The following is a 57671-nucleotide window of genomic DNA, read 5'->3' as shown; positions in this document are numbered from 1 at the left end:
AGAAATGCCCCCCAACGTTGAATACTCTCTCACAGCTTTAGGAAAAACCCTCATTGACCCCTTACTAGGGATCGCTAATTGGTCAAGAAAATACTTCGAGGAGGTGGAAGCTGCACGCGATCGCTACGAACAGCAGCAAGTATAATTCCTGTTTTGATGATTTGATTAAATTCACAGTCTGAGCAAAAGCAAATTAGTCATCTTCCCCAGGTTTTAATTAAAAATTTCCTCTATCACCAATTTGTTATGACCACAACTTTGGAATATATCAAGTTTCCTTCTTCCTCCAGTACACCTAAGGGTTTAATCGTGACTTTACATGGTTGGGGTGCAAATGCCCAGGATGTAGCAGGTTTATTGCCCTATTTAAACTTAGGAGACTATGAATTTGTCTTGCCTAATGCACCCTATCCCTATCCCTATGCTCCTAACGGCAAGGCTTGGTATGATTTACAAGCAGAAAATATGTATCAAGGATTGCCAGAAAGTCGTCAATTATTGATAGATTGGTTGCTATCTTTAGAAAGTCAAACTGGTGTACCTTTATCACGCACAATTTTAAGTGGATTTTCTCAAGGTGGTGCCATGACTCTGGATGTGGGTTTAAATCTACCTTTAGCAGGTTTAGTAATGATGAGTGGTTATCTACATCCGGGGACGGGAACGACGACACAAACTACTTTTCCACCCACATTAATCATGCACGGGAGACAGGATACAGTCGTACCCTTGCAAGCAGCAATTAAAGCCAGAGATATGGCTAAAAATCTGGGAGTGCCGATTGAATACCACGAGTTTGATATGGGTCATGAAATTGATGTAGAAATGTTAGATGTGTTACGCAATTTTATTCTTGAGATTGATGGTGCAGATCGTGGGTGAGACTCTGTAATGTATCTTTTCCAAAATAGGCTATAAATCAGAAAAATGTTTACAAAATAGAAGCCCGTTAATGAGTAAGATAGATTGGGTGGAAGATTTTAGCACGACTCCACCCCAAGCTGAATGCGAGTGCTGTAAAAGGGAGGGGCAAGCATTATGAAAACTCTCAGCATTTCCAAAAACGAAATTGCTGCCATGACAGCAGAAGATGTTCAAGAGTTAGCAACACGCCTAGAGTTGGATAACTACAGCAATGCGTTTGAGGGTTTAAATGATTGGCATCTACTACGGGCAATTGCTTTTCAGCGTCCAGAGTTAGTTGAACCCTATATCTATCTCTTAGATTTAGAACCTTACGACGAAGCCTAAAATTGCAAAATTGGAATTTGAGTTGGGGTCTGGGGTCAGTGGTATCAGAATTACTATCTTAAAATCTGCTTGATTTGCAAGTGTAAATGCAGTCAACCGTAAATCCAAAATCCTCTAGTCGGGTTCTCATTGGTGTAGGCGGCGGTATTGCCGCCTATAAAGTCTGTGAAGTAGTATCTCGACTATTTAAATCTGGTGTGGAAGTACGAGTGATTTTGACTCGTTCTGCCCAGGAATTTATCACGCCTTTAACATTAGCAACCTTATCCCGTCATCCTGCCTATACGGATGATAGTTTTTGGCAACCAATACATTCTCGCCCTTTGCACATTGAATTGGGTGAATGGGCTGATTTAATAGTTATTGCGCCCTTAACTGCCAACACTTTAGGCAAGTTAGCCTATGGGATGGCAGATAATTTATTGACAAATACAGTGCTGGCTTCTACTTGTCCCGTGTTGTTGGCACCCGCAATGAATACAGACATGTGGGAACAGGTAGCTGTGCAACGCAACTGGCAGCTATTGTTAACAGATAGGCGTTATCATGGAATGAGTACCGCATCGGGGCTGTTGGCGTGCGATCGCATCGGTGCTGGTAGAATGGCAGAACCCCCAACCATTGTTAATCATATCCAATCATTACTCCACACTCACGGTAACCGAGACTTAGCAGGAAAAACCGTCTTAATTAGTGCCGGAGGAACAAGGGAATTTTTTGACCCTGTAAGATTTATTGGTAATCCTTCCACAGGTAAAATGGGGTTAGCCTTAGCTCAAGCAGCAATGCACCGAGGTGCAAAAGTTATATTGGTACATGGCCCTGCGAGTTGGGAAGTACCGTTGGGAGTAGAACCGATTCCTGTAGTCAGTGCAGACCAAATGCAGCAAGCAATGTTAGATGCCTTGCCAAAAGCTGATGTAATTGTTATGTCTGCCGCAGTGGCCGACGTTAAACCTAGAGATTATAGTAGCGAAAAACTACCCAAGCGATCGCTCCCCGAAAACCTACCTTTAGCACCGGTCACAGATATAGTTGCTGAATTAGGCAAACGCAAACAACCCCATCAATTACTGATTGGTTTTGCCGCACAAACTGGCGATATTATTACTCCAGCCAAAGAAAAATTACAACGCAAAAAACTAGATATTATCGTTGCTAACCCCATTGACCAACCTGATAGCGGTTTTGGTAGTGATCAGAATCAAGCTGTATTTTTAGACAAGCAAGGACAGCAAATAGAAATTCCACCATGTTCTAAATTAGCAATGGCACATTATTTATTTGATTTGACTGTGCCGATTTTGGAAGGAATCAAAATTATATAAAATAAAGTAATCTTAGCTTTATTTGTAAATCTAGCTATTTTTTCAGTTTCACATATTTTATTGTGCTATATCCAGATTTTTGTATATATTTTGAGAATTACTATTAGAGAAGCAAATGGAAGGCAAAAGATTTATTCACAAAATAAAATTACAAAACTTCCTTTCTTATGGGAGTGAGGGAGTAGAAATAGAACTACAGCCGCTAAATGTATTAATTGGTGCTAATACATCAGGCAAATCTAACTTAATAGAAGCTTTTAGTATTTTAAAAGCAACACCAACGGATTTACCTGCTCCTTTTCGTCAAGGAGGAGGAGTTAGTGAATTTTTATGGAAAGGTAGTCAGGAAACATCAATTGCTAATATAGAAGTTATTTTAGATTATCCTACTAGATCCCAAAACTTAAACTACAATCTTAGCTGGACTGCAATCGCTCAACGCTTGGAAGTAGTAGATGAAGCTGTTGAGAATGAACAAGCCTATGAAGGAGAAGAAGATGTATATTTTTATTATCGTTATCAAAAGGGCCGTCCAGTCTTAAATATCAATACAATCAAAGATGATGGAGGAAGATATGAACGAAAGCTGCGTAGAGAAGATTTAATTTTAGATCAGTCAGTTTTATCCCAAAGAAAAGATCCTGATTTGTATCCGGAGCTTTCTTATCTTAGTACAGAGTTTTCCAAAATAGGTTTATATCGTCACTGGCAAATGGGCAGATATTCAGAACCTAGAAACGCCCAAAAACCAGATTTACCACAACATCCTTTACTAGAAGATGGCAGTAATTTAGGTCTTTTTTTAAATGACTTAAAGTACAGAATAGGTAATCAAAAAATAATTGAAAAACTGAGAAAGTTCTATGAGCAAGCAGAAGAATTAGATGTAAGAATATATGGTGGTACAGTACAGATATTTATTCGTGAAGAAGGTCTAATTCAACCAATTCCTGCAACTCGTTTATCTGATGGAACTCTAAGATATCTATTTTTAATGGGTTTACTCCTTGACCCCACACCTCCACCATTGATTTGTATTGAAGAACCAGAAATCGGATTACATCCAGATATTTTACCAACGATTGCTGAAATGTTAATTGAAGCTTCCCAGAGAACACAATTAGTTGTGACAACTCACTCTGATGCTTTGGTTTCTGCTTTGAGTGAATATCCTGAATCTGTGATTGTGTGTGAAAGAGATAAAAAAGGATCTCATCTCCACAGACTTGAAACTGAAAAATTAAAAGACTGGTTAGAAAACTATACGTTGGGTGATCTTTGGTTAATGGGTGAAATTGGTGGTGGGAGATGGTGAAAGAAATTAGAATTTATATAGAAGGTGGTGGTGATAGTAAAGATACTAAAAAATGGCTCAGAGCTGGATTTAGTAATTTGTTTAAATCATTATCTGATTTAGCAAGAACCCACAAAATTAGATGGAATATTATTATTTGTGGTACTCGTAATCATGCCTTACGGGATTTTAAAAATGCATTAAAGTCCATCCAGAGGCATTTAATGTATTACTAGTAGATGCAGAAGCGCCTGTAAAACTAAGTTCTCCTTGGGAACATTTGAAATTGAGGGATAATTGGGATAAACCAGCAGGAGTTAATGATGATAATTGTCATTTAATGGTACAAGCGATGGAAGCTTGGTTTATGGCTGATATTGAAACTCTCAGCGAATTTTATGGACAGGGATTTAGAAGGAATAAAATTCCCCTAAATAACAATGTAGAGAATATTGTCAAAGATGATTTGGAACCTAGCCTAAAATTGGCAAGTCGTAGCACTAGCAAGGGTGAATATCACAAAATTAACCATGCCTATAAACTGCTAGGATTGATAGATGTAGATAAAGTTCGTCAAGCTTCACCGTATTGCGATCGCTTCTTTACCACTTTAACAGCAAAAATCTGTATAGCTAGCAGTCAAGCTGATGAGGAATGATAAAATTCTAGGGACTAAATCACCTATCATTTTAATGAAGCTGAATTATCCACAATCCCACCATTATCAATAGCATTATAAGCATTATTATTAGTTAATCCTAACCAAGGGTCAGAACTGGGGGTTAAAAACAACTCAGCATATACTTTTTCATTGAGTTGATTGACATCTGCTGTGTCATTTCCTTGTAAAAACCATTGGTGGATTTGTCTGTGGAAGACATATTCATTTCTCACAGTATCCAAAGCCATTACGTTTTCAAAATTACGAATGACATCGGCTAGACTATTTTCATCTGTAACATTGGGCAATTTCTTGGCTTTAATTAAAGCAATACTATTGCTATCTAGTTTGGCATCATTTTGATATTGTCTTGCTAATCTATTCCAAGTTCTTTGGTCAATAATATCGAAGGGACTAGGATTATTTTCTAATGTATCAGGTTCAATGGCATTGATGAGAGGTCTTTCCACCACTGCTTTAGAAACAGCCAAAGAACCAGCTAATCTAGCGTTAGTAGAGATGGAATTACCAGGAAGTTCAACTAATGTGGGTGGAGATTGAATACCTAATTTTGCTAAATCTTCTCTCCATTGATTAGCAATTTGATCAAGACGACGCAGATGATATTGTTGTAATGTAGTTTCGTATTCTTGACCTTGGCGTTTACCTAAGTCTTTAACTATAACTGATGCTTGATTGAGTTGTTTGAGAAAAGCCTTAGGCCCATACAGTCCCGGAATTGCATCAACGGGACGACCAGAACTATCTAAAATGTAGTGAATACTGTTTCCTGTAATTGTTCTTTCTAATTTGCGTCCATCACCAAAATCAATGGTGACTCTTGGAACTGGACGCACTGTTTGCCAATGTAAAATAAAATTGTCTCTTAAATATTGGGAAATTTCTTGATTAGGATAAAGTGCGACGCGGAAAAACCGACTATTCGCACAACTGAGGTTTGTATCTAATCTACCTAGCAATCGTAAAGATAAAATTGGTTTACCGCTAGTTTTTGCCGCAGCTTTAGCTTGTTCTAAGTCGGTGTACCAGTACAATTGAGACGCATAACAGTCTTTTTGTTGACATAGTTGGTCTAAAGCAGTTTTGATTGGTGCAGCAGGTGGAGATGTTAAGTTATTAACATAGGATTTGAGAAAGGTTTGTAACCCTGATTGTCCTTGTGACCTTAATCTAGCTACTTCTGGTAAGAGTTTTGATGTTTTTGTATCAGTATCTTGTGTGTAACCTGCTTGTGCAAACACTAGACTTAATAGTATAAATGCAAACGAAGTATTTAAAGTGGTGAATTTCATAGTTTTTTATCTCTCACTACTCTTTTATAACTATGTGATGGGGGTTTTGACAGCAAGTTCCTGGTAGTAGGGGGTGGAAACAGAGGTGGAAGGTTAAAAATATTTTGAGCGATCGCTTTCCCTATCCCTGACCACGCTATCATCGGATACTGTGCCTGTAGTTATTTTTAGTTCTTTCAGTATAAATTCAGCATTCTATTTTAATTTTTAATTTTTATATTTAATGGCTTATGACAACTCCTACACCGGAACCCAATCAACAAAATACACCTCTTAGCGATACGCGACAGATAGCAGACCGTAGCAAGCTAAGTAAGATGTATCAGCATTATGTGGAAATGAAAGATAAATATCCCCATGCACTGCTGTTATATCGAGTCGGAGATTTTTTTGAAACCTTTTTCCAAGATGCGGTGACTGTTTCCAGAGAATTAGAATTAGTTCTCACCAGCAAACATGGTGGTGAAGTTGGTCGAGTGGCAATGACTGGTGTTCCTCACCATGCTTGGGAACGTTATACAACACTGTTGGTAGAAAAAGGTTATGCAGTGGTAATCTGCGACCAGGTAGAAGATGCTGCGGAAGCTGTAGGTTTAGTTCGCAGGGAAGTTACCCGCATCCTCACCCCTGGAACTTTGCTGGAAGAAGGCATGCTCAAAGCCAGTCGCAATAATTACTTAGCGGCTGTGGTAATTGCGGCTAATCATTGGGGTTTAGCCTATGCGGATATATCAACTGGGGAATTCCTCACCACACAGGGTAGTGATTTAGAACACCTAACCCAAGAATTAATGCGGTTACAACCGTCCGAGGTACTAGTTCCCACCAATGCCCCTGATTTAGGTAGTTTACTTCGTCCTGGGGAAACATCGCCCCATCTTCCCCAATGTTTACCACCTGCTTTTTGTTATAGCTTGCGATCGCAACTACCCTTTTCTCAAGGAGAAGCCAGAACTAAATTATTGCAGAAATTTAAAGTGCGATCGCTCGAAGGTTTAGGTTGTGAACACCTCACCCTGGCAGTTCGCGCTGCTGGTGGTCTATTGGAATATATAGAAGATACCCAAAAAGAAAACCCGATTCCCCTCCAGACCCTACGCACCTATACTATTACCGATTATTTAATTGTTGACCACCAAACCCGACGTAATTTAGAAATTACCCAAACAGTCAGAGATGGTACGTTTCATGGTTCATTGTTATGGGCTTTAGATAGAACCAGCACCGCTATGGGTGGACGAGCATTAAGAAGATGGTTGTTACAACCGCTACTGGATGTTAAAGGCATCAAGGCCAGACAAGATACAATTCAAGAACTAGTTGAGAATACACCATTACGTCAAGATTTACGGCAATTATTACGGCAAATTTACGATTTAGAAAGGTTAACAGGTCGGGCAGGTTCAGGAACAGCCAATGCACGGGATTTAGTCGCCCTAGCTGATTCTGTCTCTCGTTTACCAGAATTATCACGGTTAGTTAGTGACGCTTACTCACCCTTCCTTAAGGCTTTGCAAAAAGTTCCATCTGTGTTAGAAGAACTAGCACAAAAAATACATCACCATATCGTAGAATCACCACCAATTCACCTCAAGGAAGGGGGGTTAATTCGTGCTGGTATAAATCCTCAATTAGATGAAAGAAAAGCTACCGTAGAATCAGACCAGCAATGGATTGCTAATTTAGAAGTAGATGAAAGAGCGAAAACGGGAATTCCTACGTTGAAGGTAGGGTTTAATAAAACCTTCGGTTACTACATTAGTATTTCCCGCGCTAAATCTGACCAAGTACCCGGTAATTATATTCGCAAGCAAACTTTAACAAACGAAGAACGTTATATCACTCCAGAATTAAAAGAAAGGGAAGCGCGTATACTTACCGCACGAGACGACTTAAATCAGTTGGAATATGAAATTTTTGTAGCTTTGCGTGAAGAAGTGGGACAGCAAGCAGAGATGATTCGTAACTTGTCTCGTGCGGTTGCTGCGGCTGATGTATTATGTGGTTTAGCAGAATTGGCAGTTAAACAAGGTTACTGTCGTCCAGAAATTCTTGCTGGGAGAGAAATAGAAATTATTAATGGTCGTCATCCTGTGGTGGAACAGTCTTTACCTGCGGGGTTTTTCGTCCCCAATTCCACTTGGTTAGGGAAAGAAGAACAAACTCATGACCAGTCAGCAGATTTAGTCATTTTAACAGGCCCCAATGCCAGTGGTAAAAGCTGTTATTTACGTCAGGTGGGGTTAATTCAGTTAATGGCGCAAATTGGTAGCTTTGTTCCTGCCCACTCTGCTAAATTGGGATTGTGCGATCGCATCTTTACCCGTGTCGGTGCAGTTGATGATTTAGCCACAGGACAGTCTACCTTCATGGTAGAAATGAACGAAACCGCCAATATTCTCAACCATGCAACTGCTCAATCATTAGTTTTATTAGACGAAATTGGCAGAGGTACTGCCACCTTTGATGGTCTTTCTATTGCTTGGGCCGTAGCTGAATATTTAGCAGTGGAGATTAAAGCGCGAACGATTTTCGCCACCCATTACCATGAATTAAACGAACTGGCGGGAATGCTATCTAATGTAGCTAATTATCAAGTCACAGTCAAAGAACTGCCAGACCAAATCATCTTTTTGCACCAAGTTCAACCAGGTGGTGCGGATAAGTCCTATGGAATTGAAGCTGGAAGATTAGCAGGTTTACCCACTGTAGTTATTCAAAGAGCAAAACAAGTCATGGGACAAATTGAAAAACACAGTAAAATCGCTATTGGTTTGAAGAATTTAGAATAGCAGGTTACAGGTTACAGGTTACAGGTTACAGTGCCAAAAGCCTTTGAGTGTCTAAGCGTTAATCAGGATTTTCCAGTATCTTCACTGAAAAATCCCAGATGAGGCACAAAGAAACTGTGATTCTCTCTGTACCTCTTTATGAAACATCAATGCAACTTAAGCTAACCACCTAGCCGCATCTTTGGCATGGTATGTTAAGATTAAATCTGCACCAGCACGTTTAAAGCTAGTTAAGGTTTCCATCACAACGCGCTGTTCATCAATCCAACCGTTCAAAGCTGCCGCTTTAATCATTGAATATTCGCCAGACACATTATAAGCAGCAACAGGCAAATTGCTAGCTTCCTTCACCCGCCAGATAATATCCATATATGCCAATGCTGGTTTTACCATCAGCATATCCGCACCTTCAGCGATATCTAATTCTATTTCCTTAATGGCTTCACGGGAATTACCTGGGTCCATTTGGTAGGTGCGTCTGTCACCAAATTGGGGTGTAGATTCGGCTGCATCTCTGAAGGGGCCATAGTAAGCAGAGGCATATTTAGCAGCATAGGACATAATGGGTGTGTCTTGAAACCCTGCTTCATCTAAACCACTACGAATCGCTTGGACAAAACCATCCATCATGCCTGAAGGTGCAATAATATCTGCACCCGCTTTAGCTTGAGATACAGCTGTTTTCTTGAGTAATTCTAGAGTCGGGTCATTTAATACCCTTCCTGTTAAATCACCAACTTGTAAATAACCGCAATGACCATGAGTTGTATATTCACACAAGCAGGTGTCAGCTACTACAATTAAATCGGGAACTGCTTGTTTCACTGCGGTGGCTGCTGTTTGCACAATACCGCAATCGTGCCAAGCCCCTGTAGCATCTACATCTTTATCCGCAGGAATTCCAAATAGAATAATAGCGGGAATTCCTAAGTCGTAAACCTCTTTGGCTTCTTCAACAATTTTGTCTACCGATAACTGATAGACACCAGGCATAGATTTGACTTCCTTCGCAATACCCTCACCAGGAACAGCAAATAATGGGTAAATCAAATCGCTAGTGGTTAAAACGGTTTCTCGTACCATCCGACGTAATTGGGGATGAGTACGCAAACGGCGGGGGCGATGTGTAGGAAACATATACTTGTATGCAGGATAAAAATGCAATGGACAAATAACAAAGCGGCACAAAAGCAGGTTTTTAGGCTGCTTTCGTCAGAGACACTACAAGCAGTGCTTAACTGTCCTTTGCCCTACTGTTGATGAAGCTGTGGGGCAATTTTGTGTTGTACTGCTTGGTCTGAAGTTTAAGCACAAAAGACTCAAAAAAACCGTCTCAATAATTGCCATTCATTGATTTAGGAAAATCGGGTAATTAGCCATGGCTATTCAATACTAATTACCATAATTTGTCCTAAATGATGCGGAAAATCAAGGGATAACGAAAGGGTTGATCAGGATTACTAAAAACCCGAATAATCGCCCAAATTGTCAATCCCCAATGGAGTAAATATCCAATAATTGCGAGGGGAAATAGTAAAAACAATGTAATCCACACTAGAAATCCAATTATTCCACCATACAACCAGACATTGAAGTGGAAATTAATAGATTCTTTGGCATTGTCTTTAACTACCGGATCATCGGATATGAAGAGGATGGCAATGGGTAAACCAACCGAGACAAAAGTGGTGCTGAAAAAAATTGCTCCGTGACACAGCGCAGATAATATCTTTCGCTTGTCCGCGTCGTACATTTTTTCCTCCTTGGCAGGTAGGCCCTTGATTATATTACGACCCTATCATGAGCATCATTGTCTTAAGATGAAAAGACTCCCTGTAGTGGAGAAAAATTACGTTAATTTAAGTTAAGTTACACAAAAATGTCTAGTGAACTGCAAACAGAACTGACGGAAGCGGTGGAACTACGCCGCAATTTTGCGATTATTTCTCACCCTGATGCTGGTAAAACTACTTTAACAGAAAAGCTACTTTTATACGGAGGTGCAATCCATGAAGCTGGGGCGGTGAAAGCAAGAAGGGCCCAGCGTAAAGCTACTTCCGACTGGATGGCTATGGAACAGCAACGGGGTATTTCTATCACCTCAACGGTGTTGCAATTTAATTACCAGAATTGTCAAATCAATTTATTGGATACACCGGGACACCAAGATTTTAGCGAAGATACTTATCGGACTTTAGCGGCTGCTGATAATGCGGTAATGCTGATTGATGCGGCTAAGGGTTTGGAACCACAAACGCGGAAGTTGTTTGAGGTTTGTAAACTGCGGGGCATACCTATCTTTACGTTTGTCAATAAACTTGACCGTCCAGGTAGAGAACCTCTGGAACTGTTAGACGAAATTGAGCAAGAATTGGGATTACAAACCTATGCAGTCAATTGGCCCATTGGTATGGGCGATCGCTTTCAAGGGGTGTTTGACCGCCAAAAGGAACAAATTCACCTGTTTGAACGCAGCGCCCATGGTAGCCGTGAAGCAAGGGATACGATCATTGATTTAGGTGATGCCAGAATTGAGCAGTTGTTGGAGCAAGAACTTTATCACCAACTTAAAAATGATTTGGAGCTTTTGGAAGGAGTAGGGCCAGAACTGGATTTAGATTTGGTTCATCAAGGAAAAATGACCCCGGTCTTTTTTGGTAGCGCCATGACCAACTTCGGGGTAGAACTGTTCTTGAATTACTTCCTAGATTACGCCTTGAAGCCTGGTGTACATAACAGCAGCATTGGTGAAGTCCCCCCCACTTATCCCGAATTTTCCGGCTTTGTATTCAAACTCCAAGCGAATATGGACCCTAAACATCGCGATCGCGTGGCATTTATCCGGGTCTGTACAGGGAAGTTTGAAAAAGATATGACAGTAAACCATGCACGCACTGGCAAAGTTGTTCGTCTCTCCCGACCCCAAAAACTGTTTGCCCAAGAACGAGAATCGATTGATGTGGCTTATCCTGGCGATGTCATCGGTTTAAATAACCCAGGTGTGTTTGCGATTGGTGACACCATCTATACAGGTACAAAGTTGGAATATGAAGGTATTCCTTATTTCTCACCAGAACTGTTTGCCCAACTCAGAAACCCCAATCCATCCAAATTTAAGCAATTCCAAAAAGGTGTATCGGAATTACGGGAAGAGGGGGCTGTACAAATTATGTACTCTATCGATGAGTCCAAACGCGATCCAATCTTGGCAGCAGTGGGTCAATTGCAATTGGAAGTGGTGCAGTTTCGCCTACAAAATGAGTATGGTGTGGAAACCTTACTCGAATTACTGCCCTACAGCGTGGCCCGTTGGGTTGAAGGTGGTTGGGAGGCTTTAAATCAAGTGGGACGTTTATTCAACACTACAACAGTCAAAGACAGTATGGGTCGTCCAGTGCTATTATTCCGCAATGAATGGAATTGTCAACAGCTACAGGGAGACCATCCCGAATTAAAATTAAGCGCGATCGCCCCTGTATTTTCCAGTCAAAAACCAGTGGAAACTTAACTCACACTTGCTGCTGCATGGAATTAAGCCCCCTTTGGGGGAAATTAATTTAAATTTGGAGCAAAGCTACTGTCAGGGTATCTCAATTTCACACTTTTGCACCACCGTGTATCACCTAGCAGAGATTGGAGTACCAAAATTTCTATGCCTTCACATGCCGAATCGTCTTTGGAGGCTGGTTTAGTTGCCCTCAAACAAGGAAATTACTACGCCGCAATCACTAAACTAGAACCAATTGCCAAAAACCAAAAGCAAGAAAATGCTTGTTTACAAGCAAAAGTTGGCTTAGTTATGGCTTATGCCCGCACAGGCGAAGTCGCTAAAGCCGTCGCCCTGTGCCAAAATTTGATGGAAAGCAGTAATGCCCAAGTTCAAGAGTGGTCAAAACGCGCTCTCAAACATTTAAAAAACCGTCATCAACGACTAAAAACAGCCAATAATAATTTCGACACAGGCGTTGAATTTCAAAACCCCCATCTAGATCATCCTCAGGCTAACTATCTAGTTACAGACATTACCAGGGACGAAAATCAACCCTTGAGCATTTTTTGGCGATCAGCTAGAAGGGCTAAAGTTTGGCAACCTTTACGTAAGCCTAATTTAATGCCTGACCGGCTAATTGCCTTAGGCACCTTCCTACTGGTGTTTTGGCTGTTAAAGGAAATGCTGAAATTTACCATGGGTGCGTTTGGGCAGATACTAACTAAGCTGCCATTTCCATTGCCCGTACAGATTTTCTTTACCGACCCTAGCATTTTTGTTCTCGTCTGTCTGCTGGGCTTAATTGTCCTATCACCTTGGATTCTTGACCGCCTACTAGCAGAATTTTACAATCAGCGAGAATTATCAGCAGAGACATTAAATGGCTATAGTCGGGAAGCCACAAGGGTTATACAGAGGATTTGTCAACAGCGACGCTGGCCTATGCCTCAACTGAGAATTGTGCCTTTGTCAGCACCATTGATTTTCACCTATGGTAATTTAGCCCGCACTGCCAGAATTACAGTCAGTCAAGGACTTTTGGAACAACTAGAGGATGATGAAATCGCTGCGGTCTACGCATTATCCTTAGGACAGATGACCAGATGGGACTTTATGGTTATGTCCTTGGTCATGGTGCTAACAGTGCCACTGTACTTGATGTATCAGGAAGTTGCAGCTTGGGCAAATCAACTCAAAAAGCCTTGGTATTGGCCTATTAGCACCTTGTCAAATGTGTTATATGGACTGTGGTGGTTACTCACTAGCACCGCCCTGTTCAACTCCCGAATGCGACTTTACCATAGCGATCGCTTGGCCGCAGAAACGACGGGAAATCCCAATGGACTGATTCGGGCTTTATTGAAAATAGCCATTGGCATTGCAGGTGATGTAGTCCAACAAGAAAGCACCTGTTGGGAGTTAGAAAGTCTCAACCTCCTCGCCCCAGTGGGATATCAACAAAGTCTTTCCTTGGGCAGTCTGGCAGGTTATATGCCCTTTGAATCGTTCTTAATGTGGGAAAATGCCAATCCCTATCGCCAATGGTTTACGATCAATAATAGCCACCCTTTAATGGGCGATCGCCTCGAACGCCTTTGTCAAATTGCTCGTCACTGGCACCTGGATACAGAGTTACATTTAATTAACCAGAAGCCTTTCCAAGTCAAGCCTCAGTCTTTCTTACTGCAAATTGCCCCTTGGTTAGGAATGCCCTTAGGTATTTTGTTTGCAGGAGGAATTTGGTTGACTTGGCAGCTAGCCTATGCCATTCATCTACTTAACCTCAAGTGGATCTATGACAACGGGTCTTTTGTCACAGGTTGTTTGTTAATCGGCTTTAGTATTGGTACGTTTATCCGAATTAACAGCTTTTTCCCCAACATTCCCAATGGGAATTTGCCAATGGCAGCCCAACTACCCCAACTTCTAGCTGACCCAGCAATCCTACCCATTGACAGCATTAGTGTCCGTCTTAGCGGTAGACTACTAGGTCGTTCTGGTAGCGACAACTCCCTAGCCCAAGACCTGATTCTGCAATCCCAGCAGGGTTTGGTGAAACTACACCACATTTCTTGGTTAGGACAAGCTATTCAACCCCAAGAATGGATTGGTCGGCAGGTTATCGTCACAGGTTGGTTGCGACGAGGTGCAACACCTTGGATTGATATTCAAACCTTGGAAAATCAAAGCGGCAAAACCATTAACAGCCCCCATCCCATCGGGTCTACGGTATTGGCAGTTGCGGCTCAAGCTTTAGGAGCATATATTTTACTCACAGGTTAAGCATAGCAAGTCTGGGTGATTAGTGATGATTACCCCCTGTGCACCAACATTGTGAAAACCTCTTGCCTCGTCAGTCGTCAGTTTTTCTACAATTGCCACTGGCAACTGACACACCGCTATGTAAACAAAAGTTGCGAGCATCTTCAAGAAGTGTTACATTTATTTACGAAATCAATGGCAACAGACTTAACTCAGCCCCCCAGCTTGGTTATTGCTCTGGCTGCTGGTACTGATCCATCCCCTTTGATCCTCCCAACACAGCAGCAAATCAACCAGCCAGTGGCTGGTTTTTGTTTCCTCTCACCAGCTTTGTTCAAAAAAAGATACTTTATGCTACGATGCAATAATACTATCGGCAGAAAAGTGTCTGCTGAACTAGCTACGTAGAACATAGCGTGATAATGTTAAGAAATGGTATGTTATTCTGCGGGCCAAAGATAAGAAGAATTCATTGTACTCTGGTGGACAGTGGGCTTTAAATTTACGATTCTTAAAATTAAGGTGTTATTAAGGAAGCGTAGCAACGCTTTTTTATTACAAAAGCTTGATCCCAACGAAAAACTGTATTGTATAGGTTGAGAGTTTGGATTAAAAAGATTGGTTTATGGCGATATTAGTCAATAGCATCTATTTATAAAGCCAAAGCCAAGTAATTGTTTTCTGGCCTTGCCATTTTCATGTCAACTCTGGAGGTATAGTTCATGTCTGTTCGCCTATATATAGGTAATTTGCCAAAAGAAGAAATAGATCGTCAAGAGTTGCAAGCAGTGTTTGCAGCTGAAGGTGATGCTGTTACTACAAAGCTGATCAAAGACCGCAAAACAGGTAAGTGTCGTGGTTTCGGTTTTTTAACAGTTAACAACGATGAACAAGCAGACCAAATTATTGAAAAATACAATGGTCAATTGTTCAAAGACACACCTATTAAGCTAGAGAAAGCTTTACCCCGTACCAAGGGGGATGAGGGTGAAGAACAAGCACCCAAAGCAGCTAGCCAAACTAGTGCACCTATTCCTAGTGGCAATAAAGAAAATAGCCGTCGGGACAAAGGCTCTAAGAAATCTCGCCGTGGTAACTCAGTGCGCGAAACTAGCAGCAATAATGATTCTGATGCAATTCGTCCAGACCCTCGCTGGGCATCCGAATTAGAAAAGCTCAAACAAATGCTAGCAGCACAAGCCACCAATTAATCGAGACCTCTGCCAGATTAAAAATTAAAAATCAAGGTAATTTTGATTTTTAATTTTTAACATGGTTAGGAAATTACCCCTCACGAGAGAGGTAGACAATGGATGAAAAAATACAATTTAGTCATCCAGCAGTTCCAGGTTTCAGTGAGCGATCGCTTAACCTGTACCCAAAATTTGATAATTAGTGAGCAGCACAAAAAATACCCCCTTCATCACAGAAAGAGGGTATTAATTTAGTTTTAGAGAAATTAGCTAACTGCTTCATTTCTCCTACATCACATCTCAATTCCCCAACTTGATAGTCTTGGCAATCACCGCCAAACTTTCCTCAAACAACGCCTCACGTCCCCAACGTTGTACTTGTTGACTCAACAACACCTCTGGTTTTTGTTCTGAAAGAGAAGTAATTTGTTGGAACAAACCAGCAGACTGTGCGCCGCCGTGAGTCTCCATTCGCATACAACCACCAGTTTCTGAACAAATGACTGTACCACAATTTGCTTGAGTGTTAGTAGAAGTCAAGCGCAAAGCTATTAAGTCACCGACAATTTCACCAATATCAGCCACAGGTACACCAGCTAATTCCGCTTCTACCTGTCTTTGGTCTTTAGACAAAAACGCAATTTTGGTGATATCGTAATCACCACTTTCTTTTTTATAACCAAGAGGTTGCCATTCCAAACGACTAGCTAACCATCCCAAATAAAGCAAAGCTTGGGCAGAGTTGCCTTTTTCGTAATCAATGGTAATGCGGTCTATATCTTTGAGTGCAGCACGACGGGCAGGAGGGTCATAAGCCTCCGCAGTCAATTCTTGCCATGCAGACAAACGTCGCCAGTTTAAGTCAGCCAGAGGCACGCCAGTCTCAATTAAATTTTCCAGAGTCAGTAAATCTTCTTCTGGAGCGTTAAAGTTACAAGAATCAACAATAACGTTATTACAGACTGCTGCTAATCGCTTAAATAAAGGATTGTGGGAATCTGGTGTTGCCTTCCACCACAAAAATTTAGGCAAACCACCAATCAACAAAGCGGGAATCATACCCCCAATCCGTTCTAAAGCCGCTGCCGTGCCAGTTAGGGTAATGTATTCGCAGCAAATCAAAGTGTTAGAAGATTGCTTTTGAATAGGACAATAGGCTGAAACCTGTGCCTTGACCCCTTCATCCTCTCCAGCAATGGGACAGAGGGCAATAATCCGACAAGGGTTGCGAAGGGCAATTTCGTCAGCAATGGTTGGGCTAGTGGGGCTGAAAGTATAGCCCATAGCTGCACCATGATTATCGCCCATGGCACCGCTACGCTGCTTTTTAAAGTATTCTTCCCGCAACACCGTTAGCGTTTCTGGAGTACCAATTCCAGTTTCAGGCAAGTTATGTTTTTTCTGGAGTGCAAGCAAAGCTGTTTGGGTTTGGGGCCCCAAGATTCCATCAATGGGGCCATTGTAAAAACCTGTGGCAGCTAACAAATATTGGGTTTCTTCCGGTTCATAAACTACCAAAGTAAAGGTGGTAGCGCGAGTAGCAGCAGGTAAGCCGCCATCATCGCCTTGAATGCCATAACTTTGCCAAATTTGATTGAGTTCCGCTTCAATTTCTGTGAGCGAAACATCCTTGGGGGCTTGCAGTGAAAAAATAGTAGAAGCTTGGGGAGCCATAGTCAATTTTGGATTTTGGGTTTTGGGTGGGAGATAATTGGATATAGCAATGGACAGAGCAGTTAGGACATTAACTAAGGATAAAACTTAGACAGCAAAAGGCTTTTAGCGCTGTCACCTGTCACCTGCTATAGATTTAGGATTGATGATTGAATCATGGGTAATAATTTTTTCAATCACCAATCAAAAATCTCAACTCTAAAAATTGGCAATTCTAGAGTCTGCGCCAGCGACGGCCATCTTGGTTAATTAATAATTCTGCTTCTGCTGGTTCCCAAGTTCCGGCTTCGTACTGGGGAATCGTAGCAGGGTCTGCGGGTAAGTCCCAAACGGAGAGGGCAGGTGTTACTACTCGCCAAGCTGCTTCCACTTCATCGGAACGGGTAAATAATGTCTGGTCACCCATCATACAATCTAGGAACAGGCGGTCATAGGCATCGGATGTAGCTTCGATACCAAAGGAACCATAGGTAAAATCCATATCAACGGAACGGGTGCGGAAGTCACCACCGGGCATTTTCACATCAAACCGGAGGGAAATACCTTCATTAGGTTGAATCCGCAGGGTCAAAATATTAGCGTTAGCTTGCAGGGCAGCAGAGGGGAACATTCTGGAAGGGACTTCCCGGAAGTGAATAGAAATCTCACTCACCTTTTTCGGCATCCGCTTACCAGTTCGTAAATAGAAGGGGACACCTTGCCAACGCCAGTTATCAACGATAAACTTCATCGCCACATAGGTGGGGGTGGTGGAGTTGGGGTTGACTCCTGGTTCTTCTCGATAGCCAGGAACTGGTTCACCTTTCATCCAGCCGGCGCTATATTGCCCACGAATGGCAGAACGGGCCAGATTATTCACATCTGCCAAGCGAGTGGCTTGTAAGACCTTAACTTTTTCGGTGCGGATACTGTCTGCATCCATAGAGTTAGGTGCTTCCATCGCTGTTAGACAGTAAAGCTGCATCAGGTGGTTTTGCAGCATATCCCGCAATGCCCCGGCACTTTCATAATATCCAGCCCGGTCTTCTACCCCTACAGTTTCCGCCACGGTAATTTGTACGTGGTCAACAAATTGCCGATTCCACAGGGGTTCAAAAATAGCGTTAGCAAAGCGGAAGACCAACAGGTTTTGTACGGTTTCTTTACCTAAATAATGGTCAATCCGGTAGACTTGGTTTTCTTTACAAACTTTCTGTACTACTTGGTTGAGGCTTTGGGCAGAGGCTAGGTCACGACCAAAGGGTTTTTCAATGACTAGACGGTGTTTGTAGGGGTCTTCTAGCATTCCCGCTGCACCTAGCTGTTTAATAGCTTCGGGGAAGAAGTTGGGGGCAACGGAAAGATAGAACATCCGATTTCCCCTTGTTCCCCGTTGGGGGTCAAGTTCTGCTAGGAAGTTTTTCAGTTTTTGATAACTTTCGGGGTTGTCGATGTCACCGGAACAATAGAACAAGCCTTTAGAAAAGTCTTGCCATAATTCCCCTAACTCAACATTAGCGTGGGCTTCTTGCATCCCTTTTTGCATTTGCTCGCGGAAGTAGTCATGACTCCAGTCCCGACGGGCCACACCAACGATGGTGGTTTCTGGGGGAATGCGTCTTTCCCGACGTAATTTGAACAGTGCGGGAACAAGTTTGCGCCAGGTTAAATCCCCGGAAGCGCCAAAGATAACAATAATTTGGGGTTCGGCCATCCCTTGTTGTTGGAGACCAACGCGCAAGGGATTTTCTAGCAAACTGACCATAGGATGTTGGATTGTAGATCAGGATTAAAGGATTAAAGGTGAACAGGATGAATTGGCCTGTTTTTGTCGATTAAGTGGGATTTTTCATCCTGTTGCGGTTTAGGAAAGGGGTGTAAGGTTGAGGATAAGATTAAGTTCCTATTCCCCATTCCCCAGCCCCTATACTGGTGACAATAACTTGACTTTCCCTTCTAAAGAGTTCATTAGGGACTGGAAGGGCTGGAGGAATTTGTCAATACCTTCTGTGAGTAGTTCATCCATGACGCTATTGATGTCAATGTTGATGTCTGGGTCTTGCAAGCTATCAATTAGGGTATAAGCCTCTTCTGTGCCTGTTTCGAGACGATTGGCTACATCACAGTGATCTGCACAAGCCCGAATAGTGTTGGGAGGGAGAGTGTTAACTGTGTCTAGACCAATCAGTTCATTGACATACATAACATCACTGTAGGTGGGGTCTTTGGTGCTGGTGCTAGCCCACAGGAGACGCTGTTTGTTTGCCCCTTTTGCAGCTAGGGCTTGCCACCTATCACTTTCAATTATATTTTTATATTCTTGATAGGCGATTTTGGCATTAGCGATCGCTACTTTTCCTCTGATAGCCCCAAGTTTAGCTTTCAAGGAAATATCATCAACACCCCGCTGCAACTTGGCATCTACTTTAGCGTCTATGTTGTTATCAATCCGGCTCAAGAAAAAGCTGGCTACAGAAGCAATTTTGCTAATATCTTTCCCTTCAGATACCCGTTTTTCTAAGCCGCCAATATATGCCCAAGCCGCATTAACATAACTGGAGACAGCAAATAACAAAGTCACATTCACATTGATTCCCTGGGCAATCACTGCCTCCACCGCTGGCAAACCTGCCTCAGTTCCAGGAATCTTAATCATCACATTTTCCCGCCCAATTTCTTGAAAATATCGGCGGGCTTCGTTGATGGTAGCTTGAGTATCATGGGCAATAGTGGGAGGGACTTCAATACTCACATAACCATCTAGCCTGTTGCTTGCTTCATACACAGAACGCAAAATATCACAGGCACTGCGGATATCTGCAAAAGCTAAGGATTCATAAATTTTGTATGTTGGTAAACCAGCACGAATTCCCGCTTCAATATCAGCATCATAAATAGCATTACCAGCAATTGCTTTTTCAAAGATGGAAGGATTGGAAGTAATCCCAGAGATGCCCTGATTAATTACTAGGTCTTGCAGTTCTCCGGATTGAATAATGTCACGGCTTAAATTATCCATCCAGATACTTTGACCGTAGTTTTTAATCTCTAATAAATGATTGGTTGTCATAGTTGTTTTGATTACACTCTTGTTAACAATGTTTGTCAGTGAAGTTTGCGAGACTTACTCACAGGATGGTGTCTTTTGCATTTTGACCTCGCTCATCATCAATGCCATCAACCCACTGAGATAATTCTGAAACTTCCTGCCAAAACAAAGTTAATCCTGCATTCCCATGTCACATTGGCAATCTTGTTCTCAATGACTCGGAAAAAATATGAGAGTTGGGTAGGAAGTTCCCGTATCCCTGCCCAGCCTTATAGTCCTAGTTGATACAGCAACACCAAATCTTTTTCCTGCAAAATATAATTGTCATTTTGCTCTCATTAACTCTTGGTGGCGGCTAGATTTAACAAATAATTAACTACCTTGTTTTATAAAAGACTCAACTTTCGCCACATCATCTTTACTGCCAATAATTAGTGGTGTTCGTTGGTGAAGTTTTGTAGCGACAAAATCTAATATCTCAGTTTTCCCAGTAGTAGCACGACCACCAGCTTGTTCAATTAAAAATGCTAAAGGTGCAGATTCATATAAAAGCCGTAATTTACCTTCTGGTTTTGCTACTGTACCAGGATAAAGAAACACACCACCTTGTAATAAAATCCGGTGAATATCACTCACCATAGCCCCACTGTACCGGGCCGCATAACCTTCCGTGCGATGTACATAGCGGATATATTCTCTAAATGGCTCTTCCCATTGCCAGAAATTACCCTCGTTCACACTGTAAATTGCACCATGTGCAGGCATTTGAATATTTTCTTCACTGAGAATAAATTCCCCTAAGCTAGGGTCAAGAGTAAAGGAATGTACACCTTGACCAAGGGTGTAAACCAACATAGTGCTGGGACCATAGAGAATATATCCAGCAGCTAATTGTTTCCTGCCATGGGAAAGTAAATCTGTAGCCTCCCCATCTAGATCATTCCCCTCTTGTTGGCGAATAGAGAAAATTGAACCTAAACTGAGGTTTGTATCTGTGTTCGAGGAACCATCAATGGGGTCGTACAAGAGAGTATAGCGACCAATCGGACAGTTTTCTGGGATGTAGTAGGGTTTCTCCATTTCCTCAGAAGCTAGGCGGCATACTAAACCGCTTTGCTTAAACACAGAAATAAACACTTCATTGGCATAAACGTCCATTTTTTTGACAGTTTCTCCTTGGACGTTAACTTCTCCGGTAATGCCCAACACACCTTCCATTAAACCAGCACGACTCAATCGGCGAGCGATTAATTTCCCCGCTAGACCAATGCGGTTCATGAGAGCACTTAAATCTTGTGCATCTGCTGAAAAACTGTGCAATTGCTGGAGAACGTGACGAGATAAGGTTGTACAGTCACGGTCTAGACTTTGGTCTGAAGCATGATTAGTAGGTATATCTAAAGAGTCTGGCACTTGAGCCATTTTTGTTACTCCCTAGCGATTTGCTAGTAGTTAGGTTTTCTCGGTAGTAACTTGAGGTCACTGTCTCTATCTTAGAAAGGTAATTTGATAACTTAAATGTGATTTTATATAAACTAAAGAAATGAAGATTTGCGCTGACTCATCTACAAAAAGATTGACATGGTCTGGTCAATAAATAATGGTGACTTTATCTAGCCATAAATTGGCAAAATCTTGTAATTTTACGCTTTTGTTTTGATTTTTAGCCTTAAACTCTATCAGACATGATTTGACCTATTCTGATAAAAATAACAAAAGCCGACTAGTGGTCATCTTTACAAAGCTTTAACTACTAGTCGGACTGAGTTATATATTGTTGTCTTGATGACGATTGTTTCTAGTTAATATTAGTTAATATGTGGTTTATAACTAGAAAACAATATGCTATAATAAGTTTCCCAGTTGGATTAAACTTCTTGTGTTTTGCCCCAACTACCTCGTCGGTTATCCTCTCGTGGTTTTGCTTTGTTAACTCTCAGTTGACGGCCCATCCATTCTGCACCATCTAATTCTTGAATGGCAGCATCTTCTTGAGCATCTTCCATCATTTCAACAAAAGCAAAGCCGCGCATTCTGCCGGTTTCGCGGTCTGTAGGTAAGACAACTCTTTTTACCTCGCCATAATCAGCAAACACGGCTTTTAAGTCTGCTTCAGTTGCGCGGTAGGAGAGATTTCCAACGTAAATAGTCATGTCGGTCACGTAAGTTTCAACAAAGAGCGATTAGTTAGTCTGGGAAACAGAATTAAGTAACTAGCAAGCATTGCATAGATACTACTGATCCATTAGCTATCAGACTTGCAGCCTATCAACAATAATAGTTGATTGTTCTACAACTACAGATGCTACGAGACTGAACACACGCATATGCTCATATGATAACTTATGGCCAAAATTTTCAAAGTATGGGATATTACAATATCTAATTAGTTAGTCTGAAGCAATATATGGTTCCTGTTTAAATCCTGATGATTGAAGTAACAGAGGGGTTTTCCTGGAAAGGTAAAGAGAGTTTATCTTGGGACTAGAGAAGGTAATTGTAACTAAGCTGGATGATATCGTAACAGCAGGCAATAGGTATAACTTCCAAAGCAACCAAAGGTAGGGTAATTGGATCTGGGGGCTATATTGTGGGTGTTGCTTGTGTGATCTCAATTGACATTGAAGGAAGACCGAATCAATTCGGCAGAGATGTTCTATCAATAAGTTTCTGTAATCATTAGTAAATTACTTTCGTATTGATAAAAAGTATAAATATTGCCAATGTAACTGCGCTAGGTCATGGATATTAGACTTCTTGCAGATGGAGTTAATGTTGTCTATTACACTGAAATCTTAAATCAATACATTAATTTTGTCCTTGACTGTTGTGAACAGTAGAAAATATTTCCCAAACAGCTAATTTTTTATTTAAGGTCAAAAACAAACACCTACGAATAAAAATCATTGGCAATAGCTTTGATGTACCAGGAATTGCCAGTTGAGTGCCATGGGTTACAGTCCAGAGCAAATAGATTATTTATGGCAATTTAGTAATGTGGATAAAGATAGTACCCTGACCAAGCATGAGTTCATAAATAGTTATTCTCACTTTTTAGTGTATTCATCTAGAAGTTAGGAAGAATACTCTCAGATGTGAGGTTTAGGAAATTCTCAATAAAACAATAGACTTCTTGCAAAAATTGACACTTTTACAAGAAGTCTATTATTTAAAATTTATTTATGCACAGAGGTAGGGGGCTTAGAACATGCCCATACCACCCATACCACCCATACCACCCATGCCGCCCATGCCACCCATGCCACCCATGCCGCCGGCATCAGGTGCAGGAGGAGCTTTTTTCTCTGGTTTTTCCACAATAATGGCTTCGGTGGTCAATACCATGCCAGCAATAGAAGCGGAGTTTTGTAAAGCTGAACGTACAACTTTGGCAGGGTCAATAATCCCAGCCGCAATTAAATCTTCAAATTCGCCTGTAGCGGCGTTATAACCGATGTTAAAGTCAGTTTCTCTAACTTGGGAAACGATGACAGAACCCTCAACACCAGCGTTATCTGCAATTTGACGCAGGGGAGCTTCTAAAGCGCGTTTGACAATATCAGCCCCAATTTTTTCTTCTTCGGTGAGGCCGTTTTTAATAGCATCTACTTTTGTAGATAGGTGAATCAGGGTAGTACCACCACCAGGAACGATACCTTCTTCTACCGCAGCTTTGGTGGCGTTGAGTGCGTCTTCAATGCGGAGTTTGCGGTCTTTGAGTTCGGTTTCTGTAGCCGCACCAACTTTAATTACGGCGACACCACCAGCAAGTTTGGCGATCCGTTCTTGTAGTTTTTCTTTATCGTATTCAGAATCAGTTTCCGCCAACTGCTTGCGAATTTGTTCAATGCGTTTTTGCACTTCTGGCTTGGCAGAACTACCAGCAACGATGGTGGTGCTTTCTTTATCAATGGTGATTTTCCGAGCGGTTCCCAACATTTCCAAAGTAGCTGTATCCAAGCTTAAACCGATTTCTTCAGAAATTAACTGACCATCGGTAAGAATAGCGATATCCTGTAACAGGGCTTTGCGGCGTTCGCCAAATCCAGGGGCTTTAATGGCCACAACAGCTAGAACACCCCGTGCCTTGTTGACTACTAAGGTGGCTAGTGCATCGCCTTCTACATCTTCAGCGATAATCAGTAAAGGCTGACCAGAACGAGCTACCTTTTCCAATACAGGTACTAAGTCTTGGATGGCGCTGATTTTTTTGTCGGTGACGAGGATACGAGTGTTTTCATATTCAACGGTCATGCGATCGTTGTTGGTAATGAAGTAGGGAGAAATGTAACCTCTGTCAATTTGCATCCCTTCTACTACTTCTAGTTCAGTGGTCAGGGATTTGGATTCTTCAACGGTAATTACTCCGTCTTTGGTGACTTTCTCCATGGCTTCAGCTAGCATATTGCCAACTTCTGGATCGTTACCTGCGGAGACTGTAGCGACTTGAGCGATCGCACTTCCTTCTACTGGCTTGGCGATTTTAGCAATTTCTGCTACTAGTCCTTCTACAGTTTTATCAATTCCCCGCTTCAAGTTAATGGGGTTCGTACCAGCAGCAACGTTTTTTAAGCCTTCCTTAATTAAAGCTTGTGCTAAAACTGTGGCGGTAGTTGTGCCATCACCAGCAACATCTTTAGTTTTTGATGCAACTTCTTGAATTAGTCTTGCACCCGTGTTTTCGAGCGGATCTTCTAATTCAATTTCTTTGGCAACAGTGATACCATCGTTGACAATTTGTGGTGTGCCAAATTTTTTCTCTAACAGGACATTGCGACCTTTGGGCCCCAAGGTGATTTTCACCGCATCTGCCAAGGCGTTAATCCCTTTCTCTAGGGCCCGCCGTGATTCTTCATCAAATGAAACAATTTTAGCCATGTTTGATTTCTCTATCGCTTCCATTAGACAATTTAGCACTCACCGGCAAAGAGTGCTAATGGTTCTCCCGATTCCAACTACAAATTACAGTCAATTACCTGACTTACAATGCAACTTGGTTTGTCGGTGATGTTTATGAAAAAAATTGATTAATATTAATTACATTTGATGCTCATGTTAGATTCTGGCAGTGATAGTCGAGTTGGGAGATGAACTTAGAAAACTCCCTGAAATCCTTTGGTATTGCTGACCCTAGCGGCACCGGCTGGTTAGCGGTAGTATTTACATTTATTTTGGCCTGGCTGGTAACTTGGTTTTTGATCCCCACAGTCCGTAAATTTGCTCTGCGGGTGGGTTGGGCTGACCAACCTAATGCCCGAAGACTCAATCGGGAACCCTTACCTAATGCTGGCGGTTTAGCTATCTATGCAGGAGTAATTGCCGCTTTAGTCCTAGCTAGTCTACTTAGACCAATTGAATTACAAGGCGTATTGGTTCAAGTTCTCACCATTCTTCTGGGAGGTTCCATCTTAGTCTTAGTTGGGTTTATTGATGACCAATTTGGTTTACCACCATCAGTCAGACTTTGGGCCCAGGTGACAACTGCTCTTTTACTTGTAGCTAACGGCATCAGTATTAAGGTTGCCTTTGGTACACCCATTGATTCCCTGTTATCAATGGCCTTAACTGTGCTGTGGGTAGTAGGTATTACCAATGCCATCAATTTAATGGATGGGATGGATGGATTAGCAGGTGGAATCAGTTTTATTACAGCTATGAGTTTGTTGGGTGTTTCCGCCCAATTTGATAATCGTGCCGCAGCTACCTTGGTTTTGGCTGCCTTAGCTGGTGCCGCACTAGGTTTTTTACGTCACAATTTCCACCCTTCTCGCATTATTATGGGTGATGCCGGAGCTTACTTTTTTGGCTATGTCTTAGCAGCAACTAGCATTTTAGGGAAATTGCAACAAAACACTGTTTACGCCCTTGTGCCCACAGTTTTATTTTTGCTGTTGCCTGTACTGGACACCACACAAGTGTTTATCCGCCGACTTTTAGCAGGTAAAAATCCCCTCAGTACCCCTGGCAAAGACCACCTACATCACCGCCTACTTGCTTGGGGTTTATCTCAACGCCACGCAGCTTTTACCCTGTGGTCAATTACCCTGGCTTGCAATTTATTGGCAATGCTAGTACAGGAAATGACTATGGCAGTGATGGTGGCCTCTGCTGTGAGTATTGTTTTTCTTTTAGGTTTTACTGTCTGGCAAAGAATCCGCCAACCATCCTAAACAATGAGTTATGAGTTATGAATTTTTTAATTCACAACTCCAACTTTATTTGTACCTTTTCACTTGATTAATTCACTCAGGATGTTCTCTTCCTAAGCCATGACCATACCACCATCGACATTAAATACTTGCCCTGTGATATAAGCAGCAGCAGGATCAGCAGCCAGGAAGCGTACCATACCAGCAATTTCGTCTGGTTGACCAAAGCGACCTAAGGGGATGAATTTAAGAATATCATCGGCTTTAATGTCTTTGGTCATATCGGTAGCAATAAACCCAGGGGCAACGGCATTCACGGTAATACTACGGGAGGCTAGTTCTTTAGCTACAGTTTTGGTAAAACCGATGACACCAGCTTTAGCAGCACTATAGTTAGCTTGACCAGGATTACCCATTTGTCCCGCAACGGAAGTAATATTGATAATCCGTCCAGAACGTTGCTTGAGCATAATTTTACTGACGGCTCGTGTGCACAAAAATACACCTGTAAGATTTAGGTTGATGACGGCTTGCCAATCTTCTGGTTTCATTCGCAACAATAATGTGTCACGAGTAATACCAGCATTATTAACTAAAATATCAATCCGTTTGAATTTATCCAGAGTAGTATTGACGAGAGATTCTACTTGGTCTTCTTTGGATACATCTGCTTGGAGAGCGATCGCTTCTCCTCCAGCATCAATAATTTCGGCTACTACTTTATCAGCTTCTTGACTAGAACTCGCATAGTTAACCATAACTTTAGCACCTTGAGATGATAATTGCAGAGCGATCGCTCTGCCAATTCCTCTAGATGCACCTGTAACTATAGCAACCTGGCCTTGTAAGAGACTCATCTTCTGTTCCTCAATCTTGGAGATACCGCGCTCATTATTTTATGGTCATGGGGGGAGTATTTAAGCATTTATCCTCAGATTCCCACAAGATTAATAATCTACACTTTGTTAATCTTGACACCTTTTGTATACTTATATAAAATTTATCTCAAGTATACAAGCATTAATAATTAAAACAATATGAATAAGCAAGTGTATAAGGTATTTGAAGAAATCGAGTTTAAAGCTAAATTACTTGCACAATACTGGAATAACTTTCACACGGAAATATCTCAGCATTTACCAGAGAGTTATCAACCGGAAATACAAGAACTGTCAGATAAATTAGAAACCGCATTAACTCAGCTAGTTCACGAATTACAAAATCCTACCCTTACCCTTGCGACAACGGGAACTACCAGTAGCGGTAAAAGCACCCTGGTAAATTTATTATGTGGTGCAGAAATTGTTCCTGTTGCCGTCAGTGAAATGAGTGCAGGAGCAGTAACAATTGAATATAGTAGAGAAAAATCTCTGATAATCCATGAAACACCAGGTGCTTTGTGGGAGTGTGGAGAATGGAAAGGAATTAGTGAAGAAAAAATTTATCAATTGCTTTATCAAGCGATGATAAGTTACATCGAAAACAGAGAAAAACAACCTAATTTAGCCTGTCCACAATCTACAATTTTTTATCCTTTCCGATTATTAAAAGAATCTCAATTACAATTACCACGAGGAACAAAAGTTAGAATCCTTGATTTACCTGGGTTAGCTTATGTTGGTGATCAAGGTAATGCTAATGTTATTAAACAATGTCGAGAGGCTTTATGTATAGTTACTTATAACAGTGCAGAAACCGATTCTCAAAAAGTCAAAAGTTTATTGCAAGAGGTTGTACAGCAAGTAAAAGATTTAGGTGGTTCTCCTGCGCGGATGCTGTTTGTGCTGAATAGGATTGATGTTTTTCGAGCAGATAGAAACTGGCCAGAAACAGAAATCCGCTTTTTTGAAAATACTATTCGTAGTATTAAAAATGAATTAACTGAACAATTGAGAGAATACACAGAAGAAATTGAAAAGCTAGAAGTAGTAAAACTGAGTACATGGCCTGCTTTGTTAGCATTGCAAATTCAACATCATGATGATATTTACAGTGCAGATGCTTGTAAAAAAGCGGATAACTATTTTAATGGATTAATTGAAGAGATATTAGAAGACTTACCACGTAACACACAAAAATGGAATAGACACGATAGAAACAGAGTTGCGGCAGCATTATGGCAAAAATCATATGCTGAAGAATTTCAGCTAAATTTAAGAGAACATATCAATCAACACTTTCCACAGTTGGTAATTCCCCAAATTATAGAGCGATTTAATATAGCTGCTGGAAATGCCATAACAGAGTGGGCAATACAAACAACAAATGCTGTTATTAATAGTTCTGAGGAACGGTATCAAGAAGAATGTGAAAATATATCACAGATTAGATCAGGAATTAAACATTTCCTAGAAATTAGTAATTTAGAGTTGAGAGAACCATTTGAAAAATTAGATGCAAAAGTTAAAAAAGTTCTGCAAGAGGAATTAAACGAAGATACAATAAGCTATATCAAGACTGCGCTAGCAGAATTAAAAAAGGCAGAACCTTATAATGAATTAGGAGAAAAATTATCTCCTCTTTTTGTGTGGCGTGATTCATTAAGAAAAGGAATTAATGATGTATTAAATGCAGTAGCAGAATCTTTAGAAAAGGGAAAAGTAGATTTAGAAAATATAAATTTTAAAAAGGCAAATATTTTAAATGTAAATTTACTATCCAGAAACTTAAATCGTTTAGTAAACTTAGGTTACACTGCTTCTGTTGCTAAAGACGGTAAAATCATGGAAGCAAGAACAGATGCAGAAAAAGACAAACTTAAACAAATTAATGAAGAACTAAATGAATTAGCGATTCATCTTAATATTGTAATAGAGGATGTATTAAAGCAAATTTCTAACCAAGAAATAAATAGGATTTATGAAGCTATTTCTGAGTTATTTTGTTACTATTTATCACATATTAAAGAAGGTGTAAATGATATTGCACCCAATATATCTATTAAATTTCCTGATTCTAAACAACTCAACCAAGTTGATAATCAACTAACTTTTAATTTTCGATTTACAGCAGGATTCGCAGTTACGCAAGGAACCTGGGAAGAAGCAATAAAAGTTGAAAGAAAAGAAAGAATTTGGTACACATTATGGCTATGGGAAAGAACTATTTATGATACACAATATCAAACCCGTTCGAGTGATAATGCTCAAATACCTAGTGTAGAAGATTTATTAGCAGGTTGGATTAGGCAAGCACAAGATGAACAAATTAAAATAGTTAATCAAATTGTTTGTTGGCTGCTAGAACAAATAGATTTGTTAAAAAAAAATGTAGACAATATTCAGAATGAAGTTATTGATCGCTATCAAGAAAGGCTGGATAGAGCTAACCAAGAAATTACTTTAGATTATGAAAAGCAAAAAAATATCTGGATACCTATGGAAGAAAAAGCTAAACACCTATCAAACGAATTTTCTAGTTTGGGAAATTATTGGAAATTAAATAATTAGTGTGATCAAAAAAACAGTTAATAAAAAAATAATATGGACATTGACAAAATAGGATTTTCTCCAGGTCAAGAAATTGAAAAGTTATATGAAAAAGTATTTGAGGAGATTTATCCTCACATAAAGCATCAGAAAAAAGGAATTTTATCAACAGTAATAAATTTAATAGTTTCACAAGATGCAAAAGAAATATGCTCATTATTAAATATTGATAACAAAGCATCATTAGAAGATGATTTATCTATATCATCTGATATTGTTGGTCTTTTTATCATTAATCCAAATGATAAGAAGGGTCTATTTGAGAAGTTAAAAGAAGACGTAAAAGAAACAGGTAAAAATCTTCGTAAATATTTTGGACATAAACTGGAAGATCATGATATGAAATTATTTCAAATTGTTGTCATAGGATGTTTGATTGTAGGAGTACCTGCTTGTATTATATTTATTATATTTAGAAGAAGGTCGAATGAACAACAACAAGGACAACAAGAACGCCCGCCAATAAAATCTGTTGTTTCTCCACCACCAGTAAGTAATCCTCAACCTGTATCTTTATGTCTTGTTGTACCAGCTTCGGTATTATCAGAAAATGTGAACGAAAATTCACCCATTAATCTCTCTGAGATAGAAACACTAATAGATAATTCCTCATATTTTCTATGTAAAAAACCAGAAGAAGCAGACAAGATCCAAAATATACTACAATTAACCGCAGAAAATATTAACAGTGTCAGTGAACAAAGAGAAGTTTTCATCAGAATTAATATTGCTGATGGTGAACAGATGCTGGATAAAAAAATCCCATATAGTTTAAAGAGAAATCTTCCTACTCATGGGCAAGGTGTCGTGAAAAAAATCGCTTGTATTGAATATCTATCTGTAGTTGGTTTAGAGAATTTTAATCGAATTATTTAAGGACTATCTAAAAAATGGACTGGAAAACAGCATCTGCTTACTATGAAACTCGTCTTACCGACATTTTAAACATTCAAAGATACGCTGTTAATTTAGCCAACTTACCCCAAGCTGAAGTTCCTACGAAATTAAAAGAAATACTATTACAAGAAGCCGACCCTACCCGTCGTCAGCTAGAAAGACTCAAAAAAAGGGAGTTTCGTATTGCTGTTGTTGGGTTAGAAAAAGCTGGAAAAAGCACTTTTATTAATGCTTGGTTAGAATGTGATTTACTTCCAGCAAAGGGAGGAAGATGTACATTTACAACAACACAAATTTATTCAGTTGAAAATGAGTCTGAACAAACACTAGAAGTACAAGCAAAAACAGAAGAAGAGTTTATCAAATTACTCAAAGAACTGGAAATAGCCAACGCACAGGAAGACCTGAAAACTATCCGCGCAAACGAAGTCACTTTACAGCAAGTGAGAAGAGAAGGTAATCTGACTTTTCCATTTACTAGATTAGAAGATATTCGAGAACCCCTGAAGAAATATGTAGCCGATGAAAGATACGCTCATGCTGTTTTGGAAGCTAGACTTTATACTAACAAACTAGCTCAAGCTGAGGGTATAGTTTTTTATGACGTGCCTGGGTTAGATTCAGGTTTAGCAAAGCATGTTGATGAAGCACAGGATATGCTTTCAGACTGTGATGCTGTGATTTTGGTACAGCGTTTTACCAGTTTGAGAGAAAAAGAACTAGAAATAATCAAATTCACAGAACAGGGTGATAGAAACGTTACCGTTGCTGATAAGCTTTTTGTATTTTTAAGCCGTATTGATACTATGGCTAGTGTAGAAGCACTAAAAACCCATATTCAAGAAGCATCACAAGATTGGTTAAAACGTGCAAATTTACCCAGTCAACGTATTGTTTATGGTTCTGCTGGTGCATATCTGATTTTAAATAATTTAGCTGGAGAACAAACTAAATTAGAAATTGGTGATGCTAGTTTTATTCAATCTCATTTGCAGAGACTAACGGGCATTTCTGAGGCAGAAATACTTAAGAGTAAAGCAACTGGTATTCCTGAAATAAAAGATAAAATATTTAATTATATTAATAATGAGCGTGTAGCTATTTTAAAGAAACGCTGTGAAGCATCTATTAATAAAATCTTCAGCACCTCAGAAGAAATTTATCATTCAGTCAGTAAAAATTACCCTGAAAATCCTGAAGAAGCCAAGTTATTTGCAGAAAATAACCGACGGGTTTTATTTGCAGAATGGTGGAGTCAAAAGTGGTTAGCTATTAAAGCCGATTTACAACAATACTATGATGACTATGTAGTTAATAAGTCATTAGCTAATTTTACTAGTTATTCACTACCACAAATAGACAAATTTCGAGAACGATATTTACAAATTGTTGACCAGGAAATTGAGAAGTTGAAAGAGGAAACTTTTCAAAAGAAAGATACAATTTTTTTGGCTAACTCCAATCCAGAATTTGACCGCATGAAAGCTAATTTTGCTTGGCGTGAAGATTTATATATTGATATAAGTAATCTATTGTCTACAATTGCCCATCAACTAGCTTTAGAATTAAAAAATGAAGCATTAAACTTAGTTGCTTATATGACTAAGCTACTATGGGGAAGCAATCAAGTCAAAGCCAGGTTAATTGATAATTCAGAAGATTATTTTTTATCTAAATTAGAAAATAGCTTAAGTGTTTTATTTTTAAGATTTGCGCGACCAGTAGCAGAAGTATTAATTCGTGGGCCAGTTAACAGTGATACTCGCAATAAAATTATCAAAAACCTGGGAGTAGATATTGAAATTGTTGATAATTACTATACAGGTAATGAACCAGCTTATAGTGTTCTTAAAAGATATGTAAAATATGGCACTGATTTACTTTATAACTCAGAAATCCGCCAAAAAATATTAGGAATAACTGGAGTCGCAGGAGTCGCTACACAAATAGCTATAGATGTTGCTAGTGAATTGATACCACCACAACAAGTTGTGATTTTTGAGATAGAAAATGATATTAAAGCCTTTGAAGAATATTTGCGCTATGCAATCTTTGATGCTGCGGGATTTGAGTCTTATTGTATTCAAGAACTCAAGGGTTTAGTGGATAGTTTTAGAGATAAAGAAGGCACTTGGACAGGAGTTGCTATCAATGAATGGTTACAAGGAAATCCTATGCTGTTAGCAGAAATTCCCAGTCAATTAAAACCGCAAGAACTTAATTTAGAAGTGAGCGAAAGATTACGTCAATTATCTATTGCTCTAAAAAGGAATAATTCACAAGAATAAAAAATTAAGTTCTGATGTAGATGCTTGAACAGGTTCTTAATTGGTACGCAGAAGGTTTCATGATTCTATGTAAGTTCACATAAAATTGGCATTGATTAAAAAACATCTCTTACTAATTGCTAATTAGCTGGAAAGTCTGATAATGTGAAATGAAAATATAAATTTAAATTTGTTATGGTCTGTATCACAGAAATACAAATTTTAGTCAATTTAGTAATAAGACTTAATATTTTGGACAAAGGGTATCACTAATTAACTAAATATTTACCTAAAGAAACAATTACCAAAAAAAACTATGAGGTTATACCAATTCTTTTTTGTAGGAACTAACATAAAAACAAATAATTAAACATAGGTGTGTGTCATATGACAACGAAAAAACAGTTCAATAGCTTTGAGGAAATGCTCTCTGGTTCTGATGTACCAGTATTAGTTGACTTTTATGCCGACTGGTGTGGCCCATGTCATATGATGTCAACAATCTTAGAACAGGTGAACCTGCAATTAAAGGATCGTTTGCGGATTGTGAAGATTGATACAGAAAAATATACAGAACTGGCAACTCAGTATCAAATTAACGCTTTACCAACGCTGATGTTATTCAAGGGAGGTCAACCAGTTGATAAGATTGAAGGTGTAGTGCAAGCACCACAGTTAGTACAACATTTGCAAAGTATTCTCTAAATACCCATTGGATAATTAATGGTGTGTGATTAATTTTTCTGCAATAAATATTTAAAAAGGTGTGTTACGCAATTGAAAATTAGCCGTAATACACCTTTTTTCTACTCTTAAAATGAGGTGAGAATATATAACAGGATGAACAAGATAATCCAAATAATATCGACAAAGTGCCAGTAGATTTCTGCCATTTCTATGCCTGTATGTTTAGTGGCAGAATAATGACCAGGCCAGAGGGAACGAAAAATTACGCCTAAGATGAGTAAGATGCCGACAAAGACGTGTAAGCCGTGAAATCCAGTCATTAAATAGAAGCAGTTGGAGAAAATATTAGTGGTCAAACCATAACCTAAGGACATGTATTCATAAACTTGACCAGCTAAGAATACTGCACCCATGATGGCGGTAATAAAATACCAAAACCGCATCCAACCAACTTTATTTTGTTTAATTGCCTGATCACCTAAGTGAATGACAAAACTACTAGAGACGAGAATAATTGTGTTAACTGTGGGCAATAATAGTTCTACTTCTGTTCCTGCTGGTGGCCAGACCTGATTACTGCCACGTAGCAATAAATAAGTGGCAAAAAATCCCCCAAACATGAGGGATTCAGATATGAGAAATGTCAACAGTCCCCACACTCGTAAATCTGGGTGTTCCCCATGTTCGGGGTGATGATTTTCTTCAACTGCGGTGATAGCGATGGTCATGTTATTTCCCTTGTGGATACGGAAGAATTTTTGGTCAGAGTAGACGCAAAAGTACATATGGCACTTTTGCGCTGTTGTGTGGTTAGCTGGAACTTACAGTTTCTGAATGATGATTGCGACCGTAGTCATAAGGGCCATGGGTGACTACTGGTAATACTTCCCAGTTTTCAATGAGGGGTGGGGAAGTGGTTGTCCATTCCAAGGTTAAACCTTGCCAAGGATTATCTCCGGCGTTTTCTCCGTGCATCCAACTGTGAATGATGTTGATGGCAAAGGGGATGACGGAAATTCCTAAGAGAAATGCACCAATTGTACAAATCTGATTGAGGCCAGTGAATTGGGGGTCGTACATGGCTACTCGTCTTGGCATTCCTTGTAACCCTAATTCGTGCATGGGTAGGAATGTTAAGTTGGTGCCGATGAAGGTGAGGACAAAGTGAATGCGTCCCCAAGATTCGTTAATCATTTTGCCGGTAATTTTGGGGAACCAGTGATAAATACCTGCGTAGATACCAAAGACGGAACCACCAAACAGAACATAGTGGAAATGGGCTACGACGTAATAGGTGTCATGGACATGAACGTCAAAGGGTGCGGTGCCCATGGTTACGCCGCTTAAACCACCCATGACAAACATAGCTAATAGACCAATGGCAAATAACATGGCACTGGTGAAGCGGATTTTACCTCCCCAGAGGGTAGCTACCCAACCGAAAATTTTCACGCCGGTGGGAACGGCAACAATGAGGGTGGAAATGGTGAAGAACATCCGCATCCAGCCTGGTGTGCCACTGGTAAACATGTGGTGTACCCAGACGAATAAGCCGACAACGCAGATGGCAACACTGGAATAAGCGATCGCTTTATAGCCGAAAATGGGTTTACGGGCATGAACGGGAATTACTTCTGACATAATCCCAAAAATCGGCAGAATCATTAAATAAACTGCCGGGTGGGAATAAAACCAGAATAGGTGCTGATAAATGATGACGTTGCCACCAGCATCTGGTTTAAAGAAGGAAGTACCAAAGTTAATGTCAAACAACAACAGCACTAAACCTGCTGCTAATACAGGTGTGGATAAAAGTGCCAGGATAGAGGTGGCGAGAATTGCCCAACAAAATAGAGGTACTTGATCCCATTTCATGGAGGGAACTTTCATCATTAAGATGGTGATGACAAAGTTCACTGAACCTAAAATTGAGGAAGTCCCCACCAAAACGATCGCTAAAATCCACATACTTTGAGCGATGGGGGCGGTAATTAAACTCAAAGGGGGATAGGCTGTCCAACCAGATTGGGAACCACCAAAGAAAAAGCTACCTAATAATAGTAGTCCGGCTGGTGGGTTCAACCAAAAGGCGATCGCATTTAATTTGGGAAACGCCATATCTCGCGCACCCATCATCAATGGCACGAGATAGTTACCAAAACCACCAATGGCACTGGGAACAATCCACAGGAAAATCATGATGGTGCCATGATTGGTCATGAAGGCGTTATACAGATTGGGATCTAAAATATCTGCATCCGGTGTGGCTAACTCCGCACGAATAGCGATCGCCATCAACCCACCAATCAGATAAAACACAAAAGCTGTCACCAGGTATTGAATCCCAATGACCTTATGGTCTGTATTAAAAGTGAAATAATGATACCATTTCCACTTTGGTGGTAAAGGTTGAGTAATCAGCAGCGTTGGTGCTTGGTTCTTGTCTGGTGGCGTATTTAATGGAAAATCTACTTGTGTCATATTTTATCCCTTTGTCAGTGGTCAGTCTGCCGTTAACTGCTACTAGTTAGTCGTCACCAAAGACTGAACTGTATCTGCATTTACACCTAAATTCTCGACGTAAGGTGCTAGAAACTCTGCCGTTGATAAATTCTGTGGATTCACAGCCACATCTGCTGGTGATTCTGGGTTTTGGGCAATTTGATTTTCCTTCACCCAAGCCTCAAAATCCTTTGGTTCATGGACAATTACCTGAGTCCGCATGGAACCGTGATAACCACCGCACAATTCTGCACAAACTACAGGATATGTGCCTACCTTAGTGGCCACAAACCTCAATTCTGAAGGTACTCCAGGAATTGCATCTTGTTTAAGACGAAATTGGGGCACCCAAAACGAGTGAATCACATCATCTGCTGACAGCTTGAGTTGCACATCTGCACCTACGGGAATATGCAATTCTCCAGCGGTAATTCCCCGACCTGGATAGGTAAATAACCAGGCAAACTGCATTCCCTTCACATCCACCACCACATCGGCAGCTTTGTTGTAGTTGTTATATGCACCACCAATGCCCACCTGAGCAGGGGCGGGAGAATCAGAGGTATAATCTAAGCTGGCAGCGATCGCACCAGGTGACATCTTGGCAGCATGAGCAGTGCCATGTATATGTCCACCAACATCAAAACCTCCCATCTGGTTATAGACATCTACGCTGTAAATACCTAAACCAATCACAATCACAGTGGGAATAGCTGTCCAAAAAATTTCTAACCCAATATTTCCCTCAATCGGTACACCATCAGAACTATCTCCCCGTCGTCGTCGATACTTAATCAAAAAAATGAGAATCGTTCCTTCAACTACTAAAAACAGGGCGATGCCAATGGTAAACATAATATTGAAAAACCCATCTACCAAAGGCGCTTGTTGTGATGCTGCTTCTGGTAGCAAATGATGATGCTGACCAATCCAGATACTGAGAGGGGCAATAATCATCCCAGCTAACAGCGTCCACAGCGACACAGGAACTTTCTGCATAAATGCTACTTGCTCTGTAAACGGCAATAAAAACAGTGAATTACTGGTTTAACTATCCTGTGAATTTAGATAGTTCCGATTGAGCAGATGTAAAAAAATCACCCTTTGCAATCTCAAATTCCACAAAATATACACCAGTATCTTGCATCCCGTTTTTTTGCTATTTACCCCTAGTCAAGCAACATTTGTTTGACTCAGAGGTAGCACAATTTCACAGGGCTTGATTTTCACTTATTAACTTTCTAACTTGCCCTGATCAAAAATAGTGGGAAACTTCCATATTTTTTCAGATCCTCCCCCGCAAAATATTACAAATTATGACTTGATTATCATTTATCCAGTGATAATTTCTGAATTCACTTCATGTACACCTGATTTTCCACAATTGTGTAATTATCACCACAATCTCTGTTAAAGAGAATTACTATTCCTTTGATTTTCTCAACTAACCTTATTAACATGCTATACCAATTAAGCAAAATCCTTATACATTATAATTTTTGCTAGGGATTTAACAACACTCAAATTTCTATCAAACATTTATATAATGATAAAAATATCACAATCTTAACCACACCATTAAAATAAAGAAATTCTCACTATACACCTAATAGCCAATTAAAAATGTAGGGCGCTTTACCATTAATTACTATCGGCGATTAGGTAAGCTACCCTACATAACTGTTTTATTGAATTGTGCGCTACAACATCAGCAATCACTGTGACTTTAATTCCTGAAAAATATAAATAGCAAGTATAATTAATTGAAGCGATAACAATAAAGATTTACGGTTTTGTTTACATAGAACTATAGATCAATTCCCCTCTAGTTACCTTGCTAGGAGAGTGAATTAAAACAGTGCTTACTGGATTGAGCCATTATGATTAATACCAAATTACCTTAGTTATCTAAGGTTGTATGGCTGTAACAGTTCTTAGGACAAATCCTGGAGCAAGCTTCACAACCAATACAATTGTCGGGGAAAGCAACTGTCATTACTTTCCGTTCAATTTCATCATCTTCTTCATCTTCTACAAATTCACCTTCTTCGTTCAGCGCTTTGAGTGCTAGAACATTGTGACCACATACCTTAATACATCTGCCACAACCGATACATTTATCTTTGTCGATTTCCTGAGCAAACTTAGGAGTCCAGGTCTTTCCTCCGAATGTCAAGCCAGTTAATGTTGCCATGAATGAACCCTCAGCAATTTCCGCTACAAATTAGTTTCTACTGTTAACTTCATCCTAGCCTAATATTTTGATTTTTCAAAACAAAAATTAATTTTCTTATCAAGTTTTGATGACTTGCTAAATAATATTATTTTCCTTTATTTTACCTGGGGATTTAAATGACATGATTTATCAATAATTTGTAGATAATTTAGCCTACAAGTCATTTAATTAAAGCCCAGAAATTAATTAATCTATCTATTGGTTATCCCCCTGATCACTAAAATGCTAATAATAAATAAATGCAAGTACATATAAAAATATTCATTAAGAGCAATGTTCATTAAATAACAATCTGGGAATTGAACTAATTAATATATGACACAGTATTAGCATATACAGATTAACTAGTATGAATAACTCATACCCTTTCTTTGTGTGGATGAATATATTTACCCCCTAGCTTCTCCGTCCTTGCCAAGGGAAGATTACAGGGGGTTATTATGATGTGCACAGAAAAAATTGGTATCAGTTAAACTCCAGTTGATTATGTCAGGCAATGCTCATCAATCAACTAGACTTGCAAAGGTATATACAACTAAGGAATGACTGGGCATTATATTTTGGCAGTAAGTGCAATTTTTCTTTCTCACCTGGAGTAAAAGTGTAGTGCCCATACCAAAACCACATCAATGTTACCTATTAATTGCAAGTACCAAATTCAGATGTCCACTAAATTATGGCCACACCTCTGAACCCTGACAGAGAAACCAAAATGAAAATCTAGAATTCACAGTAAATTGACTATTTATCAGCTTAAATAAATTGTTGCGTTCACAGCTTATCTGTATTCACATCCAAGAAGAATACAGAACCAAACTATTCTCCTGTCAGCCTTTCTGCGGGAAAGATTAAGAAATTTTCCTCGGCTCATTGTGAACAAACTTATCCAAATCTTTATGAAATTTATAGTTAATGAAGAAGCGATGAAGTTTCAGTGGGAAGTGTAGAGAGTAGTAGTGCGATCGCTCGCCCAACTGTGCGGAACTATACCTAACATTTAGAAACAGAGAAAATCTAAATGATTAGTTTTTTAGTTTTGCTCTCCGCATCATTCTACTCAGTCATTCAACAAAGTTACTCCTAACTCCCCATGAGGTAAAGGAGGAAGGACACAGCTTCCCATTGGACACACAGTCCACACACACAATGGATGTGGGTAATTAGTCAGGCAAGAAAACTCTTTCTTGTCACGGAGATACTTTGGTAGCAAATATTGAGTCAACAGGACACGTCCAGGGGAGACTTGAGCCAAACATCTCAACGATTCCAGTAGGAAGAATTCCCATGCCTTATACAATTCCTAACAACAGTTGCGTTGGATGTGACAACTGCCGCCCCCAATGTCCTACGGGTGCAATCAAAATCGAAAATGGTGAATATTGGATTGATCCTTATCTTTGTAACAACTGTGAAGGTTACTACCCTGAACCACAATGTATAATCGTCTGTCCCACCAACTCTCCCATTCCTCTACAATCCAAAAAAGGTAGAAGCAAAGCCGAACCAAGAGAAGTTACCAGTCCTGATTTATTTTCTAACCGGAAAAATCACCCCTTTGCCTCAGCAATAGTGATTTGGGAAGCTTGTAACCTCCTGGCCCAACGCACATCCTTAAATTGGGAAACCAACGCTGATGGTTATTTGCACTATCGCCGTGCTGTCAATCAAGGACGGGGTACAATCGCCTTTAGTGTCGTCCAACCCATCGCTTTCGATCACCAACACAAATTTCCACTCCACAACCGTACAAACAGCTTACAAGCCATAGAAAACCTCGACATTAGGGCTGCTTGTATGCACCTGATTTTTGCTGCCCATGCCACCGCCTTAGACCAACCTTGGGAGCAAGAATTCACCATTGATGAGCGACAAATAGAAAAATACTTAGGCTTAGAGAAACGTAAAGACCTGAGCAAAACTGCCAAGCTCGGTTTAATTAAAAATATTGTTCTCCAAGCTTGCTCACTCATCGTTTCCATAGACTGGCCTCAACAAGGACGAGTTCCCGGCTTTTCTGTCAATGACACACCCCTATGGCAAATCACAGATATACAGCATTACTTTCAAGAAGATGATCAAGGATGTAAATATCTGATTGGCCTCACCTTTAAAATCAAAGCAGGTATTTGGGCACAACACTTCCTCAACAAACAAGGATGTAAAGAACGCAGCGCCTTTTATCAATACGGCAGTCTGCCCAAAACTCTACTCACCAGCGTTATGAGTCTGTGGCAACAACATGAAGGCGCAGTGAGACTTATGCTCTGGCTACTATTTAAAACCAAAATGGGTAGAGAACAAAGAATCACCATTCCCACCTTGCTGCGCGTTGCTTATGGTGAGGAAAAAGTGAACCAGGCCGGTAGACAACGGGAAGAACGCAAGCGTCTATTACGAACCTACGAAAACGACTTGGAAGTTCTCAATCATTACGGAATTAAAGTTTTGTTTGACCCTGTTACCTACCCCCCAGAAATCCAACCATTGTGGGCAAAATTAATTGATATTCCCGAAGACCCAGACGAAGCCCTAGAATTTTGGATTAATGATGCTGGTGGTGATACCCGCCTCACAGACAGCGGCCCCCGTGGCAAATGGAATTTACTGATGAACGCACGCATTTTATCCTTTGAACTTCCCCCAGAATGGGAACAGCGTTCTGAATCAGATAAAAAACAACGACGCACAGCTAAAACCAAAAAGAATCCCAAACCCACAGGTGATTTACTTGGAGAAGATATTCTCCAAGCTAGAAGAAACCTCAACCTCTCCCAGCGGGAACTAGCAAAACTCACTGGTAAAAGTCAAAGTTGGATTCGTGATGTGGAAAAAGGTCGCTTGAAAGCCAAGGTAGAAGACCAAACAGTTCTCAGAAAAATTCTCAATATTGGGGATTAACAAGGAGTTCAGAAGTTCAGAAGTTCAGAAGTTCAGAAGTTCAGAAGTTCAGAAGTTCAGAAGTATGGCTTCGCCACGCTGCGCGAACAGGGGTTACAGAAGTAAAGAAGAATGGCTATAAATAATACATTAGTTCCTTCAGCCTCCTGCCTCCTTTGTTCTTTTTCCCCTACACCCTAAGAACAATCAAGCACTGTAAGTCGCTACTTTTCTGGCAGTTAACCACAGATTAGCTACAGCATATTTAACAACCACTGTCTCTTGTGTGGTGTTACAGGAACTTTTGAGGGATTGAGTTTTGGCTATATCCTTCACTAGTTTGGCTTGATAGCTATAGAAACACCCAGAAGGGTCTTCAAAACTTAGCTCGCCGAGAATAGTATTGTTATCCAAACTTTGCTCTAGAATTTTACCTGCGGCTTGATAGTTAAACCAATCCCAACCGAGTCGCAGTATGAGTTCCCTTTCTAATATCTGAATGGGTGGCGGCAAAATTCCCCAACCGCGATAAACTCGATTCAAATATTGAATATCACCACTGCGGGTTAAAATTGCCCTGAATGAGTCTTGATCTAAAGCACCGTAATATCTTGCTTCAGGAAAGTCGATGGCTGTTGGTGCAAAACGGTGCCCACCAAAGTGAGTAGACCGCCAAATTCTCACATGATCTAAATGTAAATCTTCAATGGTTTTGGAAGCATAAAAGTAAAAGGGATTACCATATCTAGCACAGCATTTATCATGGTTCCCATGAGTACAAATTAAAATATCTCTGCTGATATCTGTTTCTATTTCATAATCAGGATGACCGCCAGCTAACCATTTCCTGATTATTCCTGCTACTTGTTCAATATTGGGTATCTTAAACTCTTGTTTACGGTATCCCTGACTTAAGCATTCTTGTTTTTGATAAATCAATACCGTTGTCTGATTGATTCTGTGAGATTCATCATTAGCAATTAACAAAAATCTAATAGGTTTTTTAGTTTGCTTGACTTCTTCTACCAAAATGCGTAAATTATCGGGAACCCATTTAGAATTAAATGCTTCTGATATCCAAGGTGGAGGACATTCAATTAAAATGTAGGTCTGGTAGTTAGTCGCGCTACCAATAATATCTTCTCCTATTTGCCGCGAATAATCAGAGCAAAAAAAAGTATTCATGGACACTTACTCAAGGATTGATTTTATGAACAAATGAACGGGAAAACAAAAATTGTATTTACAGCTACGTATCTGTGAGACAGTGTAAAGATTTTCAATGTCATTATCTACTACATCAGGAGGTAGCCACTTTATAGATCATGACTATTTTTAGGTTGTCCGGTTAATAAATTCTCCTTAATAAAGCCTTAGGCTTCAGAGATTTCAGCCCCAGTTGAATAAAAATCCATTGCTAACAAGGTTTTTATCTATTCTGTATTTTAGCTTATTGAGAAAATTTTTCAATAACTTTAGAAAAAAATATAACCTACACAGCTATTTTTTCCCAAAAACACAGATTTAATGCTAGAAAGCCAAAATAGTTATAAATGGATTGCCTCTATCATTCTATCTAAGTTCATTATCTTAAAATTGTATTGAATGATTTGTTTTTGTTGATGTTTATCGACTTTAACTGAATTTAATTATAAAATCAAGTAGTTAATAAAAAGCAAAATTTTTACTAATATTTATTAACATCTTGATGTTGACTTTACTCTAGTGACTAACTAACAGATAACGTAATTACAAAAGTTCCCTATATATCCATTGGGACTTGTGATGTAATTAATAGCTTTATTTCTATGTTGATAGGGAACTTGTTGCCAGAAAAGTAGCTTTACTTACATGGTTGCGTTGTCGTTGCTGACAAGCATACAACCCTAATTTTATATGAATTCTCAATGATTGGGGCAAATAGTTAAAAAGTTTTTCTTTCTCTTTTGCCTTTTTTCCTCCTTCACCATTAAATATACCTATGCCAACAAACTACCAACATGCTCATCACAAACTGCCGTAAGGTTTTTGGTGAACGACTACAAAATTTTATTGACGAGATAATGGGTAATGGTTAGTAAAGCAAAAGCTTCTCACACCCTACACCCTATTACTTGACTGTTTTCTCACCCATGAGTTTAATCTTAGCCCTTGATTTTGGCGGTACTAAATTGGCAGCAGCTACCGTGAAAGCTGGTTCCAGGGAATGGTTACGTCATGATAGCCGATTATCACCAGCGAAAGCAGATGCTTTAAGTGATATAGCAATTATGCGATCGCTTATTGATTCTGTGTTAAATGGTAGTAAACCTGATGCTATTGGCGTGAGCTTTGGTGGCCCCGTAGATGCAGCCACAGGTACAGTCCGACTATCTCACCATGTACCTGGTTGGGAAAATATCCCCCTTCAACAATTACTACAAGAAGATTACAATGCACCAGCCATTGTCGATAATGATGCCAATGTAGCTGCTATTGGTGAACATCGTTTTGGTGCAGGACAGGGATACGACAGTTTGTTTTACATTACAATCAGCACTGGTGTAGGTGGAGGTTGGATACTCAATAATCAACCTTGGTCAGGGGCATCAGGGATGGCTGGGGAAATTGGTCATATGGTAGTAGACCCCACTGGGCCTGTTTGTTTATGTGGAAAAAGGGGTTGTGTGGAAAGATTAGCATCTGGCCCTTACATTGCCCAAAACGCCCGCGAACTTTTAGCCGTACAAACTCCCCATCATACTGACGGACAAGTCCGGGGAGACATTTTGAGATATTTAGTTGGGGATGATCTCAACTTAATCACGGGACAAATTGTCAGTGCTGCCGCAGCCTATGGAGATGAATTAGCTCAAGAAGTTTTATATAAAGCTGCTTGGGCTTTAGGTGTAGGTATTGGCAATGTCGCTAACCTGATGAACCCCCAACGCTTTGTTTTAGGTGGGGGTGTAACTAAAGCAGGAGATACTTTTTGGTCAATAGTACGAAAAGTTGCTAGGGAAACAGCATTACCAGAAGTGAATTTCGAGGTTGTACGTGCTTTGTTAGGTGATGATGCACCATTATGGGGTGCAGTAGCGATGGGTTTAAATATTTTGGATTAATAAATTAAAAATTCAGTATAAATAAAGTATAAAAATATCTATAAGATTATCAATACAGGTGAATAAGTTTTAAATTATTTGTCGTTGAAGTCTGTCTTTTTCCTGACTTTGGGCATATATAGCAGGTGACAGGTGACAGTGCTAAAAGCCTTTTGCTGTCTAAGTTTTATTCTTAGTTAATGTCCTAACCGCTCCGTCCATTGCTATATGTTAATATTCCGTTAATTTTTCTTATCAATCCGTAAATTTTATATATTTAATAAAAAAAAGTTATAATATTTTTAGCAACTCTTATGCAATTAAAGATTGATTTTTTTAAGTTCTTAAGTTTTGCATCAGAGGATGCTATTTACTTGATATGAGCTAGAGGAACTTCATTGGAGATTTCGTCTACAACTTTAATCCGACCTTTAACTACACCACGTAACACTCTATTAATTGCTTGTTCTTCTTCTTCGTTCAGTAACCCACCTAAAATTGCAGCCATTAAGCCGTAGCGGTCAGCTAGAGTCAGGACTCCAGTGTCTGCAACTGCAACAACTATTTCCGAAACGGCTCCAGGTAGTAGATTAACTTGATGCATAAAAGTAGGTGTTGAACTCGATAACTTAAATATCTTCCAAAATCCAATTTATGGAAGTGATGAACTCAATCTGACCATTGTGAATAATATCAATTATTAATAGTGATTCATATCACTATTATGTGGTGATTTGTATCACATCTAAGGGAGAATATATCGTTTTTTCCAGGTAGAGAGGAGTTGATCAATCAGCAATTACGTTGAAATCCCTCAGCTTTTTACCCATATTTTTGTTATTAACATCTCAGTTTTTTTAATCATCTTAAATCCACCACTCCATCAAGGTTGATTTAGCTCGCTCGACTATCATAAAAACTAAAAAACCATTTTTTATATAGAAAATTTATGAATTTGGAGTCGAATCAACAAGAGCAGGAGAGGCTCAATGCTCTCCGTCAGTACCAAATCTTAGATACTGAGCCGGAAACTGCTTATGAAAGCATAGTGCAATTAGCCGCGGCAATTTGTCAGACACCGATTGCTTTGGTGAATTTTATTGATGAAGATCGTCAGTGGTTTAAAGCCAAAGTTGGTTTAACCGTCACACAAATGCCCCGTAATCATGGTCTATCTTATCTTTGCTGTGAGCGAAGTGAAATCGTCATAATTACAGATACTTTTGCTGATGAGCGATTTGTCAATAATCCAGTAGTTACCACCTATCCTTATGTCAGGTTCTATGCAGGTATGCCTTTGATAACTACTCAGGGATATGTATTAGGTACTCTGTGTGTAATTGATCAAGTTCCGCGTCAAATTGATGCTAGACAGGTGTCAGCATTGAAGGCTTTAAGTGATTTAGTCATCGAGCAATTAGAGTTGAGAAAGCAGATTAGAAATGTATCAATTCTGACTGAAGAATTAATGACCAAAGAGCAAGCCATCTCTGCTGCGGCCCAAATGGCTAGAGATAAGATTGTCAATATTTTGGAAAGTATTACAGATGCCTTTCTGGCCTTGGATAAAGATTGGCGATTTACGTACTTAAACCCCCAAGCAGAGAGATTATTACAAAAAACTCAGGAGCAATTGCTTGGCCAGCGGATTTGGGATGTTTTCCCAGGAACTGTAGATACGAAATTCTACCACGAATATCATAGAGCGATCGCTCAACACACCAGTGTGGAATTTGAGGAGTTTTATCCTCCCCTCAACAGATACTTTCAAGTACATGCCTATCCAGCACGAGATGGTTTATCCGTTTATTTTCAGGACATCACTGTCCGTAAACAAGCGGAAGAGGAACTCAAACGTCAGAATTTACGTAGTTACTTATTTGCGGAAATTACGCTCAAAATCCGCGATAGTCTGCAACTGGACGAAATTCTCTATACAACGGTTACGGAAGTACAGAAGCTGTTGCAAACTGACCGAGTGTTAATTTTCCAAATCTTAGGAGACGGTTCAGGTAGGGTGATTCAAGAGGCTGTTTTACCTGGGTGGAAAGTGATTTTAGGACAAAGTATTTTTGACCCCTGTTTTAAACAAGAATATATTCAGCAGTATGGTCAAGGTAGAGTTAGAGCTATTTTTGATATAGAAACTGCCAATATTGAAACTTGTCACCGAGAACTACTACAACGATTTCAGGTGAAAGCTAATTTGGTAGTACCCATATTAGTTAGAGAAAGTCTTTGGGGTTTATTAATTGCTCACAATTGCAGCGCACCCAGAGAGTGGAACATGTTTGAGCAGGAGTTGTTGAAACAATTAGCTGATCAAATTGGCATTGCTATTTCTCAGGCTCAGTTATTAGCACAGGAAACCCATCAACGTCAAGAGTTAAGTCGTTCTAATGCGGAATTAGAACAGTTTGCTTATATAGCTTCCCATGATTTACAGGAGCCGTTGCGAATGGTGACTAGTTACTTACAGTTGCTAGAGCGTCGCTATAAACCTTTATTAGATACCAATGGGGAGCAGTATATTGCCTATGCTGTGGATGGGGCAAGGCGGATGCAAATCCTGATTCAAGACCTATTGAATTATTCCCGTGTGAATACAAGAGGACAACCATTTACCATCATTAACTGTCATAGCATTTTGCTCAAAGCGATCGCTAATTTACAAGTAGCTATTGACGAGTCCAATACCATTATCACCTACGACCCATTGCCAGAAATTAGAGGAGATGCCACCCAGTTAACCCAAGTTTTCCAAAACTTAATGAGCAACGCCATCAAATTCCACCGTGCTATCCCACCAAAGATTCATATTGGTGTCTGTAGGAGAGAAAGGGAGGTAGCAGGGGTGAAACTAACTCCAGATATGGAAGAATCTAGAGAAGATGGATTGATTGTCTCTTCCTTACCTACTTCCTATTCCCTACAACCAAATATTTCCCATGAATGGTTATTTTCCATCCAAGATAATGGTATAGGTATAGATACTCAGTATACAGAGAAAATTTTTGCAATCTTCCAGCGTTTACACAGTAGAAGTAAATACCCTGGTACTGGCATAGGGCTAGCGATTTGTAAGAAAATTATAGAGCGTCATGGCGGAAGTATTTGGGTTGAGTCACAACCAGGACAAGGCTCTACCTTTTACTTCACAATTCCCCATACCCTAGATCAGCAATAGAAGATGATAACAGCGATTATGCCGGTAGAGGTTTTGTTAGTAGAAGATAATCCTGCTGATGTTGAACTGACACGCATCGCCTTGGAAGATAGCAAAATCTCCGTACATCTGAATGTAGTGGAAGATGGAGTGGAAGCAATGGCATTTTTGCGAAAACAGGGATACTACTCTGATGCTCCCTATCCTGATATTGTGCTGCTAGATTTAAATCTCCCGAAAAAAGACGGCAGGGAAGTCCTAGCAGAAATTAAAAATGATCAAAAACTGAGAAGAATTCCTGTAGTGGTGCTGACTACATCCCAGGCAGAAGAAGATATTACCAAAGCTTATAATTTAGCAGCTAATTGTTACATAACTAAGCCTGTTGACTTCGATCAATTCGTTAAAATTGTACAGTCTATTGAAAACTTTTGGTTTGCGATCGTCAAACTGCCACCGGAGTGATGGTAATCGCAGGTAAAACTATTAAAGTCTTGTTAGTAGAAGATAATCCTGGTGATGTCTTTTTATTACAAGCATTGCTCACAGAGGTAACTACCACTGTGGTAGATTTAATTACCGTGGAAAGGTTGTCTGAAGCCCTCAATTCTCTTCGTCAGGACATTTTTGATGTTATCTTACTCGACTTGTCACTGCCAGATAGTCAAGGGTGGGATACCTTCTTAGCTGTTCTTCATCGTGCCCAGGCTACGCCAATTATCATCTTGACAGGTACAGACGATGAAAATTTAACCATTCGGGCTATGCAGGAAGGAGCGCAGGATTATTTAATTAAAGGCCAAGTCACAGGTGATGTGCTTGTCCGTTCTATGCGCTATGCCATAGAAAGACAGCGAATAGAAGAAGCACTCCGCCATAGTGAAGAACGATTTCGTGTTGCTCTGCAAAATTCCCCCATCTTTGTCTACAACCAAGATAGAGAATTAAGATATACCTGGGTTTACAATCCTTTTTTGGGCTTTGCTGTTGAGGAAATGTTAGGAAAAAGAGATGAGGATTTAATTGATCCTGGTGATGCCCAACGTCTCACACAAATCAAAATTAGTGTCCTGAATAGCTGTATTAGCACCAGGGCAGAAGTTTCTATTTATACGGGTCAGGAAACTCGTTATTACGATTTAACCGTAGAACCACTACGCAACGAGTCCCAGGAGATAGTTGGTATAACTTGTGCCAGTATTGATATTAGTGAAAGAAAACAAGCAGAAGCAAAAATCCACGAACAAGCTGCACTGTTAGATATTACCACTGATGCTATTTGTGTACGAGACTTAGAAAACCAAATCTTGTTTTGGAGTCATGGTGCAGAAACTTTATACGGTTGGCAAGCTAGCGAAGTTTACGGCAAAAATGCCAATGAGATATTGTTGACTGAACAACAGCTTCCAGATTTGGAAGCTGCGTTTTTACAAGTAATTAATCAAGGTAAATGGCAAGGAGAATTAACCACAGTTTCTAAACAGGGTCAGAAAATTGTGGTTTCTAGCCGCTGGAGTTTAGTCAGTGATGAACAAGGAAGACCAAAATCAATCCTGATTGTTGATACAGATATTACTGAAAAGAAACTACTGGAAACAAAATTATTTCGGACTCAACGTTTAGAAAGTATCGGTACTCTTGCTAGTGGAATTGCCCATGATTTGAATAATATCCTCACGCCAATTTTAGCAGGAGCACAACTATTAGCATTAAAATTTCCCGATGCTGACGATCGCACACAATTACTTCTAGAAATTCTGGAAACCAATGCTAGACGTGGTTCCGATTTAGTCAAGCAGGTATTATCCTTCGCACGGGGAGTCCAAGGCAAGCGTATTAACTTACAACTGCGTCACATCATTGTCGAAGTCACGAAAATCCTGAGAGAGACTTTTCCCAAATCCATCGAAGTGTATACAGATATCCCCCAAGATTTATGGATGGTATCGGGAGATGGTACTCAGTTACATCAGGTCTTGATGAATCTCTGTGTCAATGCCCATGATGCCATGCCCGATGGTGGTTTACTGCAAATATGTGCAGAAAATCTCTTGATTGATGATAATTATGCCCGGATGAATCTGGAGGCCCACACAGGCCCCTATATTGTTGTTAGTGTCACGGATACAGGTTCAGGTATTGCCAAAGATATTATTGATCGGATTTTTGAGCCATTTTTTACAACCAAGCCAATAGGACAGGGAACAGGTTTAGGGTTATCTACAGCCTTGGGAATTATTAAAAGCCACGGTGGTTTTTTGAGTGTAGATAGTGAATTGGCAAAGGGTACCTGTTTTAAAGTTTACCTACCCGCAGCCCCCCAAGAAGAAACATTCACCAGTGAAAACTTAGTTCCCCTCACAGGCAATGGAGAACTGATTTTAGTAGTAGATGATGAACCAGCAATTCAAGATATTACTAAAGAGTCTTTGGAAACCAATAATTACAAGACCTTAATTGCCAGTGACGGAATAGAGGCGATCGCACTCTACGCTCAACATATGGATAAAATCAGTGTGGTACTGATGGATTTAATGTTGCCAGCTTTAGATGGTGTCACCGCTATCCGCACTTTACGCAAAATTAATCCCCAAGTCAAAATTGTTGCCACTAGCGGACTGATGTCTAGCAGTAAACTAACCGCAATTGGCTCAGTAGGAGTAAGTACATTTTTATCCAAGCCCTACACTGTCAATGAGCTATTGCTCACCTTGGAGAAAGTTTTGCATTGAAGAAGGAGTTCAGAAGACAGAAGACAGAAGTTCAGAAGTATGCCTACAGTATGCCTACGGCACGCTGCGCGAACAGAAGTCAGTAGGGGCGGGTTTACAGATATCATCAACTATGAACGAGAATTTTGGTAAACCCGCCCGTACACAAGTATGCCTACGGCACGCTGCGCGAACAGAAGAAAATCAAATCAACTTTTCTTTCTCTGTCACCTGTCACCTGTCACCTGTCACCTGTCACCTGTTCCCTGTTCCCTTACTCACAGAACCATCACAACTGTCACACACGCCTTTGACTGTCACTTCATAGGTTTCTGCGCTCAAGCCACGACGTAAGCTCTTCAGTTGTATACTCTGGAATGTATCCCAAGGTATATCTTCTATGGCACCGCAGCAGCGGCAGTAAAAATGATGGTGGGCATCAATATTAGCATCGTAGCGGGAAACTCCCTCTTCTAATAGCACTTCCCGCACTAAACCCGCTTCCCTCAACGCTTGCAAGGAACTGTAAATCGTGGCTTGAGAAGACACTGGGCAATCTTTATTTAAATCTATCAGTATTTGTTCAACAGTAGGGTGATCACTACGAGATAACAAATTTGCATAGACCGCAAATCGCTGAGGTGTCACCCTCAAACCCTTGGACTTTAAGGTTTGGACAATTGCGTTTGCTTGTTGCTGCATACTTGTGGCGACATTTTGATAATCTATCGCTTTTTATTATAATCTTTCCCTTTTAGTAATTAGTAGTTAATTATAACTCCATTAAAATTTAAGTATTTATAACTATTGATTAATTCTTAAGTTAGAATTATTCTGAGATATAACGAAACGAAAGAAAATTCATCCCTCCAGAGGTCAACATGGCTGTAATCGAAAAAGTACCTAACGTTGTCTTTAAAACCCGTGTGCGTGACGAATCTATTGGTGGCCCCAACCCCTTCCGTTGGCAAGACCGGACAACAGCAGAAATCTTTGGTGGTAAGCGCGTAGTCGTGTTTTCCTTACCTGGTGCTTTTACACCCACCTGTTCTACCTCCCACCTGCCCCGCTACGAAGAACTTTATAATGAATTCAAGGCATTAGGTGTTGATGAAGTCATTTGTGTTTCTGTCAATGATGCCTTCGTTATGTTCCAATGGGGTAAACAACAAGGTGCTAAAAATGTCTTCTTGCTACCCGATGGTAACGGTGAATTTACCCGCAAAATGGGGATGTTAGTTGATAAATCTAATCTTGGTTTTGGGTTACGGTCTTGGCGTTATTCAATGGTTGTCGATGACGGCAAGATTGAAAAGATATTTATTGAGCCAGGATACGAAGATAACTGCCCCACAGACCCCTTTGAAGTTTCTGATGCAGACACCATGTTGAAATATCTGCAATCTGTCAAAAAGTAAATTGGTTAATTAATTTTAGATTGGGGATTTGGGTATTAATTTAACTTTTGGTATCTACCAGAAAGTTAATGAATGAGGTAAACCAATAGCTATCTCAAATCCCTCTTCTAAATCCATCTTTTTTGACAAAAATGCAATAGCATATAGTATAAATATTCAAACAGAATATAGATTATGACCTACGATTTTGATTTATTTGTAATTGGTGCGGGTTCTGGTGGAATTGCTACAGCGAGAAGAGCAGCAGAATATGGGGCAAAAGTCGGCATTGCTGAGTTTGACAGACTAGGTGGAACTTGTGTAAATCGTGGGTGTGTGCCGAAAAAATTAATGGTTTATGCTTCCCATTTTGCCGATATATTTGCAGAGTCTCAAGGCTACGGTTGGAGTCCTGTAGCTAGTTCTTTGAATTGGGAAAAAATGATTACGGCTGTCAATAATGAAGTGACACGCCTCAATGGGATTTATCAACGGATGTTAGATAACTCTCAAGTTGAGTTATTCCCGGCTTACGCGAAATTAATTGACGCGCATACAATTGCGGTGGGTGAAGACCGCCAAGTAACAGCGGATAAAATTTTAATTGCTGTGGGTGGGCAACCAGTAAAACCAAATATTGTTGGCATTGAACATGCTTTGACTTCCGACGATGTTTTCAATTTAAAAGCACAACCTCAACGGATAGTAATTTTAGGTGCTGGTTATATTGGGTCAGAATTTGCTTGTATTTTAAATGGGTTAGGAACAGAGGTAACCCAGATAATTCGGGGTGACATGATTTTGCGCGGTTTTGATGATGATTTACGGTCGGAAATTCAACAGGCTATGATTAATCATGGCATTCGGATTGTTAATCATACTGAACAAGTTGCCATTGAAAAAGATGCAGAAGGAGTGAAAGTTACAGTTCGTCAAGCAGGACAAGAAGCAGAAACTGTAGTCGCTGATGCGGTGAGTTTAGCGGCCCTTGGTCGTCTACCCAATACCAAAAATCTGGGTTTAGAAAATACTAAAGTTCAGATGCGAGAAAATGGGGCAATTATTGTTGATGAATACAGCCTCACAGCTGAAGAAAATATTTATGCTGTGGGAGATTGTACTAACAAAATTAATTTAACACCTGTGGCCATTAATGAAGGTAGAGCCTTTGCTGATACGGTATTTGGTGGCAAGTCTCGCACCATGAGTTATGAAAATATCCCCACTGCCATTTTTACCTATCCCGAAGCTGCAACAGTGGGTTTAACCGAGGCAGAAGCAAGAAAGAAATATGGTGATGATGCCATCAAAATTTATCGCTCTCGTTTCCGGCCGATGTACTACACCTTAGCTGGTAAAGACGAAAAAACCATGATGAAACTTGTGGTTGACCAGAATACTGATCAAGTCCTGGGAGCGCACATGGTGGGCAATCATGCTGCGGAAATTATACAAGGAGTAGCGATCGCTGTAAAAATGGGTGCTACTAAAGCTGATTTTGATGCCACAGTGGGTATTCATCCCAGTTCAGCCGAAGAGTTTGTTACTATGCGTTAAAAACAGTATTACAGACTGCTATTTTTGGCGTTGGTAAAAGTTTTCGGTCTACTGACCTTTCCAAAAAACTGTTGAGAGCGGTTGAAACCCCATACGCTCAAAAAGTTTGTGGGCAGTCTTATTTTTAACTCCACTTTCTAGCAAACAGTAATTAGCTCCCTTTTCCTGAAGTGCCCAGTCAAAAACTTTCTCTATCAGTTTTTGTCCAATACCGTGTTTTTGCCATTTTAGGCTAACTCCAAGATCATTTAGCCAACATTCTAAACCAACATCTTTATCGTGCAACACAACAACAGCAAAACCAATTACCTGGTCACCAACACTAGCAACGAAAAGGCCATTACTTGTTGTATCGCGTAGTAAATCGTGCAATTCGTCTCGGAAAATATCTGGAGCCTGATTACAAGGTACCCCAGGTGCTTTTCCCATTCCTGCACTGAGTTCGCCAAAACCAACATAAGTTCCATCAAACACCTCAGCATAAACGTTGACTACAGCGTTTACATCTTCATGCTGCATATTTCTAATAACTATCTGCTCCATAACTCAATCTAAGTTTTGGTTAACGGGACTTAGACAAAAATTAAGCCCAAATAAAGCCGAAACTGGCTTTATAGGCAAATACGTCACGATTAATGGTTAGCTATATGTGCAAGGCACAGGCTACGCGAACAAAAAACGAAAAGAGATTGCTGTTCTAAAGGCTTCTTGCGTGGTTTGAAACCCTTGTAGAGACGTTCCGGCAGAACGTCTCTACATTAATTTTCACCATAGGTCTAATGTGAAAGCTATACCATCCCTGCATTGTAACCTCTTTTCGGCTCTTTTTTCTGCCTAAGCCCCGCTATCTACTTCCTAAAAAATATTCACTGGTATACCTCTATTGCCCCAGATTTCGCCTACCCTCAAAATAGAGGCGCTGTTGATGCAGCGTTTTTCATGTAGTAGCGAATCTTCAAACCTGCCATGCAACTTGTCCCAAAAACTGACCTAACTCCAGAATCTACACCCGCCACAGAAAAGATTATTTTAGATGTTGGGGGTATGAAGTGTGCTGGCTGTGTGAAAGCAGTGGAAAGACAGCTAACCCAACAACCAGGGGTGAAAAACGTCTGTGTGAATCTGGCAACAGAAGTGGCTGTGGTGGAGGCTGAGACTGGTACAGTTGTAGGAGATGTTCTGGCCCAAGGATTAACAGCTTCAGGATTTCCTAGCCAACATCGTCAAGCCCAGCATGGGACAAGTAGCAATTCTCATTTAGAGACCCAAGCAACTAAACAGCGCCAAGAAATGCAGACGGCAATGAGACAGTTAGTCATTGCTGGTGTGTTACTTGGTTTTTCTGTCATTGCCCATTTTGGAGAAGTTGGCACTTCCATTTTTCCCTTCTTAAAAAACATTTGGTTTCATTGTGGGTTAGCAACTGTAGCATTGTTGATTCCCGGTCGTCCCATCATTGTTGATGGTTGGTTGGGTTGGCGACGGGGTGCACCCAATATGAATACCTTGGTGGGGTTAGGAACCTTAACTGCCTACACTACTAGCTTAGTGGCCCTGTTATTTCCTCAAATGGGTTGGGAATGCTTTTTTGATGAACCTGTGATGATGCTGGGGTTCATTCTTTTAGGTAAAACATTGGAACAACAAGCTAGGGGTCGTGCGGCCTTGGCTTTTAGAAAGTTGTTAGCACTGCAACCGCAGACAGCTAGATTAATTGTTAATCCAGAGATAGAAACTTTAGCGGGAGCGAATATAGTTGAAATTCCGGCGGAACAGGTACGTGTAGGTGAATGGTTACAGGTTTTGCCAGGAGATAAAATTCCCGTGGATGGGGAAGTGCGCTGGGGACAAACAACTGTGGATGAGTCGATGCTGACGGGGGAAGCAGTCCCAGTGGTCAAACAAGTGGGAGATAGGGTGACGGGGGGAACTATTAACCAATCAGGAGCGATCGCTATTCAAGCTACCAGAACTGGCGATGATACGACTTTAGCCCATATTGTCGCCTTAGTGGAAGCTGCCCAAACTCGTAAAGCCCCAGTCCAAAAGTTAGCAGACACAATATCTGGTTATTTTACCTATGGTGTCCTCACAGCATCCTGTTTAACATTCATTTTTTGGTACTTTTTTGGCACTCACATTTGGCCGGCTGTCACTATGTCCAGTGGTATGGGGATGATGCACCACTTGGTTGATAATCACCATGTAACCAGTACCCAGTTTTCCCCACTGCTAATTAGTTTAAAACTAGCGATCGCAGTTATGGTCGTTGCATGTCCCTGTGCGTTAGGACTAGCTACCCCTACGGCTATCCTCGTAGGTACAGCGATGGGTGCAGAAAAGGGTCTACTCATCAAAGGTGGTGACGTTTTAGAAAAAGTCCACCAACTCAAAACAGTAGTGTTTGATAAAACAGGTACTCTCACCACTGGGCATCCCACGGTGACAGACTGCATGGTTTTGGCAGAAAATATCACCCCTTCTCAACTCCTCCAACTAGCTGCGGCTGTGGAAAATGGCACATATCATCCCTTGGCTAAGGCCATTCAACAAGCTGCACAACAACAAAACCTATCTATTCCCCACACCGTTGATTTTCACACAGAAGCAGGTCTGGGAGTGTCAGCAATGGTGGAAGGTAAACCCGTTTTGTTAGGTAATTGGGACTGGTTAAACCACCACGGGATTATAATTAGCGAAACTGCTCAACAGCAAGGGCAAAAGTTAGCTGCACAAGGAAAAACAGTGATTGGTGTAGCCCTAGAAAACAATTTAATTGGTCTTATCGCTGCCAGTGACACCCCCAGACCAGACGCGAAAGAGGCAGTCAGCCAATTACAGCAAATGGGTTTACGAGTCATGGTACTCAGTGGCGATAGATTAGAAGCTGCCACCACCATAGCCCAACAATTAGGTATAGATAACACTGATGTCATAGCAGGTATTCCCCCAGCCAAGAAAGCTAGTATTATTCAATCTCTACAAACTGGTGAAAATCCTGGTGTTGTCGCCATGGTAGGAGATGGTATTAACGATGCCCCTGCTTTATCCCAAGCAGATGTGGGAATTGCTCTCCAATCCAGTACAGATGTAGCAATGGAAACTGCTGAAATAGTATTAATAGGCGATCGCTTGCAAGATGTTGTCACCTCTATTAAACTCAGTCGCGCTACCTTTAACACCATCCGCCAAAATTTGTTTTGGGCTTTTGCCTATAATACAATTGGAATTCCCCTGGCAGCAGGTGTATTATTCCCAAGTACGGGTTTTATCCTCACTCCATCCAGTGCCGCAGCATTCATGGCCTTTAGCTCAGTCAGTGTCGTTACTAACTCAATTTTGTTAAAACGTTTTGTGCTTTAATTGGCTACATTTTCCTTCGGAGGTAATATCTTGAAGCAACATTCAGGGTCAATCTTGCGGTAAACTGAGGTTCTGATCAGTCGTTATACATCTGATGCAGATGGTTAAACTTACTAAGCAAACAGTTATAGCTAAAATCCCAACCTAGTTGTACTCTGCTCAAGTAAATCAGCTACTTTTTTCTGATTAGACTCACTGACACTGATTTTAATCAGTCTAATTATTAGCACTATAAACTGCACCAATCTTGATTTATCAAAGTTCAACCCATTTAAATCACTATCTGTCAATGGCAGCCGAATCTAATGAAAGCCATCTATTAATTATTGAAGACAATCAAGGACGCAAAGAATTTACTTTAGAAAATGCTGTCTATTCTATTGGTAGAGACCGTGAATGCAATATTCGTCTCATTTCCCAATTTGTCTCCCGTTATCATGCCACATTAGTAAGATTACCTCGCAAGAATAAAGCTAATAGTTACTATTACCGCATCGTTGATGGAGATGCAAAAGGTCGGCCTAGTTCCAATGGTTTAATGATCAACGGACGCAAAATCCCTGCCCATGATTTAAGAAATGAAGATGAGATTGTGTTTGGTCCACAGGTACGCGCAATTTACTATCTCTTGAAAGATAATCAGCGTCCGGGACAAACAGATGCGACTGAGTATGATATTACCTTAATTAATCCTAGTATGACAGACGAATTAGAATAACCATATCTTAACTCTGTTTGCTGGGTTAGTCGATATTTGAACCATTTGAGATGTTAATTTGTGATTTAAGAATGCCTTCATATGAGTGCATTCTTAATATTTTTTGTTCAAATTTAATCTTTTCAATGATTACCATTAATTCAATTAAACTCTAAATTTATCAAAAAAAACTGAGAGTACCCCTCTTCTGTCACTTTCCGAGAATAAAGAATATAATAGTTAAAAGAAAAAACTCTACAAGGTAGGTAGAGCAATGGACGTAGAATTACAAATCCTCAAACATTTAC

43 protein-coding genes (1 of these 43 running past the window's edge) are annotated in these 57671 nt (G+C 40.2%); 25 read left to right on the top strand and 18 right to left on the bottom strand.

The annotated features are described in order from the left end of the window. The 7 genes from H6G73_RS13005 to H6G73_RS24430 all read left to right on the top strand — a co-directional run. Positions 1 to 145 carry the final stretch of a winged helix-turn-helix transcriptional regulator gene (locus H6G73_RS13005; RefSeq protein ID WP_190605034.1) on the top strand. Its footprint begins 230 nt before the window's first position, so 145 of the gene's 375 nt are visible here — the last part of the coding sequence; its start codon lies off the left edge, out of view; it ends in the stop codon at positions 143 to 145. 101 nt (positions 146 to 246) lie between these two features. Next, positions 247 to 882: an alpha/beta hydrolase gene (locus H6G73_RS13000; protein WP_190605032.1), complete on the top strand. Its 636-nt coding sequence runs from the start codon at positions 247 to 249 to the stop codon at positions 880 to 882. 156 nt (positions 883 to 1038) lie between these two features. Beyond that, a complete protein-coding gene (gene isiD, locus H6G73_RS12995; RefSeq protein WP_190605030.1) occupies positions 1039 to 1251 on the top strand; it encodes a protein IsiD in 213 nt (70 codons plus the stop codon). 86 nt (positions 1252 to 1337) lie between these two features. After that, the gene (gene coaBC, locus H6G73_RS12990) at positions 1338 to 2579 is read left to right on the top strand and encodes a bifunctional phosphopantothenoylcysteine decarboxylase/phosphopantothenate--cysteine ligase CoaBC (RefSeq protein ID WP_190605028.1); all 1242 of its coding nucleotides are present in this window, start codon (positions 1338 to 1340) and stop codon (positions 2577 to 2579) included. A gap of 115 nt (positions 2580 to 2694) precedes the next feature. After that, positions 2695 to 3894: an AAA family ATPase gene (locus H6G73_RS12985; protein WP_190605026.1), complete on the top strand. Its 1200-nt coding sequence runs from the start codon at positions 2695 to 2697 to the stop codon at positions 3892 to 3894. After that, positions 3888 to 4109: a hypothetical protein gene (locus H6G73_RS24435; RefSeq protein ID WP_242034189.1), complete on the top strand. Its 222-nt coding sequence runs from the start codon at positions 3888 to 3890 to the stop codon at positions 4107 to 4109. The genes H6G73_RS12985 and H6G73_RS24435 overlap by 7 nt, the downstream gene beginning before the upstream one ends. Next, on the top strand, positions 4073 to 4531 hold the full coding sequence (locus H6G73_RS24430; RefSeq protein WP_244997511.1) for a DUF4276 family protein: 459 nt from the start codon (positions 4073 to 4075) through the stop codon (positions 4529 to 4531). The genes H6G73_RS24435 and H6G73_RS24430 overlap by 37 nt, the downstream gene beginning before the upstream one ends. A 26-nt stretch (positions 4532 to 4557) precedes the next feature. On the opposite strand, the gene H6G73_RS12975 is transcribed toward H6G73_RS24430, so the two are convergent. Next, the gene (locus H6G73_RS12975) at positions 4558 to 5847 is read right to left on the bottom strand and encodes a hypothetical protein (protein WP_190605024.1); all 1290 of its coding nucleotides are present in this window, start codon (positions 5845 to 5847) and stop codon (positions 4558 to 4560) included. A gap of 230 nt (positions 5848 to 6077) precedes the next feature. On the opposite strand from H6G73_RS12975, the gene mutS reads away from it, so the two are divergent. Beyond that, entirely contained in the window at positions 6078 to 8639 is a 2562-nt protein-coding gene (gene mutS / locus H6G73_RS12970; RefSeq protein ID WP_190605022.1) for a DNA mismatch repair protein MutS, read from the top strand. Positions 8640 to 8795: 156 nt separating this feature from the next. Here the strand turns inward: mutS and hemB are convergent, their stop codons facing one another. Further along, positions 8796 to 9776 carry a porphobilinogen synthase gene (gene hemB / locus H6G73_RS12965; RefSeq protein ID WP_190605020.1) on the bottom strand — a complete coding sequence of 327 codons (981 nt, stop codon included), beginning with the start codon at positions 9774 to 9776 and terminating at the stop codon, positions 8796 to 8798. Between the two features lie 274 nt (positions 9777 to 10050). Then, on the bottom strand, positions 10051 to 10392 hold the full coding sequence (locus tag H6G73_RS12960) for a DUF4870 domain-containing protein (RefSeq protein WP_190605018.1): 342 nt from the start codon (positions 10390 to 10392) through the stop codon (positions 10051 to 10053). A gap of 126 nt (positions 10393 to 10518) precedes the next feature. On the opposite strand from H6G73_RS12960, the gene prfC reads away from it, so the two are divergent. From prfC to H6G73_RS12945, 3 genes are all read left to right on the top strand, one after another. Then, on the top strand, positions 10519 to 12147 hold the full coding sequence (gene prfC, locus H6G73_RS12955) for a peptide chain release factor 3 (RefSeq protein WP_190605016.1): 1629 nt from the start codon (positions 10519 to 10521) through the stop codon (positions 12145 to 12147). Positions 12148 to 12291: 144 nt separating this feature from the next. Next, the gene (locus tag H6G73_RS12950; RefSeq protein WP_190605014.1) at positions 12292 to 14412 is read left to right on the top strand and encodes a zinc metalloprotease HtpX; all 2121 of its coding nucleotides are present in this window, start codon (positions 12292 to 12294) and stop codon (positions 14410 to 14412) included. Between the two features lie 701 nt (positions 14413 to 15113). Further along, positions 15114 to 15602, top strand: a complete 489-nt coding sequence (locus tag H6G73_RS12945; protein WP_190605012.1) for an RNA recognition motif domain-containing protein — start codon at positions 15114 to 15116, stop codon at positions 15600 to 15602. Between the two features lie 282 nt (positions 15603 to 15884). Here H6G73_RS12945 and opcA read toward each other — a convergent pair whose 3' ends face one another. From opcA to groL, 6 genes are all read right to left on the bottom strand, one after another. Further along, positions 15885 to 17258, bottom strand: a complete 1374-nt coding sequence (opcA, locus tag H6G73_RS12940) for a glucose-6-phosphate dehydrogenase assembly protein OpcA (RefSeq protein WP_190605010.1) — start codon at positions 17256 to 17258, stop codon at positions 15885 to 15887. 214 nt (positions 17259 to 17472) lie between these two features. Next, the gene (gene zwf, locus H6G73_RS12935) at positions 17473 to 19002 is read right to left on the bottom strand and encodes a glucose-6-phosphate dehydrogenase (protein ID WP_190605008.1); all 1530 of its coding nucleotides are present in this window, start codon (positions 19000 to 19002) and stop codon (positions 17473 to 17475) included. A 159-nt stretch (positions 19003 to 19161) separates the two neighbouring features. Next, entirely contained in the window at positions 19162 to 20307 is a 1146-nt protein-coding gene (gene tal / locus H6G73_RS12930; RefSeq protein WP_190605006.1) for a transaldolase, read from the bottom strand. A 351-nt stretch (positions 20308 to 20658) separates the two neighbouring features. After that, the gene (gene fbp, locus H6G73_RS12925) at positions 20659 to 21708 is read right to left on the bottom strand and encodes a class 1 fructose-bisphosphatase (RefSeq protein ID WP_190605004.1); all 1050 of its coding nucleotides are present in this window, start codon (positions 21706 to 21708) and stop codon (positions 20659 to 20661) included. 446 nt (positions 21709 to 22154) lie between these two features. Further along, the gene (locus H6G73_RS12920) at positions 22155 to 22439 is read right to left on the bottom strand and encodes an RNA recognition motif domain-containing protein (protein ID WP_190605002.1); all 285 of its coding nucleotides are present in this window, start codon (positions 22437 to 22439) and stop codon (positions 22155 to 22157) included. 1048 nt (positions 22440 to 23487) lie between these two features. Continuing rightward, the gene (gene groL, locus H6G73_RS12915) at positions 23488 to 25164 is read right to left on the bottom strand and encodes a chaperonin GroEL (RefSeq protein WP_190605000.1); all 1677 of its coding nucleotides are present in this window, start codon (positions 25162 to 25164) and stop codon (positions 23488 to 23490) included. 209 nt (positions 25165 to 25373) lie between these two features. Between groL and H6G73_RS12910 the strand changes: the two genes are divergently transcribed. Beyond that, complete coding sequence (locus tag H6G73_RS12910) at positions 25374 to 26456, top strand: MraY family glycosyltransferase (RefSeq protein WP_190604998.1); 1083 nt, start codon at positions 25374 to 25376, stop codon at positions 26454 to 26456. A gap of 92 nt (positions 26457 to 26548) precedes the next feature. On the opposite strand, the gene fabG is transcribed toward H6G73_RS12910, so the two are convergent. Beyond that, positions 26549 to 27292, bottom strand: coding sequence for a 3-oxoacyl-[acyl-carrier-protein] reductase (gene fabG, locus H6G73_RS12905; protein WP_190604996.1), 744 nt, complete (start codon positions 27290 to 27292; stop codon positions 26549 to 26551). A gap of 180 nt (positions 27293 to 27472) precedes the next feature. Between fabG and H6G73_RS12900 the strand changes: the two genes are divergently transcribed. The 4 genes from H6G73_RS12900 to trxA all read left to right on the top strand — a co-directional run bounded on the left by H6G73_RS12900 (position 27473) and on the right by trxA (position 33792). Next, positions 27473 to 29884, top strand: a complete 2412-nt coding sequence (locus H6G73_RS12900) for a dynamin family protein (RefSeq protein ID WP_190604994.1) — start codon at positions 27473 to 27475, stop codon at positions 29882 to 29884. 33 nt (positions 29885 to 29917) lie between these two features. Next, positions 29918 to 30799: a hypothetical protein gene (locus H6G73_RS12895; protein ID WP_190604992.1), complete on the top strand. Its 882-nt coding sequence runs from the start codon at positions 29918 to 29920 to the stop codon at positions 30797 to 30799. Between the two features lie 14 nt (positions 30800 to 30813). Next, the gene (locus H6G73_RS12890) at positions 30814 to 33108 is read left to right on the top strand and encodes a dynamin family protein (protein WP_190604990.1); all 2295 of its coding nucleotides are present in this window, start codon (positions 30814 to 30816) and stop codon (positions 33106 to 33108) included. Positions 33109 to 33474: 366 nt separating this feature from the next. Next, positions 33475 to 33792 carry a thioredoxin gene (gene trxA, locus H6G73_RS12885; protein WP_190604988.1) on the top strand — a complete coding sequence of 106 codons (318 nt, stop codon included), beginning with the start codon at positions 33475 to 33477 and terminating at the stop codon, positions 33790 to 33792. 107 nt (positions 33793 to 33899) lie between these two features. Here trxA and H6G73_RS12880 read toward each other — a convergent pair whose 3' ends face one another. From H6G73_RS12880 to fdxB, 4 genes are all read right to left on the bottom strand, one after another. Further along, entirely contained in the window at positions 33900 to 34502 is a 603-nt protein-coding gene (locus tag H6G73_RS12880; RefSeq protein WP_190604986.1) for a cytochrome c oxidase subunit 3, read from the bottom strand. An 82-nt stretch (positions 34503 to 34584) separates the two neighbouring features. Then, positions 34585 to 36255 carry a cytochrome c oxidase subunit I gene (gene ctaD / locus H6G73_RS12875; RefSeq protein WP_190604984.1) on the bottom strand — a complete coding sequence of 557 codons (1671 nt, stop codon included), beginning with the start codon at positions 36253 to 36255 and terminating at the stop codon, positions 34585 to 34587. Between the two features lie 42 nt (positions 36256 to 36297). Beyond that, a complete protein-coding gene (locus H6G73_RS12870) occupies positions 36298 to 37275 on the bottom strand; it encodes a cytochrome c oxidase subunit II (protein ID WP_190604982.1) in 978 nt (325 codons plus the stop codon). A gap of 901 nt (positions 37276 to 38176) precedes the next feature. Further along, entirely contained in the window at positions 38177 to 38470 is a 294-nt protein-coding gene (gene fdxB / locus H6G73_RS12865) for a ferredoxin III, nif-specific (RefSeq protein ID WP_190604980.1), read from the bottom strand. A gap of 1326 nt (positions 38471 to 39796) precedes the next feature. Here fdxB and H6G73_RS12860 point away from each other — a divergent pair. Then, positions 39797 to 41410 carry a helix-turn-helix domain-containing protein gene (locus tag H6G73_RS12860; protein ID WP_190604978.1) on the top strand — a complete coding sequence of 538 codons (1614 nt, stop codon included), beginning with the start codon at positions 39797 to 39799 and terminating at the stop codon, positions 41408 to 41410. A 186-nt stretch (positions 41411 to 41596) separates the two neighbouring features. Here the strand turns inward: H6G73_RS12860 and H6G73_RS12855 are convergent, their stop codons facing one another. Further along, positions 41597 to 42574: a sucrase ferredoxin gene (locus H6G73_RS12855; protein ID WP_190604977.1), complete on the bottom strand. Its 978-nt coding sequence runs from the start codon at positions 42572 to 42574 to the stop codon at positions 41597 to 41599. A 947-nt stretch (positions 42575 to 43521) separates the two neighbouring features. Between H6G73_RS12855 and H6G73_RS12850 the strand changes: the two genes are divergently transcribed. Beyond that, a complete protein-coding gene (locus tag H6G73_RS12850; protein WP_190604975.1) occupies positions 43522 to 44493 on the top strand; it encodes an ROK family protein in 972 nt (323 codons plus the stop codon). A 349-nt stretch (positions 44494 to 44842) separates the two neighbouring features. Here H6G73_RS12850 and H6G73_RS12845 read toward each other — a convergent pair whose 3' ends face one another. Further along, positions 44843 to 45076 (bottom strand): hypothetical protein, encoded by a 234-nt coding sequence (locus tag H6G73_RS12845; protein ID WP_190604973.1) that lies wholly within the window; start codon positions 45074 to 45076, stop codon positions 44843 to 44845. A 345-nt stretch (positions 45077 to 45421) separates the two neighbouring features. On the opposite strand from H6G73_RS12845, the gene H6G73_RS12840 reads away from it, so the two are divergent. The 3 genes from H6G73_RS12840 to H6G73_RS12830 are packed head-to-tail and all read left to right on the top strand — an operon-like array spanning position 45422 to position 50370. Beyond that, positions 45422 to 47659, top strand: coding sequence for a GAF domain-containing protein (locus H6G73_RS12840; protein ID WP_190604971.1), 2238 nt, complete (start codon positions 45422 to 45424; stop codon positions 47657 to 47659). 3 nt (positions 47660 to 47662) lie between these two features. Then, positions 47663 to 48103: a response regulator gene (locus H6G73_RS12835; RefSeq protein ID WP_190604969.1), complete on the top strand. Its 441-nt coding sequence runs from the start codon at positions 47663 to 47665 to the stop codon at positions 48101 to 48103. Positions 48104 to 48108: 5 nt separating this feature from the next. Beyond that, complete coding sequence (locus H6G73_RS12830) at positions 48109 to 50370, top strand: hybrid sensor histidine kinase/response regulator (protein ID WP_190605117.1); 2262 nt, start codon at positions 48109 to 48111, stop codon at positions 50368 to 50370. A gap of 234 nt (positions 50371 to 50604) precedes the next feature. Here the strand turns inward: H6G73_RS12830 and H6G73_RS12825 are convergent, their stop codons facing one another. After that, positions 50605 to 51051 carry a Fur family transcriptional regulator gene (locus tag H6G73_RS12825; protein WP_190604967.1) on the bottom strand — a complete coding sequence of 149 codons (447 nt, stop codon included), beginning with the start codon at positions 51049 to 51051 and terminating at the stop codon, positions 50605 to 50607. Positions 51052 to 51230: 179 nt separating this feature from the next. On the opposite strand from H6G73_RS12825, the gene H6G73_RS12820 reads away from it, so the two are divergent. After that, positions 51231 to 51767 (top strand): peroxiredoxin, encoded by a 537-nt coding sequence (locus tag H6G73_RS12820; protein WP_190604965.1) that lies wholly within the window; start codon positions 51231 to 51233, stop codon positions 51765 to 51767. Between the two features lie 174 nt (positions 51768 to 51941). Then, positions 51942 to 53303, top strand: a complete 1362-nt coding sequence (gene gor / locus H6G73_RS12815; RefSeq protein ID WP_190604963.1) for a glutathione-disulfide reductase — start codon at positions 51942 to 51944, stop codon at positions 53301 to 53303. 48 nt (positions 53304 to 53351) lie between these two features. Here gor and H6G73_RS12810 read toward each other — a convergent pair whose 3' ends face one another. Continuing rightward, positions 53352 to 53846 (bottom strand): GNAT family N-acetyltransferase, encoded by a 495-nt coding sequence (locus H6G73_RS12810; RefSeq protein ID WP_190604961.1) that lies wholly within the window; start codon positions 53844 to 53846, stop codon positions 53352 to 53354. A 423-nt stretch (positions 53847 to 54269) separates the two neighbouring features. Here H6G73_RS12810 and H6G73_RS12805 point away from each other — a divergent pair, with 423 nt between their 5' ends. Together H6G73_RS12805 and H6G73_RS12800 are read left to right on the top strand one after the other, a co-directional pair. After that, positions 54270 to 56666: a heavy metal translocating P-type ATPase gene (locus tag H6G73_RS12805; protein WP_190604959.1), complete on the top strand. Its 2397-nt coding sequence runs from the start codon at positions 54270 to 54272 to the stop codon at positions 56664 to 56666. Positions 56667 to 56955: 289 nt separating this feature from the next. Then, positions 56956 to 57384, top strand: coding sequence for an FHA domain-containing protein (locus H6G73_RS12800; RefSeq protein ID WP_190604957.1), 429 nt, complete (start codon positions 56956 to 56958; stop codon positions 57382 to 57384). Positions 57385 to 57671: the final 287 nt, after the last annotated feature.

The sequence above is a fragment of the Richelia sinica FACHB-800 genome, from assembly GCF_014698825.1.
In the GTDB taxonomy this organism is placed as follows: Bacteria; Cyanobacteriota; Cyanobacteriia; order Cyanobacteriales; family Nostocaceae; genus FACHB-800.
The sequence above is the reverse complement of the archived record's forward strand: the minus strand, read 5'-3'. Positions and strand labels throughout refer to the sequence as shown.

Bases quoted from the DNA above. Each gene is read 5' to 3' on its own strand.
- coaBC (WP_190605028.1), top strand. From the start codon at position 1,338: ATGCAGTCAACCGTAAATCCAAAATCCTCTAGTCGGGTTCTCATTGGT.
- H6G73_RS12820 (WP_190604965.1), top strand. From the start codon at position 51,231: ATGGCTGTAATCGAAAAAGTACCTAACGTTGTCTTTAAAACCCGTGTG.
- H6G73_RS12920 (WP_190605002.1), bottom strand. From the start codon at position 22,439: ATGACTATTTACGTTGGAAATCTCTCCTACCGCGCAACTGAAGCAGAC.
- H6G73_RS12840 (WP_190604971.1), top strand. From the start codon at position 45,422: ATGAATTTGGAGTCGAATCAACAAGAGCAGGAGAGGCTCAATGCTCTC.
- H6G73_RS12910 (WP_190604998.1), top strand. From the start codon at position 25,374: ATGAACTTAGAAAACTCCCTGAAATCCTTTGGTATTGCTGACCCTAGC.
- H6G73_RS12985 (WP_190605026.1), top strand. From the start codon at position 2,695: ATGGAAGGCAAAAGATTTATTCACAAAATAAAATTACAAAACTTCCTT.
- hemB (WP_190605020.1), bottom strand. From the start codon at position 9,776: ATGTTTCCTACACATCGCCCCCGCCGTTTGCGTACTCATCCCCAATTA.
- H6G73_RS12845 (WP_190604973.1), bottom strand. From the start codon at position 45,076: ATGCATCAAGTTAATCTACTACCTGGAGCCGTTTCGGAAATAGTTGTT.
- isiD (WP_190605030.1), top strand. From the start codon at position 1,039: ATGAAAACTCTCAGCATTTCCAAAAACGAAATTGCTGCCATGACAGCA.
- trxA (WP_190604988.1), top strand. From the start codon at position 33,475: ATGACAACGAAAAAACAGTTCAATAGCTTTGAGGAAATGCTCTCTGGT.
- H6G73_RS12835 (WP_190604969.1), top strand. From the start codon at position 47,663: ATGATAACAGCGATTATGCCGGTAGAGGTTTTGTTAGTAGAAGATAAT.
- H6G73_RS12800 (WP_190604957.1), top strand. From the start codon at position 56,956: ATGGCAGCCGAATCTAATGAAAGCCATCTATTAATTATTGAAGACAAT.
- H6G73_RS12870 (WP_190604982.1), bottom strand. From the start codon at position 37,275: ATGCAGAAAGTTCCTGTGTCGCTGTGGACGCTGTTAGCTGGGATGATT.
- H6G73_RS13000 (WP_190605032.1), top strand. From the start codon at position 247: ATGACCACAACTTTGGAATATATCAAGTTTCCTTCTTCCTCCAGTACA.
- H6G73_RS12810 (WP_190604961.1), bottom strand. From the start codon at position 53,846: ATGGAGCAGATAGTTATTAGAAATATGCAGCATGAAGATGTAAACGCT.
- H6G73_RS12850 (WP_190604975.1), top strand. From the start codon at position 43,522: ATGAGTTTAATCTTAGCCCTTGATTTTGGCGGTACTAAATTGGCAGCA.
- tal (WP_190605006.1), bottom strand. From the start codon at position 20,307: ATGACAACCAATCATTTATTAGAGATTAAAAACTACGGTCAAAGTATC.
- H6G73_RS24435 (WP_242034189.1), top strand. From the start codon at position 3,888: ATGGTGAAAGAAATTAGAATTTATATAGAAGGTGGTGGTGATAGTAAA.
- H6G73_RS12855 (WP_190604977.1), bottom strand. From the start codon at position 42,574: ATGAATACTTTTTTTTGCTCTGATTATTCGCGGCAAATAGGAGAAGAT.
- H6G73_RS12825 (WP_190604967.1), bottom strand. From the start codon at position 51,051: ATGCAGCAACAAGCAAACGCAATTGTCCAAACCTTAAAGTCCAAGGGT.
- gor (WP_190604963.1), top strand. From the start codon at position 51,942: ATGACCTACGATTTTGATTTATTTGTAATTGGTGCGGGTTCTGGTGGA.
- H6G73_RS12880 (WP_190604986.1), bottom strand. From the start codon at position 34,502: ATGACCATCGCTATCACCGCAGTTGAAGAAAATCATCACCCCGAACAT.
- zwf (WP_190605008.1), bottom strand. From the start codon at position 19,002: ATGGTCAGTTTGCTAGAAAATCCCTTGCGCGTTGGTCTCCAACAACAA.
- H6G73_RS12805 (WP_190604959.1), top strand. From the start codon at position 54,270: ATGCAACTTGTCCCAAAAACTGACCTAACTCCAGAATCTACACCCGCC.
- H6G73_RS12975 (WP_190605024.1), bottom strand. From the start codon at position 5,847: ATGAAATTCACCACTTTAAATACTTCGTTTGCATTTATACTATTAAGT.
- prfC (WP_190605016.1), top strand. From the start codon at position 10,519: ATGTCTAGTGAACTGCAAACAGAACTGACGGAAGCGGTGGAACTACGC.
- H6G73_RS12890 (WP_190604990.1), top strand. From the start codon at position 30,814: ATGGACTGGAAAACAGCATCTGCTTACTATGAAACTCGTCTTACCGAC.
- opcA (WP_190605010.1), bottom strand. From the start codon at position 17,258: ATGGCTCCCCAAGCTTCTACTATTTTTTCACTGCAAGCCCCCAAGGAT.
- H6G73_RS12895 (WP_190604992.1), top strand. From the start codon at position 29,918: ATGGACATTGACAAAATAGGATTTTCTCCAGGTCAAGAAATTGAAAAG.
- mutS (WP_190605022.1), top strand. From the start codon at position 6,078: ATGACAACTCCTACACCGGAACCCAATCAACAAAATACACCTCTTAGC.
- ctaD (WP_190604984.1), bottom strand. From the start codon at position 36,255: ATGACACAAGTAGATTTTCCATTAAATACGCCACCAGACAAGAACCAA.
- groL (WP_190605000.1), bottom strand. From the start codon at position 25,164: ATGGCTAAAATTGTTTCATTTGATGAAGAATCACGGCGGGCCCTAGAG.
- H6G73_RS12900 (WP_190604994.1), top strand. From the start codon at position 27,473: ATGAATAAGCAAGTGTATAAGGTATTTGAAGAAATCGAGTTTAAAGCT.
- H6G73_RS12960 (WP_190605018.1), bottom strand. From the start codon at position 10,392: ATGTACGACGCGGACAAGCGAAAGATATTATCTGCGCTGTGTCACGGA.
- fdxB (WP_190604980.1), bottom strand. From the start codon at position 38,470: ATGGCAACATTAACTGGCTTGACATTCGGAGGAAAGACCTGGACTCCT.
- H6G73_RS12860 (WP_190604978.1), top strand. From the start codon at position 39,797: ATGCCTTATACAATTCCTAACAACAGTTGCGTTGGATGTGACAACTGC.
- H6G73_RS12950 (WP_190605014.1), top strand. From the start codon at position 12,292: ATGCCTTCACATGCCGAATCGTCTTTGGAGGCTGGTTTAGTTGCCCTC.
- H6G73_RS12945 (WP_190605012.1), top strand. From the start codon at position 15,114: ATGTCTGTTCGCCTATATATAGGTAATTTGCCAAAAGAAGAAATAGAT.
- fabG (WP_190604996.1), bottom strand. From the start codon at position 27,292: ATGAGTCTCTTACAAGGCCAGGTTGCTATAGTTACAGGTGCATCTAGA.
- fbp (WP_190605004.1), bottom strand. From the start codon at position 21,708: ATGGCTCAAGTGCCAGACTCTTTAGATATACCTACTAATCATGCTTCA.